The organism is Armatimonadota bacterium, assembly GCA_036504095.1.
Classification (GTDB): Bacteria; Armatimonadota; DTGP01; order JAKQQT01; family JAKQQT01; genus DASXUL01.
This window is the reverse complement of record DASXVS010000079.1, coordinates 57672-115342: the sequence shown is the minus strand read 5'-3', so window position 1 is coordinate 115342 and position 57671 is coordinate 57672. Positions and strand designations below refer to the sequence as shown.

General features: G+C 61.7%; 32 protein-coding genes (2 of these 32 cut by a window edge). 27 read left to right on the top strand and 5 right to left on the bottom strand.

Translation table 11 applies throughout. The features are described from left to right. From VGM51_18030 to VGM51_17920, 23 genes are all read left to right on the top strand, one after another. A protein-coding gene (locus VGM51_18030) for a DUF1559 domain-containing protein (GenBank protein HEY3414936.1) crosses the window boundary here: on the top strand, nucleotides 1-292 show its end. It extends 455 nt beyond the left edge of the window; only the last 292 of its 747 coding nucleotides appear in the window; the start codon falls outside the window, past its left edge; the stop codon is at nucleotides 290-292. A 120-nt stretch (nucleotides 293-412) separates the two neighbouring features. After that, nucleotides 413-2791 carry a beta-L-arabinofuranosidase domain-containing protein gene (locus tag VGM51_18025; GenBank protein HEY3414935.1) on the top strand — a complete coding sequence of 793 codons (2379 nt, stop codon included), beginning with the start codon at nucleotides 413-415 and terminating at the stop codon, nucleotides 2789-2791. A 32-nt stretch (nucleotides 2792-2823) separates the two neighbouring features. After that, a complete protein-coding gene (locus tag VGM51_18020; GenBank protein HEY3414934.1) occupies nucleotides 2824-3879 on the top strand; it encodes a hypothetical protein in 1056 nt (351 codons plus the stop codon). Then, nucleotides 3876-4592 (top strand): hypothetical protein, encoded by a 717-nt coding sequence (locus VGM51_18015; protein HEY3414933.1) that lies wholly within the window; start codon nucleotides 3876-3878, stop codon nucleotides 4590-4592. Before VGM51_18020 ends, VGM51_18015 begins: the two co-directional genes overlap by 4 nt. A 143-nt stretch (nucleotides 4593-4735) precedes the next feature. Then, nucleotides 4736-5428: a prepilin-type N-terminal cleavage/methylation domain-containing protein gene (locus VGM51_18010; GenBank protein HEY3414932.1), complete on the top strand. Its 693-nt coding sequence runs from the start codon at nucleotides 4736-4738 to the stop codon at nucleotides 5426-5428. 22 nt (nucleotides 5429-5450) lie between these two features. Beyond that, on the top strand, nucleotides 5451-6179 hold the full coding sequence (locus VGM51_18005; protein ID HEY3414931.1) for a DUF1559 domain-containing protein: 729 nt from the start codon (nucleotides 5451-5453) through the stop codon (nucleotides 6177-6179). Nucleotides 6180-6219: 40 nt separating this feature from the next. Beyond that, entirely contained in the window at nucleotides 6220-6984 is a 765-nt protein-coding gene (locus VGM51_18000) for a prepilin-type N-terminal cleavage/methylation domain-containing protein (GenBank protein HEY3414930.1), read from the top strand. Nucleotides 6985-7047: 63 nt separating this feature from the next. After that, a complete protein-coding gene (locus VGM51_17995) occupies nucleotides 7048-9423 on the top strand; it encodes a beta-L-arabinofuranosidase domain-containing protein (protein HEY3414929.1) in 2376 nt (791 codons plus the stop codon). A gap of 10 nt (nucleotides 9424-9433) precedes the next feature. Further along, nucleotides 9434-10813: a Xaa-Pro peptidase family protein gene (locus tag VGM51_17990; protein ID HEY3414928.1), complete on the top strand. Its 1380-nt coding sequence runs from the start codon at nucleotides 9434-9436 to the stop codon at nucleotides 10811-10813. Between the two features lie 8 nt (nucleotides 10814-10821). Further along, on the top strand, nucleotides 10822-11754 hold the full coding sequence (locus VGM51_17985) for a glycyl-radical enzyme activating protein (GenBank protein ID HEY3414927.1): 933 nt from the start codon (nucleotides 10822-10824) through the stop codon (nucleotides 11752-11754). A 5-nt stretch (nucleotides 11755-11759) separates the two neighbouring features. Beyond that, nucleotides 11760-14120, top strand: a complete 2361-nt coding sequence (hypD, locus tag VGM51_17980; GenBank protein HEY3414926.1) for a trans-4-hydroxy-L-proline dehydratase — start codon at nucleotides 11760-11762, stop codon at nucleotides 14118-14120. Nucleotides 14121-14159: 39 nt separating this feature from the next. Further along, nucleotides 14160-14972: a metalloregulator ArsR/SmtB family transcription factor gene (locus VGM51_17975; GenBank protein HEY3414925.1), complete on the top strand. Its 813-nt coding sequence runs from the start codon at nucleotides 14160-14162 to the stop codon at nucleotides 14970-14972. Nucleotides 14973-15041: 69 nt separating this feature from the next. Next, on the top strand, nucleotides 15042-17924 hold the full coding sequence (locus tag VGM51_17970) for a DUF5695 domain-containing protein (GenBank protein ID HEY3414924.1): 2883 nt from the start codon (nucleotides 15042-15044) through the stop codon (nucleotides 17922-17924). Further along, complete coding sequence (locus VGM51_17965) at nucleotides 17921-19780, top strand: NPCBM/NEW2 domain-containing protein (GenBank protein HEY3414923.1); 1860 nt, start codon at nucleotides 17921-17923, stop codon at nucleotides 19778-19780. Before VGM51_17970 ends, VGM51_17965 begins: the two co-directional genes overlap by 4 nt. Nucleotides 19781-19964: 184 nt before the next feature. Next, entirely contained in the window at nucleotides 19965-22820 is a 2856-nt protein-coding gene (locus VGM51_17960) for a sialate O-acetylesterase (protein HEY3414922.1), read from the top strand. Between the two features lie 65 nt (nucleotides 22821-22885). Further along, on the top strand, nucleotides 22886-26602 hold the full coding sequence (locus tag VGM51_17955) for a DUF6055 domain-containing protein (protein ID HEY3414921.1): 3717 nt from the start codon (nucleotides 22886-22888) through the stop codon (nucleotides 26600-26602). Between the two features lie 69 nt (nucleotides 26603-26671). Next, nucleotides 26672-29563 (top strand): glycoside hydrolase family 2 TIM barrel-domain containing protein, encoded by a 2892-nt coding sequence (locus VGM51_17950; protein HEY3414920.1) that lies wholly within the window; start codon nucleotides 26672-26674, stop codon nucleotides 29561-29563. A gap of 427 nt (nucleotides 29564-29990) precedes the next feature. Next, nucleotides 29991-32465 (top strand): family 16 glycoside hydrolase, encoded by a 2475-nt coding sequence (locus VGM51_17945; protein HEY3414919.1) that lies wholly within the window; start codon nucleotides 29991-29993, stop codon nucleotides 32463-32465. Between the two features lie 80 nt (nucleotides 32466-32545). Further along, on the top strand, nucleotides 32546-34960 hold the full coding sequence (locus VGM51_17940; GenBank protein HEY3414918.1) for a beta-L-arabinofuranosidase domain-containing protein: 2415 nt from the start codon (nucleotides 32546-32548) through the stop codon (nucleotides 34958-34960). Between the two features lie 50 nt (nucleotides 34961-35010). Next, on the top strand, nucleotides 35011-36291 hold the full coding sequence (locus VGM51_17935) for a hypothetical protein (GenBank protein ID HEY3414917.1): 1281 nt from the start codon (nucleotides 35011-35013) through the stop codon (nucleotides 36289-36291). Further along, complete coding sequence (locus tag VGM51_17930; protein ID HEY3414916.1) at nucleotides 36288-37172, top strand: sugar ABC transporter permease; 885 nt, start codon at nucleotides 36288-36290, stop codon at nucleotides 37170-37172. The genes VGM51_17935 and VGM51_17930 overlap by 4 nt, the downstream gene beginning before the upstream one ends. Beyond that, a complete protein-coding gene (locus VGM51_17925) occupies nucleotides 37162-38067 on the top strand; it encodes a carbohydrate ABC transporter permease (GenBank protein ID HEY3414915.1) in 906 nt (301 codons plus the stop codon). Before VGM51_17930 ends, VGM51_17925 begins: the two co-directional genes overlap by 11 nt. 48 nt (nucleotides 38068-38115) lie before the next feature. Next, nucleotides 38116-39474 (top strand): extracellular solute-binding protein, encoded by a 1359-nt coding sequence (locus tag VGM51_17920; protein HEY3414914.1) that lies wholly within the window; start codon nucleotides 38116-38118, stop codon nucleotides 39472-39474. Between the two features lie 75 nt (nucleotides 39475-39549). Here VGM51_17920 and VGM51_17915 read toward each other — a convergent pair whose 3' ends face one another. Continuing rightward, a complete protein-coding gene (locus VGM51_17915) occupies nucleotides 39550-44649 on the bottom strand; it encodes a DUF6055 domain-containing protein (GenBank protein ID HEY3414913.1) in 5100 nt (1699 codons plus the stop codon). 593 nt (nucleotides 44650-45242) lie between these two features. On the opposite strand from VGM51_17915, the gene VGM51_17910 reads away from it, so the two are divergent. Then, nucleotides 45243-48752, top strand: coding sequence for a carboxypeptidase regulatory-like domain-containing protein (locus VGM51_17910; GenBank protein ID HEY3414912.1), 3510 nt, complete (start codon nucleotides 45243-45245; stop codon nucleotides 48750-48752). 144 nt (nucleotides 48753-48896) lie between these two features. On the opposite strand, the gene VGM51_17905 is transcribed toward VGM51_17910, so the two are convergent. Then, the gene (locus tag VGM51_17905; GenBank protein HEY3414911.1) at nucleotides 48897-50003 is read right to left on the bottom strand and encodes a glycoside hydrolase family 172 protein; all 1107 of its coding nucleotides are present in this window, start codon (nucleotides 50001-50003) and stop codon (nucleotides 48897-48899) included. A gap of 205 nt (nucleotides 50004-50208) precedes the next feature. Here VGM51_17905 and VGM51_17900 point away from each other — a divergent pair, with 205 nt between their 5' ends. After that, nucleotides 50209-51210, top strand: coding sequence for a uroporphyrinogen decarboxylase family protein (locus VGM51_17900; GenBank protein HEY3414910.1), 1002 nt, complete (start codon nucleotides 50209-50211; stop codon nucleotides 51208-51210). A gap of 108 nt (nucleotides 51211-51318) precedes the next feature. Here the strand turns inward: VGM51_17900 and VGM51_17895 are convergent, their stop codons facing one another. Further along, nucleotides 51319-51621 (bottom strand): hypothetical protein, encoded by a 303-nt coding sequence (locus tag VGM51_17895; protein ID HEY3414909.1) that lies wholly within the window; start codon nucleotides 51619-51621, stop codon nucleotides 51319-51321. Nucleotides 51622-51811: 190 nt separating this feature from the next. Further along, complete coding sequence (locus VGM51_17890) at nucleotides 51812-54913, bottom strand: tetratricopeptide repeat protein (GenBank protein ID HEY3414908.1); 3102 nt, start codon at nucleotides 54911-54913, stop codon at nucleotides 51812-51814. Nucleotides 54914-55220: 307 nt separating this feature from the next. Between VGM51_17890 and VGM51_17885 the strand changes: the two genes are divergently transcribed. Further along, nucleotides 55221-56189 carry a metallophosphoesterase family protein gene (locus tag VGM51_17885; GenBank protein HEY3414907.1) on the top strand — a complete coding sequence of 323 codons (969 nt, stop codon included), beginning with the start codon at nucleotides 55221-55223 and terminating at the stop codon, nucleotides 56187-56189. A 58-nt stretch (nucleotides 56190-56247) separates the two neighbouring features. Beyond that, nucleotides 56248-57465 (top strand): hypothetical protein, encoded by a 1218-nt coding sequence (locus tag VGM51_17880; protein HEY3414906.1) that lies wholly within the window; start codon nucleotides 56248-56250, stop codon nucleotides 57463-57465. 101 nt (nucleotides 57466-57566) lie between these two features. Here the strand turns inward: VGM51_17880 and VGM51_17875 are convergent, their stop codons facing one another. Further along, nucleotides 57567-57671 carry the final stretch of a cation-translocating P-type ATPase gene (locus VGM51_17875; protein HEY3414905.1) on the bottom strand. 2643 nt of this gene lie beyond the right edge of the window, so 105 of the gene's 2748 nt are visible here — the last part of the coding sequence; its start codon lies beyond the right edge, outside the window; the stop codon is at nucleotides 57567-57569.

The window sequence follows — 57671 nt, the reverse complement described above, 5'->3', positions numbered from 1 at the left end:
ATATCCGGAGAGGACATTTCCCGGCTGGAACGCGGCGCTCAAAAACTCCGACGACGCGGACTGGACCAATGACACTCAGTACAACTACGGAGACGACGACGCAACGATGGCCAACAAGACATCGTTCAATTTCAAAGGCGGGATGCCCTACTGGCTGAGGTTCCCCGGCGTTCACAACGGACGGGCCGCCATCCTCTTCATTGACAGCCACGTGGCCACGTTCAATGCCTGGAACCCTGACAAAATGACGTTCCGCTGGGGAAATCGGACCGTTCCCCTTCACCGAACGTAGCCAATACCTATGGCTTCCGGCGCGGTCCCCAAGCCATCACCGGCCGCGCAACCCACCCGGTTGCGCGGCGGGATACATTTCTTTCGCGCGTTACGCGCCCGATCCCCGGACAATATATCTATGAAGAATCATGTTGCGTCCCCTCTCGCTCTTGTGCTCTTGATTTCCGTTTCCGCGGCCGTCGCCGCGCCCCCGCCCCAGTTGAAGGCCGTTCCTTTCACCAGTGTGAAACTGACGGACAAGTTCTGGGCGCCACGCGTGCAACGCAATCTCGACGTCACGCTTCCGCACAACTTCATGGAGTGCGAGATCACGGGGCGCATCAGCAATTTCGACAAGGCCGCCGGCAAGATGGCCGGCGAACACGAAGGCTACATGTTCAACGACTCGGACGTGTACAAAGTCCTGGAAGCCGCCGCCTACTCACTGTCCCAAAGACGGGATCCTGCCGTTGAGAAGAAGTGCGACGACATCATCAACCGGATCGCCGCGGCACAGCAGCCGGACGGCTACCTGTATACGTACTACACCGTTCGCAAGGAGCTCAACCTCCGCCATACGAACGAAGCGAACATGCACGAAACGTACTGCGCCGGGCATCTCATCGAAGCCGGCGTGGCGTATTACCAGGCGACCGGGAAGCGCAAACTCCTGGACGTGAGCATCCGCCTCGCAAATTACTACGATCGCCTGTACGGCCCCGGCAAGCGGCACGAGGCGCCCGGACACGAAGAGATCGAGCTCGCGCTCGTGAAGCTCTACCGCCTGACCGGTGAAAAGCGATACCTGAAGCTGGCCCAGTTCTTCGTGGAAGAGCGTGGTCACCCCAACGGCGGCCGACGGCTCCAGGGTGAGTACAGCCAGGACAACATCCCCGTGCGGCAGCAGCGCGAGATTCAGGGGCATGCGGTGCGGGCGATGTACCTCTACTGCGCAGTCGCGGACCTGGCCGCCATCACAGGCGACACGGGCTATATGCGGACGATGGATTCCATCTGGCCGGACGTGACGGAGCGCAAGATGTACATCACCGGCGGCATCGGCCCGTCCGGCTCCAACGAGGGATTTACGACCGCGTATGACCTGCCAAACGATTCCGCGTACGCCGAATCGTGCGCGGCGATCGCGCTCGCGCTCTGGAACGAGCGGATGACGCTGTTGAATGGGGATGGGAAATACGCCGACGTTGTCGAACGATGCATGTATAACGGCCTGTTGAGCGGCATCTCACTCAAGGGAGACTCCTTCTTCTACGTTAACCCCCTGGGCACCCGCGGGGGACAGCGCCGTGAAGCATGGTTCGGCTGCGCATGCTGCCCGCCTAACCTCGCGCGCTTCCTGCCCACGGTTGGCGGCCTTGCTTACGCGACGACAGACAACGATCTGTACGTCAGCCACTACATGGGCAACATCGGCAAGATGGCAGTCGGCAAGACGCCGGTGACAGTAACCCAGGCGACGAACTACCCGTGGGACGGCCGCGTGAAACTCTCCGTCAGTCCGACGCGGCCCAAGGCCTTTACGCTCCGCCTGCGTGTGCCGGGGTGGTGCCAGGGTCCAACCACGTCCGAAACGCTTTACCGCATCAAGGGTAAGCCGGCTTCGGGCGCTGTGACCATCAGCGTGAACGGCAAGGCCGTATCGCCGGTCCGCATCGTGAAAGGCTACGCCCTCGTCGCCCGCACCTGGCGCCGCGGCGACGTCGTAACGTACGACATGCCGATGCCGGTGCGCCGCGTTCACGCGAACCCCAAAGTGAAGTACGACGAAGGAAAGGTCGCCCTGCAGCGCGGTCCGGTTGTCTACTGCGTGGAAGACGTGGACAACGCGAAGCGCGCGCGCCATATGGTTGTCCCCGCGAACGCCGCGATCACCGCGAAGGCTCGTCCCGATCTGCTGGGGGGCGTCACCGTTCTAATGGGGTCTTGTATTTCTCAGGCAACCATGCAGGACGCCGCGGGCCCGGCAAAATTCACCGCCGTTCCGTACTATGCCTGGGACAACCGCGAAGTCGGCGGGATGGCGCTGTGGCTGCCGGAAGATCCGAAAGCGCTTCCGGCGCCGAAGGCGCCCACGCTGGCCAGCCGGAGCAAACTCTCCTGGTCCTCGATGCATGCGGACCGCACAGCCGTGAACAGCCTGATGGAGCCGCGGAACTCCAACGATGCGGAGACACCGCATATGGACTGGTGGCCGCGCAACGGCACCACGGAATGGCTTCAGTACACGTTCCCCGAATCGGCGACGGTCAAGGGCGTTGAAGTCTACTGGTTCCAGGACAGCCCGAACGGAGGCTGTGCGCTGCCGGCATCCTGGCATATCGAGTACCGCGATGCCGGCGAGTGGAAGCCAGTGCAGGGCGCGGGGGCATACAGCGTGGAGAAGGATAAGTACAATCACGTGGAGTTCTCACCGGTCACGACCGATGCCCTCCGCCTCGTGGTCGACAGCCAACCGAACCTGTCCTCCGGCGTGTATCAGTGGCGCGTGTTGAACTAACGGCAATCAGACGGCGGAGGAGGCGGGTGTTTATGGTCACTGGCACAATCACGTTGATCTTGATGGCGACTGTCACAGGCGCGGCGATGGCGTCGGCGCCCGGGGACCACGCCATCAAGCGCATCGATCCACCGGAGCAGGGGTTCTACGCCAAGGAGATAGATTGTGACGGGATACTGATCAAGGCGCCCGCCGAGGTGTCCGATGCCGCGATTCTCGAGGCGGCCAGGCGTATTTCGCGTGTGCTGGAGCATATTCCGGTGGTGCGCCGGAACCTGGCCGCCGTGGGCGCTGAGCACCACATCATCGGCAAGGACCAACAGACATCGGACCTGCCCGAGTGGCGCCAGATGAAGGGCAAGCCGCACTGGGACGGCTCTGCGTCGTTCGACCAGCGGACGCGCGGGATGGGCGGCCTCGTCTCCAGTTCGGGCGAGGAGAACCTGCTCAAACTGCCGTCGGACCGCTACAAGGACCACCGCGACATCTGTTCGCACGAGTTCTCACACGGAATTCTCGGAAGCGGAGTGTCGCCGGAGATTGTGCGGAAGTTCGAGGAACAGCGCCAGCGCAGCACGGCGAAAGGCCTATGGAAGTCCTACGCAGGCACGAACACCCAGGAGTTCTTCGCCGAACTGACGATGTGGTATTTCGGCACCCGCGGCGATTACGGCAGCATCCAGCCAAAGCCCGAACCCGGCCGGGCGTGGTTCCGCAGGTACGACCCCGAAGCCTATGCCCTGTTCGATTCGTTCTACAGTGGGCGCCTACCCGTCCCACCCATCAAGGTGGTCCGCATCGGGCTGTCGGCTCGAAAGAACCCGGTGGCCGTCGCGGGCGCGCCGTCGAAAGCCTCGGTCGTGATAGTCCAGAACAACACGGCGGGGAGCATCAAGACCTATATGATCGCCGGCGATGGGACGCGCCAGCAGGTAGATACCATCCCTCCGGGCGGCAGGTACGACAACAATGCCCACGCCAGCGGGCAGTGGGAGGTCACCGATCAGGAAGGGAAGTCTCTGGGCTTCTTCACAGCCCCGGCGTCAACCGGGCTGGTCATCGTCTCCGGAAGGCCAAGCGCATCATGAGCCATTCAGTCAATCCAGCCGACATCAAAGCCATCGATCCGCTCGAAGACGGGTTTTACTCCCGCGTCATCCTGGCGGATGGGATTCCGATCAAGGCGCACGCGGATGTGAGCGATGAAGCGATGCTCGAGGCCGCGCGACGGATTAGCCGCCTCCTTCAGAATATCCCGGTTGTCCGCGACAATCTCATCGCCCGCGGGGCCGAACACCACATCATCGCGGTCAACCAGCAGTGTTCCGACCTCCCCGAATGGCGGCACATGAAGGGCGAGTCCGTCACCGACCGCACGGGGACCGGAAAGATGCTGTTCGATGACCGCGTGCGCGGCATGGGGGGCATCATCTCCAGCAGCGGCGAGGACAACCTGCTCCAACTGCCGGACGAGCGGTACACGGACCACCGGGACATCTGCACTCACGAATTCGCCCACGGTATCCAGATGGGCGGCATGTCCGAAAACGTGGTCCGGGCGTTTGAGGAACAGCACGGAAGGGCCAGGGGGCTCTGGCCATCGTATGCCGGTACGAACGAACATGAATACTTCGCCGAACTTACGATGTGGTATTTCGGTACCCGCGGCGATTACGGCGCCATCGACCCCGAACCGGAACCGGGCGCCGAGTGGCTGAAGCAGCACGACCCCGCCGGCTACGCGCTGATCGACGACTTCTATGCCGGCCGGCTGCCGGTTCAGCGCATCGTCGAAACGTAAAGCATTCCGGCAATCCCTCCAACATCAGGCATGGCGCCCTTGCCTTCCCAAAATGATTCGCAAAATGGTATACTCATAACAGTGTTTGAAGCCTTTGTGCTTCGGGCGCAGAGGTTGGGGCTCACCGGGCCATGAGGAATGCCTTGAGACGAACTCACAGAGTCGCGTTCACTTTGATCGAACTGTTGGTGGTTATCGCCATCATTGCCATATTGGCCGCCATTCTTTTCCCGGTTTTCGCGAAGGCACGCGCGCAGGCCAAAGCGGCAACATGCCTGAGCAACCTTCGGCAGATCGGCGTGGCCACTCTGACCTACGCACAGGACAATGACGGGCTGATGATGCCGGTGGAGTATCACAGCGTTCCTCGTGGACTGGACCCTGGCTGGGAGAATGACATCAACCGCTACATCAAAAGCTGGGATATATTTCACTGCCCCGAACTCAACCACGTTCAGGGATACATCCGCAACGAATGGACGAGCCTCGCCAATGTCGATGCGCGAGGCAATCCGACCATGACCATTCACATTTTCGACAAACCGCGCTACCCGAGCACCAAGTGGCCGGGCTACAACAGCTATCTGGACATCGTGGACGGCGACTGGAGCAACGACCTGCAGTACGTTTACGGTGACACGGAGCAGATGACTCTGGCCAAGACCTCATTCAACAACCCGGGCACTGGATTCAGCTACTGGCTTCGCTTCCCGGGTCCGCACACGGGCAGGAACGACATCCTCTTCCTGGATGGGCACGTGGCGAGTTTCGGTGCGTGGGACAGCAGCAAGATGACCTTTTATTGGGGGCGCTTGACGGCGCCGAAACACGGCTGAGCGCAACGTGAAGGAGTATACCATGAACCGACCGGGCAAGAGCGGATTCACGCTCATCGAATTGCTGGTAGTCATCGCCATCATCGCCATATTGGCGGCCATCCTTTTCCCGGTGTTTGCCAAAGCGCGGTCGAGAGCGCATCAGACCGCGTGTTTGAGCAACGTGAAGCAGATCAGCCTCGCGTTCTTGTCGTATTTTTCGGACAACGAGGAGCGGTTTCCTCCGTTTTCGGCGTCGCCGGCGTGGATTTCCGGTCAGGGTTGGACCTATCGGATCGCGCCCTACTTGAAAAACATGGAAGTGTACAGGTGCCCAGAAAATGACAAGAGCAATTTCTCTTACACAATGAACGCTTACAGTTCAGTGAACTACCTTGGCACCATCACCCGGGTCCGAAATCCAAGCCGGTTCATCCATCTGGCCGAATGCCCGGGATCAGGCAACCGGAACGTCAAATCAAGCATTACGGGCGATTCCGACCTGACGACCGAATCCGGATTCAACCTGCCGAATGACAACCAGCAGGACGGAGTCGTCTACGGCACAAAGGCGGGTGGATACTCGAGCACCCCCGTGTCGAACGCGATGCCGATCGCGAAATTCCGCGATTTCCCCGGAGCTTACGTGGGGAGACTGTATTTCCCCGGGTGGCATAACGGCGGGAACAACGTGATGTTTCTGGACGGCCATGTACGGTTCTTCAAGGCGTGGTCACAGGCAGACATGACATTTAACGATTACAAGAATTGACAGGCTACGCCGGAAGGAACATCGGCGTGGGAGAATTCAGATGATCAGGAAGCATCGCACCGCGTTCACATTGATAGAATTGCTGGTTGTTATCGCCATCATCGCCATCCTGGCGGCGATACTCTTCCCGGTTTTCGCCAAAGCACGGGAGAAAGCCAAGCAGACAACCTGTCTCAGCAACATGAAGCAGATCGGCATCGCGATGGTGACGTATACCGGTGATTACGACAACCGATTTCCCGCGTGGTCATCGTACCCTTCAGGAAGCCCCTATATCTGCGTCGAGGATTACGCGGCGACCATCGAGGGCGGCGGAGGAATCAATCTGAACGTTGCGGCCACGGCGAAGGCGACGATCTCCCAGCAACTGGATGCCTACATCAAGTCGCGGGATGTCTGGCAATGTCCGTCGGATTTCGGGCAATACTCGAAGAACGATTTGTGGGGCGCCACCAGATCGCCGCTCCCGTTCAAGAGTTGGCGGATGGTCGGCTCCCCCACCAAGCCGATCGGCGTGAGCTACGGATACCGGGGTACCAATAACGCCGGCAGTTGGATCAACCGGCCGGATGGTGGAGGATGGGCGATGGCGGGGTATGCGATGTCCTCCGTTAAGCAGCCTTCCTTCCGCGCGTACCTCTGGGACCATCGCGGATGGCACTACGGAAACCGTGGCGATGGCGCCATCGGTCTGGGGAAATCCAAGGTCGACATGCTCTTCTTCGACAGCCACGTGGAAGCCATTCCGGGGAACGAGTTCACTTCGGGAGCGAACAGGGGATTCTGGACCGACCTGCGGACGTAGCGGGGCGACCGGTTTGCGGTGGACTATATGCTGAAGCATGACACGTACGGAGGGGTATCGCCCTTGAAAAGCACGAACGCAGGGATTCTGACGCTCCTGTTGGCGTTATCGGCCGTTGGCGTTCGCGCCGTTGAGCCGCAGTACCGTGACACCCATATGAAGATTCAACCCAAAATACCGCTCAAAGCCTACCCGTTCTCTTTGACCGACGTGCGCTTGCTGGACGGCCCGTTCAAACACGCGATGGAACTGGATGCGAAGTACCTCCTGAGCCTCGAACCCGACCGCCTGTTGTCCCGCTTCCGTGAATACGCCGGGCTCAAGCCGAAGGCCGAAGCGTATGGCGGATGGGAGCGTGACACGATCTCCGGGCACTCGCTGGGGCACTATCTCTCGGCGTGTTCGATGATGTACGCCAGCACCGGCGATGAACGGTTCAAAGACAAAGTGACCTACATCATCGATCAGCTCGACGAGTGCCAGAAAGCCGATGGACACGGGTTCATCGGAGGAATGCCGAACGGCAGGAAGGTGTTCGCGGAGGTGGCAGCCGGCGACATCCGCTCGCAGGGCTTCGACCTGAACGGTTCATGGGTCCCGTGGTACAACGAACACAAGACGATGGCCGGCCTCATCGACGCCATCATCTACTGCGACAACCCGAAGGCGAAAGGGATTCTCACCCGGCTCGCCGACTGGGCGATAGACACCACCACGGGTCTCAACGACGAACAGTGGCAGCGGATGCTGGCCTGTGAGCACGGCGGCATGAACGATGTCCTGGCCGATGTGTATGCGCTGACAGGCGAGACGAAGTACCTCACGCTCAGCCGCAAGTTCTATCACAAGAAGGTGCTCGATCCGCTGTCGAGGCGTGAGGACAAGCTGACCGGGATCCACGCGAATACGCAGATTCCCAAGATCATCGGCAATGCCCGCCAATATGAGCTCACCGGCGATGACAGTCTCCATACCATCGCGACATTCTTCTGGGATACGGTGACCAAAGAACGCTCGTACGTTACCGGGGGAAACAGCGACGGCGAATATTTCTCGCCCAAAGAGGAACTGTCAAAACACGTGGGGACCGCGACCTGCGAAACGTGCAATACCTACAACATGCTCAAGCTGACGCGCCAGCTATTCTGCTGGGATCCGAAGGCGGAATACGCGGACTACTACGAGCGCGCCGTATACAACCACATCCTCGCGTCGCAGCACCCGGTAACGGGTGAGATGTGCTACTTCGTGCCGCTCAAAACGGGAGTTTCCAAGGACTACAATCCTCCGTTCGACTCTTTCGCGTGCTGCGTCGGCACGGGTATGGAAAACCACTCGAAGTATGGAGACTCGATCTACTTCCACGACGGAGCAAATTCGCTCTATGTGAACCTGTTCATCGCGTCCGAGCTGAGCTGGAAAGCACGGGGCGTCAAGGTGCGGCAGGATACCCAGTTTCCGACGGCGGATACCTCCGAGCTGACGCTGGCGTGTGACAAGCCGGTGAAACTTCGGCTGCTGATTCGCCATCCATACTGGGCGACGGCGGGATTCACGATCAGCGTGAATGGCGAGGCGCAGCCACTTGACAGCACGCCCGGGAGTTACGCGGCCATCGAGCGGAAGTGGAAAACCGGCGACAAGGTACTCATCACGGCGCCTATGTCATTGCGCACCGAGGCATTCCGGGACAACGCCCAGAAGCTCGCGCTGATGTACGGCCCGCTCGTCTTGAGCGCCGAGGTAGACCCGGCGAAGTCATTCCCGGTGATCGTGAGCCCTCCGGACCGCATTCTCCAGGCGGTCTCGCCAACCGCCGGCGCGCCTCTCACCTTTGCGGGACGGCAGGCGTTTCGCGCGGCAGACTCCAGCGAACCGGTGGCCGTTTCCCTGATTCCTTTCTACAAGATGCACGATCACCCGTACGCCGTCTACTGGGATACGTTCGACGACGCGCAGTGGAAGTCGAAGCAGGAAGAGTATCGCGCGGAACAGGCGAAGCAGCGCGACCTCGAAGCGCGGACTGTAGACTCGGCGCAACTCGGTGAGATGCAGCCCGAGCGGGACCACAACGTTCAGTCCGAGAAGAGCCACGTTGGCGAAACGTTCCGCCGCAAGTTCCGCGAGGCCTTCAATGGCGGCTGGTTCTCCCTGGATATGAAGGTCATTCAAGGAGAGCCGCTAGACCTGGTGTGCACATATTGGGGCAGCGACCGGTACAACCGGGAGTTCGAGATCCAAGTGGATGGCCGGACGATTACCACCCAGAAACTCGAGGTCAACCGGCGCGACGTGTTCTTCGATGAGACCTATCCGATTCCGGCAGACCTGCTCACGGGCAAGAGCAGAGTGACGGTGCGTTTCCAGGCGCTGCCAGGCAAGACGGCGGGCGGCGTATTCAATTGCCGGGTCGTGAAAAGGGTCTCCCCCACTCAATAGAAAACAGGTTATGGTGACAGAAACAGATAATATCAGTCGATCGCAGGTATATGAAGGTTTCCCGGCGGAGGAATTCACGGAGCACCGCGCGCGGGTGCTTGATGCCCTCGGGGCGCACGCGCACGCTGTCCTCCAAGGGGCGGGGCCGGTCCGCGGATTCGAGCAATTCCGGCAGACCAACGAATTCTTCCATCTCACGGGCGTGGACGTTCCGCAGTGCTATCTGCTGCTGGACGGAGGGCGGCGGTCGGCGTCGTTGTACCTGCCGAGCCGCGGCTCCCACCCGGCCAGTGAGGGGACGGTTCTCGGCTCGGAAGACGCCGTCGAATTGCAGGCGTTGACCGGTGTGGACCACGTGTTCGACCTGGACGCGCTCGCGTCGCATATCGCGGAAGCCTCGGTCATTTTCACGCCGCATAGCCCCGCGGAAGGCCGGAGGGCCAGCCGCGACGAACTTCTACGTTCCGCCAAAGCCATCGCCGCCGACCCGTGGGACAGCGACCCGTCTCGTGAAGAGAAGTTCATAGGCGCTCTGCGCGCGAGGGCGCCGCGGGCCGAGATCAGGGATCTATCCCCGATCCTGGACGGCCTCCGCCTGGTGAAGAGCCCGCGAGAGGTCGGAGCGATGCGCAGGGCGGGCGCGCTTTCCGCGTTGGCCGTGAAGGAAGCGATGCGCAGCACCCAGCCGGGTGTGATGGAGTATCAGCTTGGCGCCATCGCCGACTATCTATTCGAAGTAAACGGCGCGCAGGGCACAGGCTACCGCGCCATCATCGCCGGCGGTCGCAATATCTGGTATTCGCACTATTTCCGCAACAACTGCCCACTTCTGGACGGAGACCTGGTGCTGATGGATTACGCGCCGGACATTGACAACTACACGAGCGACATCGGACGCATGTGGCCCGTGAACGGGACCTACAGTCCGCTGCAATGCGAGTTGTATGGCTTCATCGTGAAGTACCACAAGGCCGTCTTGAGACATCTGCGCCCGGGAGTGATGCCGAGCCAGGTGCTCCGCGAAGCGGCGGACGAGATGCGCCCCGTCATCGATGAAACGACGTTCTCAAAGCCGATCTATGAAGCGGCCGCCCGGCGCTGTCTCGACTTCAAGGGGCATCTGTCACACCCCGTGGGCATGGCCGTTCACGACGTTGCGAGCTATCTCGACCGGCCGTTTGAACCGGGTATCACCATCACCGTGGACCCCCAGATGTGGATCCCGGAAGAGCAGATGTACATCCGGGTTGAAGACAGCGTGGCCATCACGGATACCGGAGTGGAAGTGCTGACGGGCGCGGCGCCGTTGGAACTGGACGATGTGGAGGAGTTGATGCATGATGAGGGCATGCTGCAGCGCTACCCGGCCCTGTCGGAACCGTTGAGGTGACCTCAGGATTGCCGACAACCCTGAACAGCGAAGTGACGCATGCGGGAACCGTCTTCAACGTGCAGCGCTTTTCGCTGCACGATGGCCCGGGTATTCGCACGACGGTCTTCCTGAAAGGCTGCCCGCTCCATTGCGACTGGTGCCACAACCCGGAAAGCCAGGCCGGCGAGCCGGAGTTGGCCGTGCTCTCGAACCGCTGTATCGGGTGCGGAGGGTGCATGGCGGCGTGTGAGCACGGGGCGGTGCGTCTGGAGGGAGGAGTTTCCGTCACCGATTGGGACCTTTGCGAGCGCTGCGGCGAATGCGTCGAGGCGTGTCCAATGGCGGGTCGAACCTTGCTGGGGCAGCAGATGACGGTTGCCGATGTTCTGGAAGAAGTGAAGCGGGACCGTGATTTTCACGAAGAATCAGGGGGCGGCGTCACCTTTTCCGGCGGCGAACCGCTGGCACAGCCGGGTTTCCTTCTGGCGTGTCTGCAAGGCTGCAGGCAGAGCGGGATTCACACGTGTGTAGACACCTGCGGGCACGCCAAACGCAGCGTATTACATAAGGTTGCGGCCTGGACGGACCTGTTTCTATATGACATCAAGATTGTCGACTCGGAACTCCACCGGAGATTCACCGGCGTGCCCAACGAGATTATACTGGCCAACCTGAAATGGCTGTGCTCGCACGGCAGCACCGTTTGGCTGCGGATGCCGCTGATACCGGGCGTGAACGATGACAGCGGAAATATCGAGGCGGTAGTCCGGCTCATCGACTCCCTGGCCTATCGGCCACCGATTCAGGTACTGCCATATCACGCGATCGGGTCGCACAAATATATCCGGTCGGGCAGGACGGATCCGATGGGTCTGACGAAGCCGCCGGAGGACGCGCGGGTGCACGAGATCGTGGAACGCATGTTCGAGTTGGGCGCAGCGGCGAGCCTGGGAGGATGATACAGATGACGGAGCGGGTATTACGACTTCGGAACCATAGCCTGGAGGAGATGCCGTCGGTATCGTCCGAACGCGCCGTTCTGATGACCGAGTTCTACCGTGAGCACGAGGGGAAACACTCCGTTCCCGTGCTGCGGGCCATGGCATACCACCATCTCTGTGCCCACAAGACGGTGTACATTGGCGACGGGGAGCTGATCGTCGGCGAACGCGGCCCTGCACCGAAAATCACGCCCACTTACCCCGAATTGACCTGCCACACGATCGAGGACCTGGATATCCTCAACACCCGTGAGAAGACAAGCTACGCCGTCCCCGCGGAATGCCGCAGCGCCTACGAGGAGACCGTCATCCCCTACTGGCGCGGACGCTCCATGAGGGACCGCATCTTCGAGGCCCTTCCCGATGAATGGAAACGCGCCTACGAAGCAGGCATTTTCACGGAGTTTATGGAACAACGGGCGCCTGGCCATACCGTGGCGGACGGCAAGATGTACCGCAAAGGACTGCTCGACTTCAAGCGGGATATCGCCGAAGCCATCGAGCGGTTGGACTACCACGCCGACCCCACCGCCCATCATCGCCATGAACAACTGACGGCCATGGATATCGCCGCGGACGCGACGATTCTGTTCGCGCAGAGGCACGCCGATCTCGCGCTGGCAAAGGCCGCCGAAGAGACGGATCCCGCCCGAAAGGCCGAACTGGAACGCATCGCCGCAGTTTGCAGCAACGTCCCGGCCCACGCCCCCCGGGATTTCCAGGAAGCCATCCAGATGTACTGGTTCTGTCACCTGGGCGTTATCACGGAGCTGAACGGCTGGGACTCGTTCAACCCCGGCCACCTGGACCAGCATCTTTGGCCGTTCTACGAACGCGGATTGAGCGACGGGACCCTCGACACCGAAACCGCCCGCGAATTGCTGGGCTGCCTTTGGGTCAAGTTCAACAATCATCCGGCGCCGCCGAAGGTCGGAGTGACCGCGGCGGAAAGCGGTACATACACCGACTTCGCCAACATCAATCTCGGCGGCCTGACGCGAAACGGGGAGGACGGTTCCAACGATCTATCGCTCCTGATGCTTGAAGTCATCGACGATATGCACCTCCTTCAGCCGAGCAACAACGTCCAGATTTCGCAGCGAACGCCGAATGAGTTCCTCCGCGCGGCCTGCCGCGTGATTCGGAAGGGATACGGGTTCCCCTCGGTATTCAACGCCGACGCGGTGGTCGATGAGCTTCTGCGGCAGGGCAAGAGGCTCGAAGACGCCCGCGAGGGCGGAACGAGTGGTTGTGTCGAAGCCGGCGCGTTTGGCAAGGAAGCGTACATCCTCACCGGCTACTTCAACCTCGTCAAATTGCTGGACCTGGCGCTCCACAACGGACGGGACGCCCGCACGGGCGATCAATTGGGGCCCCAGACGGGAGACCCCGCCGGGTTCACGGGCATCAGCGACGTCATGGAGGCGTGGGACCGTCAGGTACGCCATTTTGTGGATGTGAAGGTCGCCGGCAGCCAGATCATTGAGCGTATGTACGCTTCGTACGCGCCGGCCCCGTTCCTCTCCATCCTCATCGACGACTGCATCGCGAACGGGAAGGACTACAACGAGGGCGGCGCCCGGTACAATACATCCTATATCCAGGGCGTCGGCATCGGCACGCTCACCGACTCGCTGGCGGCGATCGACGCGCACGTGTTTCAGGGCAAACATATCGCGCTGCCGCAGATGGTCGCCGCGCTGGATGCGAACTTCGAGGGGCTTGAATCGCTACGCCAAACGCTTGTGAACCGATGTCCCAAGTACGGCAACGACCTGGACGCCCCGGACGCGCTGATGCGCAACGCTTTCGCGCGGTTCTACAATGCCGTGGAGGGCAGGCCGAACACGCGGGGCGGTGAGTATCACATCGATATGCTGCCCACGACCTGCCACGTATACTTCGGCGCCGTCACCGGCGCTACGCCGGACGGACGGGTCGCGTGGGCGCCGGTATCGGAGGGGATCTCACCGGTGCAGGGAGCGGACCGGTGCGGCCCAACCGCGGTATTGAAGTCGGCGGCCAAGATGGACCACAGGTTGACGGGTGGAACGCTCCTCAACCAGAAATTCACGCCGCAGGTGCTGGACGGCGAGGCGGGCATCGAGCGGATGCTGCAACTGATTCGAACCTATTTCCGTCTGGGCGGCCACCACGTCCAGTTCAATGTCGTGAGCGGGGAGGCACTGCGCGAGGCGCAGGAGCACCCTGAGGAGCACCGCGATCTCATCGTGCGGGTGGCCGGCTACAGCGACTATTTTTGCGACCTGAGCCGCAGCCTGCAGGACGAGATCATCCAGCGGACCGCACACTCGGAGTTCTGACGCAAGAGAAGTGACCAGTTCATCCAAGGAGCGAATACCGTGAGACTGCGCCGGCTAAAACTGAACAGCGTCGATGCTGTGGAAGTGTTCAAGGCACTTGCCTCCGAAACGCGCGTGGCAATCCTCCGCGCGCTTGCGGAAGCCCCCAGGAACGTGAGCGCACTCAGCGAGATGATGGGCATCTCCCAGTCCGCCACGACCAAGCACATCCAGCAGCTGCAGGCTGCCGGACTTATCCAGTTCGAGCACCTTCCGGGCGCCCAGGGCACGCAGAAACTCTGCAGCCTGCGCTACGAGATGCTCAACCTGTTCTTCAACAGCAAGAATCTCCCGCGGATGGGGGCAGGCGACCTGCAGCATGGGCCGGCGGGGACAGTGGAAGTTGCCGGAATCCGGTGGCTTCCCGAAGAAGCCGAGGGCCGGATACACGCGATGGACGTGGATTCCCCTGCGTCCCAGGTCCTGTTCATCAACAATTCGGATACCCCGTACGAACGTTTCTGGCTGAACCTCGAGGGAAAGCGCGAGAGTTACGGGCTCGTCATGCCGGGCTCGGTCGTAAGCCAGGCAACTTGGGCGAAACACGCATGGTTGTTGACGTCACCGGACGAGACCGTGCTCGGCGTTTTCGTGGTGAAGGAGCCGGTGGGTTGTATCGTCATCGGCAAGCCCAGAAAGCCTGTTTTGGCTGGCCCCACGGAACCTGTAAACGGCTCGGGCCAAATGCTCGGGGCAGGGCCTGAGCGGATCGCCGCTGGAACGGACCATGAATGCGCTTCCCGGGATGGCGCGAGTGGGAAGGCGCGCGCCGCCTCGCCGAAAACGCCGCCGGTAGGCGTGCCGACTGCCTGATATCGCCGGGCGAAGCCCACGGATGCACGCTCCCCGCGCGGGTGAAAGGCTTTCAGGAGTCCGCACACTATGAAACGCAGCACCTCTATCGCGGCGACCGTGCCATTGATGATGGCTTCGCTGAACGCCAGCGCAATGGATATCACCCTGGCCAACCCGTTGTTCCACGTCATCATCGGCAGCGATGCCGGCGGCATTACTTCGCTCAAGCGGACCGACGATCGCATCGACACGAATTACGTGTGGGATGGCAGGGCCATCGGCCAAATTGTGATGAGATTTCGGCGAGCCGGTGACGCCTGGACACAATGGGAATCGTCCTCCCAGGCCGCCATAAGGACGACGACGCAGGACGCCCCGGAACGCGTCACTGTGGCGTACGCGTCCTCGGGCACGGTGCCCGGTCCGCTCGCGATCCATGAAGGTTATGCGCTGGAAGGCGACGCGTTGGTGTGGACGATTACCATCGCGAACGGGTCCTCAACACCCATCGAGATCGGCGATCTGGGAACTCCCCTCCCGTTCGCGACCGACTACAGCGGCGAGTCGGCGGCCACGTTCAACAAGAGCGTTATCCGGCACAGTTTCATCTCGGGAGACGGCTCCTTCATCTACTGCCAGCGGCCGAGCGGCGTTGGCCCGTACCTGGTGATGACTCCGGCCGCCGGTACGCACCTCGAGTACTACACCGATCGCGAGTATCAGCACGATCGCCATCGCATTTACACCGCTTACATACATGCCCTGGTTCAGGCTAATGAGACTGACGCCGGCGGCACGTGGCGCCAGCCCATCTCCAGCAAGACCCTGGCGGCCGCGGGCAGCGCCGGCGACACCGTAACGTACTCCTTCAGATTCACCTGGGCGAAGGACTATGCGGGTGTCAGACAGGCCCTGGTGCGCGAAGGACTGATCGACGTTCGGACGGCTCCCGGTATGGTCATACCACAAGGCATGCCGGCGATGTTTTCTCTAAAGACCCGACAACGCATCCTGTCGGTTGAGGCCGAATTCCCGGACGAGACGACGGTCCGGTTGGTCAAGACCTCGGGTCCCGACACTCGCGTTTATCGCATATGGTTCCGGCGGCTCGGCGAGAATCGACTGACCGTGAACTACGGAGATGGCGCCCGCTTGTATCTGGAGTTCTTCAGCACGCAGCCCCTGGAGACCCTCATCAGGAAACGGGCCGATTTCATGGTCCGTAAGCAACTGATTCGAGGCACCGGCAAGTGGTACGACGGACTCTTTTCATTATGGGATATGAGATCGGGAGTGCTCCGCAGCCCGGACGACACCGGCGGGCTGCGCGCGTATATGGTCGGCGGCTCCGATGACCCCAGCAACTGTAAGGCGCCCTACCTTGCATTGAAGAACTTGTCGTTTCCCGTTCAATCGGAAATCGATGCCATCGAGTACCACTTGCAGCACTTCGTATGGGGCGGGCTTCAGCGCAAGGAGACGGAGACCCCGTATCCATTCGGGATATACGGCATCGACAACTGGCACGTCAATCGGACCAGCGCCGACGGATTCGGCTCGGGCGGCAATGGACAGGAGCACCTCTGGCGATCCTTCGACTACCCCGCGATGTTCACCTTGTACCATGCCATGTACAAGATCGCCAAACGCTACCCCGGAATGACGCAATACCTGGACGCGCAGGGCTACCTGGACCGCGCTTTCGGTACGGCCAAGGCGTTCTTCGTTGTCCCCTACTCCATCAAGGCGTGGTGGGGCGGCTACCCGGACTGGACGTACATGACCGGCGAGTACAACGAGGTCTGCCTGCCGGAACTCATCGATGACCTCTATCGCGAAGGACGGGCAGCGGACGCGTACTGGCTGAAACGGGAACTCGAGAAGAAGGTCAAGTACTTCGTCTACGACAACCCTTATCCTTACGGATCGGAGTATCCCTTTGACTCGACGGCGTATGAGACCTCGCATATGCTGGCGAAGTATGGCGTTACGCACGAATTGAAGCCGGACACCAAACTCTGGAAGGACCACAATTCCGGCCAGTGGTACTCCCACCCCAAAGTGGAGAAGTCGGATTTCGAGGCGTTCCTGGGCAAACAGATGTCCGCGAACATCGCCGATCGAGGGTGGCTTGAGCCTGCGTACTATCTGATGGGGAGCGACATTCGGGGCGGCGGTAACGCGCATTATCTGCTGAGTTACATGGCGCAAATGGGTGGCTGGGCCGTCCTGGACTACGCCCTGAACTACTCACCGACGCCCGAGGACCACATCGCCCTCGGTTACGCGTCGTACCTCAGTTCGTGGGCGCTCGTCAACGCCGGCGACGCGAAGTCGAACTACGGCTACTGGTTTCCCGGCGAAAAGAACGACGGTGCTGCGGCGTGGGCGTATGAACCGCTGAAAGTGGCCAAGCCCTGGTACGGCCTTCCGCAGGGAAGAGGCGCATGGGGGTATGATGGCGAAATCGACCACGGCTTCATGGGCGCCCTCCGTACCGCGGCGACCATCGTGGTAAACGATCCCGTCTTCGGCCTTTTCGCCTATGGCGGCAGCGTGACCCGCACTCCTGACGGCGTGAAGGTAATCCCGATGGATGGCCTGCGGCAACGCGTGTACTTTCAAACTTTGAAGCCTGCGGTGCACATGGAATTGGAGCAGGACGGCTTCGTAACTGTTCGGCTCGCGCGGGCAGCGGATGGTGCGCCGCGACGCCTGGCGTTCAGCCTGGAGAACAGATCGGGGCCGGCGCATCAAACAGTACTGAACGTTTCGGGTCTCCCGCCGGGCCGGTATGCGGTGAGCGTTGGACGATCACGCCGGCCGATTCGAATTGCGGCGGCCGGCGCGACCACCGTAGTGCTGGACATCCCGGCAAGGCCGGCATGCAGGATCACCATCGAAAGAATCGGCGCCGTCGCGGCGAAGGCGGCGGTAAGACGGCCCGAAGCGAGCAGGAGCAATACATGAAGTTGCGGGCAGCGGCCGTGTGCACGGCGTATTTCATCGTTTCAGCGGTGACGGCGAGCGGCCAAACGGGCAAAGGGCCATCGCATTTCCATCAATGGGCGCCGACGCCGCCAATGGGCTGGAACAGCTATGACTGCTTCAGCTATGGCGTCACCGAGCAGCAGGTCCGGGACAACGCCGACTTCATGGCCTCCCGCCTCAAGAAGTACGGGTGGAAGTACGTGATAGTGGACTACGTTTGGTCAGCGCCTCCCGTGGGTCCCGGCTTCGCTCCGCAGCAGGACGCCGCCTTCCAGCCGAGGCTCAATATGGACCGCTATGGCCGGCTTCTGCCAGACGAGGCGAGGTTTCCAACCGCGAGGGGCGGCAAGGGGTTCAGAGCGCTCGCCGCGTATGTCCATTCGAAAGGACTGAAATTCGGTATCCATTTGATGCGCGGGATCCCCCGCCAGGCCGTCGCCGCAAACGTTCCGGTTTTTCACTCCGGCGCGCACGCGAGTGACGCCGCCGACACGAAAAGCACGTGCGGCTGGCTGAACCACATGTACGGGATCAACACGGAGAACCCGGCGGGGCAGGAGTACCTGGATTCGATCTTCGAGTTGTACGCTCAGTGGGGCGTCGATCTGGTCAAGGTGGACGATCTGAGTTACCCGTACCACGAGGCGGAGATCGCCGGATACCGCAAAGCGATCGACCGCAGCAAGCGCCACATCGTGTTCAGCACTTCGCCGGGCGAGACGCCGATCGAGGCCGCGAAGCACGTGTCGGCCAACGCGAATATGTGGCGCCTCCTGGGCGACCTCTGGGACGATTGGCCGGGCCTCAAGCACGCATTCGAGGTTTGCCACCGCTGGGATAAGGTGACGGGGCCGGGGCATTGGCCGGACCCCGATATGCTGCCCCTAGGCCGCCTGCGGAAGTATGGGCCGCCAACCGGAAGGGCGGACTCAATGTCCGCTCTCAGCCGGGACGAGCAGCGAACGCTGGTGACTCTATGGTGCATCGCGCGATGCCCGTTGATGTTTGGCGGCAACCTGCCCGAGACCGACGCGTTCACGATGGGTCTCATCACGAATCCTGAAGCGCTGGCGGTAAACCAACGCGGCCAAAACGCCCGGCAGTTGTCCCGGAAGCAGGACCAAATCGTATGGGTGGCGGATGTCCCTGGCTCACGTGACAAATACGTGGCGCTTTTCAACGCCTTTGACCCTGGATCGACTCCGGTCGATACGTCCCGCGCGGCGTTCCGCAGCGGACTTGTCACCGCGAATACCCCCGGCCAGGCCATCGACGTCAGCGTGGACATTACGGGCGCCAAACGCCTGACTCTCGTCGTTGACGATGGCGGAGACGGCTTCGCTTGCGACCACGCGGATTGGGCCGAACCCAGGCTCATCGGCCCCGCCGGTGAACTCAGACTCACCGAACTCAAGTGGCGACGCGCGACGGCCGGATGGGGCAAGGTGGGCATCAACAGGGGTGTCGACGGCAATCCCCTGGTCATCAACGGCGCGCCCGTTTCCTACGGCATCGGGACGCACTCGAATTCCGTGATTGATTACGAACTCCCGAGCGGATACACCCGGTTTACGGCCCGGGCCGGCCTGGACCAGTCCGGCGTCTCCCAGAAGCTCGGTTCCACGGTGCGCTTCTTCGTGATCACGTCGGCCACCGCGGCCGAGGAACGTCCTGACCCGAAAGTCGGGGTGAAACTGGCGGACCTGGGCTTCCGGAAGCCGTGCCGCATCCGTGATCTATGGCAGCGAAAAGACCTCGGGGCCTTCGCCGGCGAATTCACGCCGATACTACCGATGCACGGCGCGGGATTGTACCGCGTCGCTCCCGCGCCATAGAGCGAATACCCGACTCGGCGTGCTCCGCCGGCGGGAATCGAGCGCAACTATGTATCCGAACAGATGCGTCCGGCGCCGCGCCCGGGCCCTTGATATGACAGGCGTCTACAGATATGCCGGCAGCACATTCGTTCACTATTCTGCGGAAAATGGACGGAGCAGATAACGTAGGAGGCAGATATCCGTGAAATACGGCGCATTTCTCCGGACAGCGACAGCCTTGTTCCTGGCGGCAGCCGCCGCGAGAGCGGAGGTCACCCTGTCCACCCTGTTCAGCGATCATATGGTCCTGCAGCGCGGCAAGCCCGTCCCGGTCTACGGGACCGCGTCACCAGGCGAGCGCATCACCGTGTCCTTCAACGGCAGGTCGGTTTCGGCATCGGCCGACGCCCAGGGCACGTGGCAAGTGAACCTTGCGGCGATGCGAGCGAACCCGAAGGGGCGTCGCCTCACTGTTGCCGGGACGAACTCCATCATCATCGACGACGTCCTGGTCGGCGACGTCTGGCTTTGCAGCGGGCAGTCCAATATGGACATGCGGCTTGGCGGGTGCAACCGGCCTACCGACATCGCCGGGGCGGACTACCCGGGCATCCGGCAGTTCAATGTGCCACTGGTGTCATCCGGGGTTCCGCTGAAGACCATTCGGGGACACTGGACCGTGTGCACACCGGCCGCCGCCAGCGGCTTCTCAGCCACCGCTTTCTACTTCGCCCGGAGAATCTACGAGGATCAGAAAGCCGGTGTTCCGATCGGGCTTCTGGTGTCAACCGTTGGCGGCACACGCATCGATGTCTGGCTTGCCCCCGAAGGCGTGACGGACATCCCGGTGCTGAGTCCCCTGTACAGCCAGAAGGTTTTGCCGTGGGGCCCTTTCTCCCTCTTCAACGGCATGATCTACCCCTTGGCGCCCTACGGCATCAAGGGCGCGATCTGGTATCAGGGCGAGAACACCGAGGTCACGAAGCAATCCGCCGACAGCTATTTCCTGAAGATGAAGGCGCTCGTCCAGGGCTGGAAGCGCCTCTGGGGCATGGACGACTTCGCCTTCTACTACGTGATGATCGCCAACTGGGGGTCGCTTCCGCCGGGCAGTACGCCGGAGACGACGCCGTTGGGCGGTTGGGACGCCGATACACGGCTCCAGCAGACCAACGCGATGGCGCTTCCTCACGCAGGGATGGCGTCGGCCATCGACATCGGCGAATCGGACGATTGGCATCCGAAAGACAAAATGGACGTCGGCGACCGCCTGGCGCTCTGGGCGCTGAAGAACGACTACGGGCGCGCCTCGCTGGTCACGAGCGGGCCCGTCATCAAGTCGGTCGCTGTGTCCGGGTCAACGGTTGTCTGCTCGTTCCGAGACGCGGGAGGCGGGTTGATTGTCGGCTCCAAACCCCCATACAGAGCGACTCAGGAAACCCCCGGCGGCCCGTTGAACCGGTTTGTGATCGCAGGGGCGGACGGCGTGTGGTATCCGGCCACAGCGGGCATCGCCGGCAACACAGTGGTCGTTTCCTCACCGTCCGTTACCGCTCCGCGCAAAGTGTCGTACGCTTTCTGGCAGAACCCGTTGGGCTGCAATCTCTACAACAGGGAGGGCCTTCCGGCCGCGCCATTTTACGTTGACGACGTGACCAAACGCTGCAAAATCACCGCTTCATCCGGACCGGGTGGAACCATCAGCCCATCTGGAACGAGCGTGCTTCTGCCGCGCACGACCGCCCTCTACAACATCCGACCAAAAGCGGGGTACTTCATTCGGGATGTGAGAGTTGACGGCGTATCGGAGGGCTCCCTAAGGGATTACACGTTTGATCCGGTCTACGCGGACCACACCATAGCGGCAACGTTCAGCAGAAAGGCGCCGGCCTATACAATCACCGCCACGTCAACCGGGGGAGGCACCCTGAGTCCCACTGGAACCGTCAAGGCTTTGCAGGGTCAATCGACGGCGTTCAGGATTGTGGGGAACCGTGAGAACCTTGTCGACGTGACCGTTGACGGGGCGCCGATGGGCCGGCGGTCTGGCGTGACGTTCACCGACGTCAGGGCCAACCACACTATTTCGGCGGCCTTTTCGGTCACCATCAAAGCGACCGCCGGCTACGGAGGAACGATCTCCCCCGACGGCGTGGTGCCCGTGAAGTACAACGCGAGCACGACCTTCACTTTCGCCCCGATCCCCGGATACTCGATCCTGAATGTGAAGGTTGACGGCGAGGACGTGGGTGCAAGCGCCACACATGGCTTTCTCAATGTGAAATCGCCTCACACAATCGCCGTGACGTTCAAAGGGCCGGGCGGTGCGGGAAGCGTGCCGCGAACCGACGATTTACTCTTCGCGTGCCGCGGCGATTCGCTGTCCTCAGGCGGCGCTGCCTCGTGGCCGGTAGACGTTCCCGCCGGCCAAACGCTCGCCCCGATCGGGGCGCCAACGGTCGATGCCATCGACGGCCACAAGTACGCCTCGATGCGCTTTGAAGAGGGCGACGGCTTCACCGTAGGCAAGTACACTTCGCCGATAGCATGCAACGGCGCAAGCATCGTTGTGGTCGCGAAGCCGATTCGCAACGGCGCGGCGGCGGGGTGGACTTCCATAGTGGATGTTTTCTATGACCGGCTGATCCTCGGCATACGCAACGATTCAGGACTGGTGTGTGTCCGGCGCAACGGGAGCACGGATGACAGCAGCGCAGCCATCCCAAGCGGCCAGATCACGATCCTGAGCCTCATCGTACAGCCGGACGGAACGTACAAGGCGTACGCAAACGGCACGGAGATAATGTCGAACACCGCGCCCAGTCCCATGACCTCGCTCGTGCCGGGAGTTGCCGGCCCGTACGCCGACAGCATCACGATCGGGCGCAACGCGCCTGATGCCTGGACGGCGTTCAACGGTGACATCGGCGACGTGTATCTTTACAAGGCCGCGCTGACCGACGTGGAGCGCAGGCAACTTGAAGCATACCTGGCGAACAAACTCTCCGCCGAGCCGGCAAATCGGGATCCTTCCCGCACAGGGCGTCAACGAGGCTGAGATTCGTGACATTGACTGTGAGCTTGAGCTCCCAAGAAAGGATGAGCAGGAGATCGATGAGGATAATGAACGTTTCGCTGGAGGCGCTGGCTGTGCTCGCCTGTTTATCCATCGGCCCCGCCGGAGGCGCACCGGCGGCCGGCGCCCCATGGCTGGACAACGAGCGGCAATTCAAGAGTGACGACCCGAAGATCAACTTCCGACGGTCGGACCACTTCCGCATCGGCTGGGGGCAGGGCGCCGCGGCGAACAAGGACGAAAACGCCGACTTCGGCGCAGTGACGGAGCAGCTCGCCCAGGGCAACCTGCAGATGCTCGAGCACGTATGGCACCGATACCACGACCCCGAACCGCTGGGCATCGGCTTCCACGCCCCGGGAGAGTCAAGCCAGCCGAAAACTCGGGACGGCAAGTTCTACCGGGCGAACCTGTATATGAACAATACGGGCATCTGGGCCGGTGGCGCGTGGGGATCGAACGACGATTGGGGCCTGCCGATCTTCGCTCTGCCGCCAACATATCTTGCTTTCGATCCGCCGTCCGGGGCCACACCGCACGAATATGGCCACACAACCCTCATCAACGCGGGCGGCTTCAACGACACGCCGTACGACGGGATGTGGCACGAGGCGACAGCCAACTGGCTGCAACTCCAGTTCCTGAACGCCTACTCCGGTCCCGGCGGCGTTGGCGTACAGCCATACCTTTCGATGCCGCACGGGCGCAACTATTACGATGCCTGGCAGATCTACGAATACCTCGCCGAAGACCCCCGGTACGGCTACCCGTTCATCAACAGACTGTGGACCCAGGCCAACGGCAACAAGGCCAGGGGCGGCGAGTATATCTTCGACGCCATGGTCCGCCTGGACACCTCCGGGTCACCGGACCCGTACAACGCCATCAAGGACGCCATCGGCGGGACGGCGGCCCACAACGTGATGTGGGACTACCGCCGTCAACCGTTCTTCCAGAAACAAAGCGCGCGCACGATGGACCCCTTCATGGAGATGTACCGGCGGGCCTATACCGAACTGACCCGGAGACAAGGCGACACCACGTGGTACCGCGTCCCGTTCTCCGAAGCTCCGATGCAGGGCGGCTACAACGTCGTCCCCATCGCTTTGAATGGCAAGGAAGGCGGCGGGTACAAGGTATCAATCAACTTCAAACCGCTCTGGGATGCGACCCGCGGTTCGGACTGGCGGGCGACGTTCGTGGCGGTGAACGACGCCGGCGAATCCCGCTACAGCACGATGTGGAACGGCGGCGTCAACTCGATCACACTTGCGGCCGACGAGAACCAGCTCTTTTTGGCGGTCGCGGCCACTCCCGATTTCATGGGTTTTGAAGGATTTTCGCACCCCCTCATCTCCGATCTGCCACTCCAGCCGCAGGCCTACGAGATTGAATTCCTGAACACGAAGGCCGGCCCCTATGAGACAAAACCCGCCAGGCCGGCGGGCGTGACGGGCAAACCTCACTCGAACGGCGGCGGCTTCGTTGCCGATACCGCCAAAGTGGACGCCACAGCTTACGTCGGGCCGGACGCGATGGTCCTTGGCCAGGCGCAGGTCCTCGGCAACGCCCGGATAGAGGACAGAGCGGTAGTAATGGGCAACGCGGTGGTCAAGGACGACGCCATCGTCAGCGGCTACGCGCTGGTGAGAGACAACGCACAGGTATCCGGTCACGGCAGGGTACGCGACTGGGCGACGGTGCAGGGAAGGTGGACCGTCTCCGAGTACGGCCGTGCCTTGGAACACGCTTTCCTGCTCGATCGCGGCGAACTGACAGGACACGGCACCATCAAAGGGAATGTCCCGGACTACGGCGGCGCGAAAACCAGTGGCTATGCCATTAAGGAAGGCGACTGCGCCAACGGCGTCCCCATCTCCAAGCAGGTGCTCATGTGCTGGGTCTGGGGGGCCGATCAAGCCTACGCGGACGCTCAGCCCGACACAGGGGGGCTCTACTGCGACTTCACATTCGCCAGGCAAAGTCCGATCTACGCGCTCGACAAGTTCGGCGTGATGCACGGATACCTGATGGGCGCACCGAAGTCAGTCGCGCTCGCGGAAAAGGCGCTACCCGGCGCGCTTCAACTCAATGGCAAGGACCAGTACGTCGAACTGAAACGCGACGTGGCGGACTTCACCGACACGACCATCGCCGTCTGGGTGAAATGGGCGGGCGGCGCAGCGGATCAGCGCCTTCTCTACCTCGGCGACGGCGCCGGGAAATACGCATATCTGACGCCGAAGGATCCCGACACCGGCAAACTTAGATTTGTGATCAGCACAAATGGAGTGGGCGGCGAGCAGTCACTGGATGCGCCGGGCCCGTTGCAGCCCGGGACCTGGACTCACGTTGCCGTCACTCTCAAAGGCGACACCGGAACGTTGTATGTCGACGGCAACCCGGTTGCGACCAACAACGCGCTGACGCACAATCCGGACATGGTCCTCGGTCCCAACGTGCTGAATGGGAAAGACAACACCTTCCTCGGTCGTGGTCCCGAGGGTCAGTACTTCAGCGGCCTGGTCTCGGATTTCCGCGTTTACGTGCAGCCGCAGGGCGACGGCGTGATTGCCGCGGCCGCAGCCCTTCTGCCGGATCGCAACGCCTCGCCGGTAGCACCTGTAGTGACGGCAACTCGTAAGCTCTCGACGCCCGGCTTCCTGCTGAAGCCAACCGTGGCCGGCGCCGATGCCGTCGTAATGTCCGCGCCCAGGCCAGGAAAGGACGCCAAAGGAGTCGAGTACGCGTTCGTCTGCACGGGCGGCGGAGGCCACAACAGCGGATGGACCAGCAGCACCCGCTTCACGGACTGCGTCCTGACGCCGGGCCAGACATATTCCTACGCATGCAAGGTGCGCGATGGATCGGGCAACGAGACCCCGCTATCGGCACCCGTCAAGGTCACGATCCCGAAGCCCGCCGTGCCGGATGGCGCGTTTGAAAGCGAACCGCGCGGAATCAGCGGAACGTCGATCCGTATGACCGCCAGAAAGGCTCCCGCCTCCGCCGGTGCCGTCGAATACCAGTTCACTCGTGACGACGGCCACACGAGTGGCTGGCAATCGAGCCGTACGTGGACGGACTCGGGACTCGCCGCAGGCTCCACCCATGCATACAGAGTCCAGGCGCGCAACGCTTGGGGTACGGTCGGCAAGGCATCGTCCGGCAAATCGGCGGTCGCTCGCGATGATACACCACCCGCCCGGTACAAGGTTGGCGAATGGCGAACACTCCCCTATTCGACTCTGACGAACACTATCTCGATGAAGGCCATGTCGGTCACGGGCGAGAATGACAGCCCCAGGATCGAGCCGGATCCGGTCGAGTACTACTTCCACTGCGTGAGCGGCAATGGACCGGACAGCGGCTGGATACACACCGCGACCTGGCAGTCGGCGCCGGTGCCGGACGGCACCTATCGCTACGAGTTCAAGATGCGTGACATCTCGCCTCAACACAACGAAACACCGTACTCGAGCGTTGAAACCGCAACCGTCTCGACGACGACCGGTTACCACGATTACCCGCTGGGCCAGGTGGCCCGGCAGGCCGAAGGCGTCCTCGTTGCCTTCAAGGGCAAGGTGACCGCCGTCGAACCGAAGGCCTACACCGTGTCGGCCGATGGCGCCAGCGTCAAAGTGGGAACGCAGGCCGTTGCCGGCGCGACCGATGCCGCACTGAAGGACCGTGACGTTACGGTAAAGGGCTGCGTGTGGACGCGTGACGGCGAGAAGCGAGTCCTCTGGGCCGAAGTGAAGTGACCGAACGCCCCGCCGGCCAACCGCCGGCGGGGCAACCTCCCCGCCGCCTCGCCGGCGCAGAAAGACACGATGCATAGTCCACACTTATTGGTCGGGTTCATGACCGTAATGCTCCTGGGTGCTGCCGGTGCGACCGGTCTCGCCGCGCCGGCATCCCGCCGGCACGAGCTGTTCGACAGCGGATGGCGCTTCATGAAGGGAGACTCGTCCGGCGCATCGGAAGCCAAGTTCGATGATTCGGGTTGGCGGACGCTCGATCTGCCGCACGACTGGAGCATCGAAGACCTGCCCGCTTCCCCGGACGCGGGCTTGCCTGCCGTGTCCGCCGTCCCCGGCGAATGGCGATTCCACGAGGGAGACGACCCGGCCTGGAAGGACGCTGGCTTCGACGACTCCGGTTGGCGCAAGGTGCGTCTCCCAGGACATTGGAGCGAGATCGACATCAAGGCGGAAAACGCGTACGGCTGGTACCGCCGCCGGATCGACGTCTCAGCGGATCTGCGCGGGAAAGAGGTCCTGCTGCTCATCGGAAAAGTAGATGACGTGGACGAGACCTTCGTCAATGGAACCAAGGTCGGCGGTATGGGTGCTCTTCCGCCCGAGTACACGACCGCATGGGAAAAGCACCGCCGTTACCGTGTGCCGGCCGGCGTGTTGAAATGCGATGGAACGGATGTAATCGCCGTTCGCGATTACAACGGCCAGGCCGACGCGGGTATCTATGAGGCCGCCCCTCTCATTTGCAGGAGCGGCCCCTTCGACCTGGACAGTCCCAACGGAGCGGCGCAGGGCCATACCGAGGGTGGAATCGGCTGGTACCGCAAGACATTCCGGCTTCCCGCCAGGGACAAGGGCCGTTCGATCGGTATCACGTTCGACGGCGTCTATATGAACTCCGAAGTGTGGTTCAACGGGCACAGGCTTGGCGGCCACCCCTACGGCTACACCAGTTTCAGCTTCGACCTGACGCCTTTCGCGCGGTTCGGCAGCGAGACCAACGTCCTTTCCGTCAAAGCCGATTCCAGCGGCAAGACCAGCCGGTGGTACTCCGGGTCCGGCATCTACCGTCACGTCTGGTTGATCGTCACGGACGCCGTACACGTTGGCCAATGGGGCGTCTATGTTACCACGCCTGAGGTCGGTCCCGGAAAAGCCCTTCTGCGGGTGCGGACGACGATCAGAAACGACGGAGACTCCACATGCAAGGTGACATTGGAAACACGCATCGAGCGTTCGGAGAACGAGCTGAACCGTGTGCGCGACAGCCTCGAGGTACCGGCCGGGGGCGAACGCGAGTTTGCGCAGGAAATGACAGTCAACAAGCCCGCGCTATGGTCGCCGGACCAACCGACGCTTTACACCCTGGTCAGCACGGTGAAGGTCGATGGCAAAGCAGTCGATGAAGTTCGAACGCCTTTCGGCCTCCGTTCAATTTCCGTGGACGCCGTCAAAGGCTTCGTGCTCAATGGCAAGACATTGAAGATCCGCGGTGGATGCATTCATCACGACAACGGCTGCCTGGGTTCACGTTCGTACGACAGGGCCGAAGAACGCAAGGTCGAATTGCTCAAAGCAGCCGGCTACAATGCGATCCGCACCAGCCACAACCCGCCGTCTCCGGCCCTCCTCGAAGCGTGCGACCGCCTCGGGATGCTCGTAATGGACGAGGCGTTCGACTGCTGGAATATCGGCAAGAACGACCACGACTACTCGCTCTTGTTCAAGGACTGGTGGCAGAAAGACCTTGACAGCATGGTCCTGCGCGACCGGAACCACCCGAGCGTGGTGTTCTGGAGCATCGGCAACGAGATTCCCGGGCAGCCTACGCCCGAGGCGGCTAAAATCGGCGGCGAGTTGGCCGCGCGCGTTCGCCAACTCGATCCGACGCGACAGGTGACGCAGGCGGCGTTTGCGGGTGATTCGAAAGACCTTGGCGTCTTCGCCAATCTGGATGTATGCGGTTATAACTACATGCCAGGCAACTACCTTCCCGATCACGAGGCACACCCGCAGCGGGTCATGCTTGGAACGGAGTCTTTCCCCTCCGCTTGTTTCGATGCGTGGATGCCGGTGGTTGACCACCCCTGGGTGATCGGGGATTTCGTATGGACCGCGTTCGACTACATCGGTGAGGCCGGCCTGGGCCACGCGGACCCCATTTCTTACCCTGTCGGCCATGTTGAAACCCGCCCCTTCGTCACCGCCAATTGCGGCGACTTCGACCTGTCCGGTTTCAGAATGCCGGCCGGGTACTATCGAAACGCGGTCTGGAACACCGGCGACATCGTCTCGTGCTTCGTAGAGGCAATAAACGGGAACGGGAAGACTTCATCTGTGGGCGGCTGGAACTGGGGCTGGATCGATGAACGCCCATCCTGGACGTGGCCCGGCCTCGAAGGGCAGCCGGTCAGGGTGCACATCTATTCCTATGCCCCCACTGTTCGACTCACCGTCAACGGTCGAGTAGTGGGTGAGAAGCCGACCGATCGCGGGACACGGTTCACGGCGACCTGGGACGTGCCCTACGATCCGGGTGAACTCGTGGCAGCAGCCCTGGATGCCGGGGGCAAAGAGGTCGGCCGATGGGTGTTGCGAACCGCCGGGAAGCCGGCTTCCATACGGTTGACCGCCGACCGGAAGAACCTCAGCGCCCACGGACAGGACTTGTCGTTTGTGACGGTCGAGATCCTCGATGCGAACGGCATCCCAGACCCTAACGCCGACCCATTGGTCCAATTCCGCCTTTCAGGACCGGGGAAGATCATCGGCGTCGGCAATGGCGACCCAAGGAGCATAGAGAGCTTCCAGCAGCCTCGGCGCAAAACCTACCGCGGCCGCTGCCTGGCCGTCGTAAAGGCGGGCACGAAACCCGGCACGATCTCCCTCTGGGCCGAGGCACCCGGCCTCAAGGGTGCAGCCGTAACACTTACCGTCGGCACGCCGTCCAGGGGGCATAAGTGAACCGGCCGAACGACAGAGCCAGCCGCCGGCCTGAAGGTCGTCACGGACTAAACGGGTGGCGCGACCTTCAGGTCTCAAGGAGATCGTCCGCAGTTGCCGGACAAATATTCGTGACCTGGTGTGGAAATTGTACAACAAGGCGGGCAGCCCCGGCGTGGGCATCCAGAGGATTCCGCTGGTGGAATCGGCCTACATGGGTGGGCTCACGGCCCCGGACAACCTGCCGCGGAGATGGCGCCGTTTTTTGCCGCAACTCCCCCAAAGGACTACCGCCGGCAGGATATCATTCAGTGTGGCCCCTCGCGTGGGTCACACGCGTCCGCGGCGATCAACGCATCGGTGCTCAACTCCAGGGTCCCGACTGGACCATCGAAGGTGCCGGCTATGCGGTGATACCGCTGAAGCCATGAGAAACCAGAAAGAAACCATGAAATCCAACCGCTCCCTCGTCGGGCTGTTCCTCGCGCCCGGCCTCACCATCGCATCTCTCGCCGGCGCGCAGGGGGTTCGCATCGATGTTAAGGCCGACCAGGTAGTACATCCCGTATCGCGCCTTCTGACGGGGGCGTGCCTCGAGGACGTAAACCACGAAATCTACGGGGGCTTCTACAGCCAGATGGTGTTCGGCGAGAGTTTCCAGGAACCGCCTCTGCCGCAACCCATCGCGGGTTTCACACCGTTCGGCGGCCAGTGGAATGTGCGTGACGGGGTGGTCAGCATCGCCGGCGGCGATGGTCCGAAGCTTGTGAGCAGCCATACTCCGTTCGGGGACGCCTCGATGAGCGTTGATCTCCTGTTCAAGGACCGCACGGGAGGAAACGCCGGCCTCGTCGTACGTACGACGAATCCCGGCGTGGGCGCCGATAGTTTTACAGGCTATGAGGTATCACTGGATGCGGCCCGGCAGATGGTGATTCTGGCCCGCCACCGGCGCAACTTCGAACCGATCGAAGAAGCGCCGTGCGAGGTTGCGGTGGGCAAGTGGATCCCGCTGGAGGTGAGGCTTGCCGGTCCGGCCATCGAAGTCCTGGTGGACGGCAAGTCGGTGCTTCGCCACGACGACGGCGCTAACGCCCTTCCGGCCGGGACGGTCGCGTTGCGGGCGTGGCAGCGAGAAGCGAGCTACCGAAATCTCCGGGTGAAGGCCGGCGACTCGACCGAGCCGCTCGCATTCGAGGAGCGCGGCAATCCGTCGGAGGTAAGCGGAATGTGGCGCGTTCTCACCCGGGGCAATGCGACGGGCAGGTGTGCGATCATCACGGAGAACCCGTTCGTCGGGACGCAGTCGCAGCGATTGACCTTCGAGTCAGGCATCGGGGAGTTTGGCGTAGAGAATCAGGGTCTCAGTCGCCGGGGCATGAACATCGTCAAGGGCAAGCCATACACCGGGAGCGTGTGGGTCCGCGCCGGAAAACCGACAACCTTGTTCGCGTCGCTCGAGAGCCGCGACGGCGCCGAAGTGTATGCCGAGAGGCCGCTCGCTGTTGACGGCGCCACGTGGCGCCATATTGACTTTTCACTGACGCCGAACGCCGCAGACAAAGCGGGCCGCTTCTCCCTGAAGCTGAAGCAACCCGGCTCGGTCGAAGTGGGTTACGCGTTCCTCCAGCCGGGCGAGTGGGGCCGGTTCAAGAAACTCCCCGTGCGCCGGGACGTCGCCGAGGGGCTGATCGGCCAGGGCATCACCGTGATGCGTTACGGTGGCTCGATGATCAACCATCGCGATTACCGTTGGAAGAAAATGATCGGCGCGCGCGCAAACCGGCCGCCGTCTTCGGGGACCTGGTATCCCTATTCGTCCAACGGTTGGGGCATCCCGGACTTTATGGATTATGCTGAGGCAGCCGGGTGCGAATACATCCCGGACTTCAATGTGAATGAAACCCCGCAAGACATGGCGGATTTCATCGAGTACGCGAAGGGCTCAGTTGGCAGCGAATGGGGCAGGAAGCGTGGGGGTAACGGGCATCGGCCGCCTTATTCACTCAAATACATCGAACTCGGCAACGAAGAGCGCGTAGACGATAACTACTACCGCAAATTCAAGGGTCTCGCCGAGGCAATCTGGGCTGCCGATCCCGACATCACGATCGTCGTGGGCGATTTTCAATATGAAGAGCCGATCCGCGATCCGTTCAATATCCGAGGCGCAGACTCCGGCATTACGACACTCGCCGCCCAGCAGAAAATCCTTCGCCTGGCCAAACAGCATGACCGCGAGGTGTGGTTCGATCTGCACGTGTTCACAGAAGGTCCCCGGCCCGGGCCTTCCCTGGCCGGCATGTTCTCTTACATCGATGCCCTTGGCAGAATTGCCGACGGCGCCCGATTCAAGGTCGTCGTCTTCGAGCTGAACGCCGGAAACCACGCCCAGAAACGCGCGCTGGCCAACGCGCTCGCGATCAACGCCATCGAGCGTGATGGTCGCCTCCCGGTTGTCACCTCCGCGAACTGCCTCCAGCCCGACGGCCAGAACGACAACGGTTGGGACCAGGGACTCCTCTTCCTCAACCCTTCGCAGGTCTGGCTCCAGCCGCCGGGCTACGTGACGCAAATGCTCGCCCGCAACTACCTGCCGCAACTGGTCAAGTGCGAGGTGACCCCGGCGGAAAACCAATTGGATGCGAACGCCACGGCCAGTGAGGACGGAAAGACAGTGGTCTTGCAGGTGGTCAATCCGACGAACGAGGTGGTGACGGCGGAGATCCACCTGGCGGGATTCATCCCCATGCGGGCGTACGCAGAGACAACCGAGTTATCCGGTGGGCAGGAGGCCGTGAACACCGCGACCGACCCCAGGGCGATCGTTCCCATAAGAGGCCGGTGGAAGCACGGCATGAAGGACGGTATCAGCACCCGCACGTTCCCGCCCTATTCGTTCACGATCATCCGGCTCAGCTAGGTAGACGTCAGCGAGAACCAACCGGATCGAGACCTGGTAACGCATACCACCGGTATTGCGACCATCGCAGGGAGGACACTATGAAAGCGAACCCGTGTATTGTCGGGATATTCCTCGCGGCCGGCCCGGCCCTCGGCGCCGGCGCGGCGGAACAAGGCGGCTGGGCCGTGAAACCCGTTGTTGCCAGTTCACAGCAATTGTTCCCCCAGGGCAGCGTACGCCTGCTTGACGGCCCGTTCAAGAATATGCAGGATACGGACCACGCTTACCTCATCCGGTTGGAACCCGATCGCCTGCTCGCCCAATTTCGCGTTGAGTCCGGGCTGGAACCACGGGCAAAGCCATACGGCGGGTGGGAATCTCCGGCGCAGCCGGGGGTTATCCGGTCGCTCGCCGGCCACAGCCTTGGCCACTATCTCAGCGCCGCCAGCCTGATGTACCGGATGACCGACGACTACCGCCTCAAGGAACGTGTGGCCTACATCACGAAGGAGCTCAAGGAGTGCCAGGACAAGCGCGGTGACGGCTCGCTGGTGGCGTTCCCGTATATGCGCGAACTGGAGGCCGATATCCGCGCCGGGAAGGTCGAAACCATCGACAAGTACTGGGCGCCGTTTTACACCATCCACAAGGATATGGCCGGCCTGCGCGACGCCTGGCTGTACTGCGGCGACGCGACTGCGCGGGATATTCTGGCCAAACTCGCCGATTGGTGCGGCTCGATGGTTAAGGGCCTCCCGGATGAGCGCCGCGAGCGTTTGCTCAACAACGAGCACGGCGGGATGGCGGAGGTGCTGGCGGATGTCTACGCGATCACCGGGGAGAGCCGGTACATCGACTACGCGCGATTGTACTCGCACCACGCCGTAATGGACCCTCTGGCCGACGGCAAAGACACTTTGACGGGGCTGCACGCCAATACCCAGATACCAAAATTCATCGGTTTCCAGCGCATCCACGAACTGGCGGGCGACGCGCGGCCGGGGGCGGCTGCGGACTTCTTCTGGAAGACGGTCGTGAAAGACCGGTCATGGGTGAACGGCGGCAACAGCATCTACGAGCACTTCCCCGAACCGAAAACGATGGGCGATGAAATTACCGGCGAAGGCGGGCCGGAGACGTGCAATACCTATAACATGCTCAAGCTCACCGCCGCGCTGTTTCGGGAGAAGCCGGGTTCGGCCTATGTGGACTACTACGAGAACGCGCTGTTCAACCATATCCTCGCCTCGGAGGCGCCGCTGGTGGGCGCCGGCGCCTTCGTGTACTACACGCCGCTCCGGCCCGATTTCGCCCGAAGCTACGGATCCGACTTCAACTCGTTCTGGTGCTGCACGGGCACCGGCATGGAGAACCACGCGAGGTACGGCGAGTTCATCTATTCGCATGACGATCGTGCCTTAACGGTCAACCTGTTCATTGCCTCGACCCTCAAATGGCCGGAACGGGGCCTGGCGTTGCGCCAGGAAACGCGATTCCCGGAGGAAGCCGGCACGACGCTTGTGGTTACCGAGGCTCCCGCGGACGCAATCGCGCTCCGCATAAGGCATCCCTCATGGTTGGCGGCGGAAAAGATGAGCGTTCGCGTGAACGGCAAACCCACGCCGGCAGCTTCGACGACTGGAGGGTATGCCCAGGTAGCCCGAGCCTGGAAACCGGGCGACCGAATCGAGATACAGCTGCCCATGAAGGTCCGCGTGGTTCGCCAGCCCAATTGCGATGGCTGGGTATCGCTTTTCTACGGCCCCATCCTCCTCGCCGGTGAATTAGGAAGCGAGGGTATGAGCCAGTCCGACTACGTTGGGCCATACACTCCGACAAACGCGATGCTGCCCATCGCTCGCGCGCCGATGTTTGTTGCCAGCGCCGATTCCGATCTGTTAGCGGGTTTGGCGCCGATACCGGGGCGGCCGGCCGCATTCCGCACTTCGGGGATCGTCAAACCGGCGGACGTGACGCTGGCGCCGTTCTATAGCGTCCATTTTCAACGATACGCTATCTACTGGCGGCTGAGTACCACGGCGCAGGCGCAAGAGCAGGCCCGCGTGCTTGCCGAGGCGAAACGGCAGGCAAGGGAACTCGACGCCCGTACGCTGGACCGGGTGCGCGTCGGAGAGCAGCAGCCGGAGACCGATCACAATCTGCTCTTCGATCGCTCGCGCAGCGGCGGCGGGCCGGAAGGGCGGCACCGTCGTTCAGCGGCTCCCGGAGGCTGGTTCAGCTTCGAGATGAAGGCGCCGCCCGCCGGCAAGAAGGCCGCCGTACTGCTCACTTACTGGGGGCAGGAGGATGGCAGGGAGTTCGATCTCCTGGTGCAGGGCGCCGTGATCGCTTCCCCAAAGGTGCAAGGCGGCAAGGACGGCTACTACAGTGTCGAGTATCCGATCCCGGACTCTCTAGCCTCGTCCAGGGCTAAACTCACCGTGCGCATTCAGGCGAAGGCGGATCAGCCGTCGGCCGCTATAAACGACCTTCGCATCGTCAACGTAGAATAGATGCCGGCCGATTCATCCAATTTCGTGCAGCTCGCTAAATGGAGTCCGTAATGCTCATCCGAATTGTTGGCGCCGTAATGCTGATCGTCTCCGGCTTGCTGCCGGCCGGCGTTTTCGCCGCAAGCCCGGCTTCATACCGCGTCTGGCCCTCCACGCCGCCGGCGGATTGTCCGTTTCCGCCATCGACCACGCTTAAGGGAATAGGATTCACCGGGAGGCATGCCGAGTACACAGGAGCAGACACATGGTACCCGTCGTGGGCCGCGGATGGGAACCTGTACTCTCCCTGGACCGATGGCAATGTCAACGGGCTGGGCTGCAGTTCGGCCGGCGAGGGGGCGGCAACCGGCAGCGCGACGATTCTCAGTGACGACCCGCTGAAGCTGACCGTTACAGGGCAGAGCGTGTTCGCTTCCAGTCCACGCCCTTATGAGGGCCGTTACCCGTGCGGGAGCCTGGTCTACAACGGCGTCTGGTATTACGGCACGTATTGCCTGCACCCGGGCGGGGGCATCACAAGAGACGGGGTCATCTACAACTGGCCATGGCTCGGCCCCTTCGTGGGGTTTAGAACGTCCACCGATCTTGGCAAAACCTGGGTGGAATCTCCCTGTACGCCGGCGAAACCGCTGTTCGACGAGCACGCCTTGAACGGGGAACCGGTCAAGATCGGCGCGCCCCATTTCGTGGATTTCGGCCGGAACCTCGAGCACTCTCCGGACGGCAAGGCGTACCTTGTGGCGCAGGGAGCCTCCGACGGCAAGGACCGGCGTTTCGCGTACAACAGCTGGATCACCGCCGATAACGTTTATCTCATCCGGGTTGTGCCGAGCCTCAAGAACATGAACGACGCGTCGAAATATGAGTACTTCGCGGGACACGACAAGAAGGGCGCCGCCGTCTGGACGAAGGACTTCGCAAAGATAAGGCCCATAGCCGAATGGCGGGATCACACGGGATGCGTCACGATGACCTATGATGCGCCGATCAAGAAATACCTCATGTTCGTCACCGATGGCGGAAATACGGTTTCGCGATACAACACTTACGTCCTCGAATCGAGCAGAATCACCGGACCGTGGCGTCTGGTTACATATCTCGCCAATTTCGGTGAGCAGGCGTATTTTGTGAACGCGCCTTCCAAGTTCATCGGCAAGGACGGGCGCAGTCTCTGGCTCTGTTACGCGGCCAATTTCAGCTCCGGCTGGGGCGGTACAACCTTCAAGTCGAACCCGACCGGCAGCCGCTATGCGATGTGCCTTCAGGAGATCCGCCTTCTCGGGAAGGGTGACAGGTTGACGGCCGCAAACGAAGGGGAGACGCGGCAGTGAAACGTAAGGGTCACCTTCATCGCAACCTCATCGGGTACGCCTTCCTCGGCCCATGGCTGTTCGGGTTTCTGGTCTTTACGCTGTTCCCCTTCGTTTCGAGCGTCTATTTCTCGTTCACGAAGTACAATATCGTCTCGCCGCCGGAGTGGGTGGGAACCGCGAATTACCACGCGCTGCTGACCGCGGATCCGCTGTTCTGGAAATCGCTTGCGATTACGCTCAAGTACGCCTTTGTTGCCGTGCCTCTCGGGATCGTCTGCGGCGTAGGTCTGTCGTTGCTGCTGAATGCGCGTGTCGCCGGGATGAGCGCCTACCGGACCATCTTCTACCTGCCTTCCATCGTCCCGGCGGTTGGCACGTCGCTGGTATTCGTGTGGATACTCAACCCGCAGATAGGCCTCATCAACGGATTGCTGGCAAAGGTAGGAATCGTGGGACCGGCCTGGCTTCAGGACCCGAAGTGGGCATTCTGGAGCCTGGTATTCATGGGGTTGTGGGGTGTCGGCGGTAGTATGATCATCTACCTCGCTGGCCTGAAGGACATTCCGCTTCACCTGTACGAAGCGGCGGTCATGGACGGCGCCACCCCGCTGCAAAGGACCTTCCACATCACGCTGCCAATGCTCACGCCGGTGATCTTCTTCAATCTCGTGATGGGGGTCATCGGCGCGTTCCAGTACTTCACCCAGGCGTTCATCATGACTTCGGGAGGGCCTCAGGATAGCACCATGTTCTACTCCCTGTACCTGTTCAACAGGGCGTGGCGGTATCTGGACATGGGCTATGCCAGCGCGATGGCGTGGATTCTCTTCCTGCTGGTCACGGTCTTTACAGCGCTTCTCTTCCGCACGCAACGAAGGTGGGTACATTATGGCAGCTAGGCCGGTTCCCCCGGTTCGACCCAAACGCCGCTCGCGCGACCCCCTTGCGCCTTCGCGTCTGCAGACAATCCTGACGCACGCCCTCCTGTTGGCGCTGGCTATCCCTGCATTGCTGCCGCTGTTATGGATGGTCTCGACATCGCTGAAACCGGACACGCAGATATATGCGACTTCGGGCGCTGAGGGGATTGTCTCGTTCAGGAATCTCCTGCCCCACCCCATTCAGTTCAGCAATTACCCGGACGCGTTGCGCACGGTACCGTTCTTGAACTACCTGCGGAATACCCTGACACTGTGCATCATCACGGTCATCGGGGCCGTTGCGTCCAGCGCGCTGGTGGCATACGCTTTCGCTCGACTGGAGTTCTGGGGCAAGAGCGTGCTGTTCACGCTGATGATCTCAACGATGGCGCTGCCCGGCCAGGTCACCATGGTGCCGGTGTTCGCGCTGTTCCGAGCACTTGGGTGGTACGGAACCTACCTCCCGCTCACAGTGCCGGCCTTTTGCGGTTCGGCCTTTTTCATCTTCCTGCTCACCCAGTTCTTCAGGACGCTGCCGGAGGAACTGGCGGAGGCGGCGCGCGTGGACGGTTGCAGCGAGTGGACCATTTTCCTTAAAGTGGTGCTCCCGCTCGCGCGGCCCGCCCTCGCCACCTGCGCGCTGTTCCAGTTCATGGGCACCTGGAACGATTTCTTCGGCCCCCTCCTCTACCTGAACGACCCCGGCAAGTACACACTTGCCTACGGCCTGCAACAGTTCCTGTCGATGTACGGCACCAAATGGTCGCAGTTGATGGCGGGGTCCACGCTGTTCACGCTGCCCATCATCCTGCTATTCTTCTTCGCGCAGCGCACCTTCATCCAGGGCATCGCTACCACGGGAGGGAAGAACTGATGAGACGCTTCGTGCTCGTCCGCTCAGACGGTCTGAAGGATGCTGCAAATGGATAACGTAATTCCCAAGTGGCTTGTGCGCGTGCGCCAGGCCGCGGCGATTCTTGGGGCGCTGGCGGCCATCGCCATCGTCTTCTGGCCGCGCCCCGTGGTTCAGCATCGCAAGGACCGTATCCCCGTGCGGTTCTGGCATATGTGGACCGCGGAATGGGAAGTCGTTGTCAGGGGCATCGCGGACGACTTCAACAAGAGCCAGGACAAGTACGAGGTTATCCCTCTCTCCGTGCCGGACAGCGCGGATTCCAAATTCCTCCTCGCCGTCACCGGCGGGGATCCGCCGGACGTCATGGCTCAGTGGAACCCGGTGATCCCAACGTGGGCGGACGGAAACCTGCTTCGCCCCATGGACGATCTGATGGGACCGGAACTGCTGGCCCGCTTCCGGCGCGATGCATATCCTGTCGCGGTCCGAATCGGGTCATACAAGAACCACGTCTACGGGATTACCATCGGCATCAACGACTTCGCGATCTACTACCGCCCCAGCCAGTTCAAAGCGGCCGGACTCGATCCGAACCGGTTCCCCACTACCCTCGAAGAACTGGACAGCGCCGCAGACCGGCTGAACCAGTTCGATAAAAATGGAAACCTCACGAGGATGGGTTTCCTACCCAGCGGTCTGTTCGGTATCGCGCGCTCGTTTCACGGGGGTTTCTATGACTGGAACACCGGGAAGGTCACACTCAACACGCCCGGCAACGTTCGAGCTCTCCGCTATCTGGTGAGCCGCCGCAAACGTCTGGGCTACGAGAACGTCGTGCGCTATGAGGCTGGGTTGGACACGCGCTCGTTCGCGGGAGGCTGGCCGTTCATGAATGGCGGCTACTCCGCCACAATCGACGGCCAATGGCGCGTGGAGCAGGTGCGCAAGTACGCCCCGAATCTCGATTACATGACCGCGCCGATACCGCCCCCGCGCGGCGGAATCCCGATGGCCGGCCTTGGGGAAGGCAACTTCATGATTATCCCTAAAGGAGCCAAGCAGGTGGAGGGCGCCTGGGAGTTCATCAAATTCTGGTCCGGGCTGGAGAAACCCGAGCGCGCGGCGGAGTATTACACGCGCGGGGGATGGCTGCCGCTGTGGCCGGCCGTGGCCAATGCGCCGAAGTACCGGGAATATGTCCGCAAGAACCCGCAGTACGCCACCTTCCTCAAGATTCTGGCCAGCCCCTACCTGGAACCACCGCCACCGGTGCCTTACCAGGTATTCTTGATGGACCACATCGCGCGAGCCGAGGATTTCGCCGTTCGCGGAATCCTGTCTCCCGAAGAAGCGATGCAGCATCTGGACAAGGAGGTCCGCGACGAACTGGCACGGCGGCGGAAACTCGGTTTCAAAGACGGTTGAAGCCGGTCGTAACGTAGTAGACAAGCGAGGAGGGAGGCAGCCCCCTCCTCGCTTGTTCACGTGGCCTTCAAGCGCTTACGGATTGGGCTCCAAGCCCACCACCTTGCGAGCGATGCGAACGGCATCCAGGCCGTCCACCGCGGAGATGGATGCGCCGGACAATTCCGCATTCAGGCGGATCGCGTCCGCCGTGGTGGCGGTATCAAGGCCTCCCGCAATGGTGATAGCTCTCGCGGCATCAGCCAGGGTGTACGGCCCGGCGGTTCCGAACCTTGCCATAACGTCGCCTTCCAATTGCTGGCGTTCCGCGTCGGTCAGAGCCACCTTATACACGAACACATCGCCGATGTTTCCGTTGTACGCGCTCCAGCCATCGGGGGCGTTGCGCCCCACGGAGACGTAGTGGGTGTAGTCGGGATCGCTGCCCCATGTGGCTGTGTGGTCCGGGTTGATCGAGGTCCAGTCACCGTTGGGGCCGCCGGCCATAATCTGGGAACCGTTGGAATAGGCCCTGTACGATCCGTCCGTTTGAACCACCAGGCTCAGGACCGTCTTCCTCCCACTGGGGATGGCAGGACCCCAGTCATTCCAGTAGTTCCGTGTCACCATGACCCGTCCATCCGAATGGCTGATGGCCAAAGCCAAGCGATCGTAGAAGATGTCGACGATCTCGCCGCGGGGCTCACCGCCAGGGCTGCAATAGGTGGGCCTGATGGCCGCGACGATCGTTACGCCGTTAACCGGAATGGGCGCCGCATACCGGGCCAGAATATATCCATCGTTGGAAGTGATCCGGTTGTTTTTCTCCCATTTCACGCGATTGCTGACCTGCACGGTTGGGGATGTGGTGGTCGTCAGCGTCTGGCCGGACGGGAGATACGTTGGCCAGTTTCCGGTGGCGCCGACAACCGGGAGGGCGTCTGTCACCGCGGAAAACAGCAACTGGTCCGAACGCGGAACGGATCGTGGGATCGGGTTCGGCAGCGTGAAGTTGACGCCGCTGATGATGTTATCGGCAGTGACCCGCTGGTCCATCGTGATCTGGTAGTTCCTCGCGCCCGCGCAGACATACCAGATGCCGGTCGGCACTACCTGCGTGTAGTTCCCCAAGGCGTCGGTGTTGACGGTGTAGGCTGGATTGGCCGCGGCGTCCGGGGTTGTGGAGAAGCAGACCGTGGCGCCCGGAACAGCGGCGCCGGCCTGGTTGATGACCCTTCCGGATATGGATGGCTTAATCACCACAGTGAAGTCCGTGTTCGGCACATTGGCCGAGTTCATGACCACAACGCGATCGGCCGAGGTAACATAGGCCGTTCCACCGGCGCAAACGTACCACGTCCCGTTGACGATCGGCATGCTGTAATTGCCGTATGCATCCGTCGTCGCCGTTCCGTTTGGATTCACGGACGCGTTGGGCGCGGTCGAGAAGTACACGGTAGCGCCGACTGCGGCGGCTCCGCCGGTCGTCGTGACCTTCCCGGAGATGCTGTATGCCGGAGTGCCGGTTGACGTGAGGGTAGCATAGGTGACAACCCGCTTCCCCGCAAGGGTATACAAGTGCCCGCTTACGGTCACGCTCTTGAACGCCATCGACAGGCTGGTTGCCTGAGCGTAGGTGCTCGGCTTCACGGTGATTGTCGCGCTTCCGCCGGCGTCCCGCACCAGGTAGTTGTCTGCGTTAATTCCGATCACGACTCCGTTGAAGGTGACCAGGTTATCGTCGGGCAGGGTCGCCAGGGACGCAAATGCGCAGGTGTGATAGCCGCTCGTGGGAGTGATCGTCGCGCTGTAGCCGACGGAATACGGAGACTCGTTCCTCGCCCCGTCCCGGACCTTATAGATGTAAGTGAAGGTTCCATCGGGAAGTGAAGGAGTGAGATAGCTGGCGCTGCTCTGCCAGGCGCTGTCCGGCGCGTTTCCACTGGTGCAATGGAAGTAGTACTGAACGCCGGTCGCATCAATGGTTGCCGGGGACTGGGCGGTCATGCTCACCTTGTTGTCGATGGTCGCATACGGGAGCATCTGCCACTGAGCGTAGCTGCGCGGCAGGATCGGCGCGGCCATATCCGTTGCCGTCGCAACTGCACCGGCCGACGCAGCACCGACGGTCCCATGTGCGTCACGCATCTGAACGGTGTAGGTGAAACTGCTGTTCGCCGCGAGACCTGTGTCCTGCCACGTAGGCGATGCCTGCCATCCGCTGGACTTGCCGAGCCTGCTGAACAGGTACTCTGTCTGCCCGCTGGCGTTCGCGATGGCCGCGGCGGTCATCTTGATCGCGCTGGAGGAGATGCCGATAGGCCCGTAGGCGAAACTCGCCGCATCGACCGTGGATGTTGGAGTCGTTACGACTGCCGGCGCCGATTCACCCGTCATGTTTCCAGCGCGGTCGCGCATCTTGATCGTGTAGGCGTAAGAGCTGCCAGGCGCAAGGCCGACATCCGTGTATTTGTTGAACGACACCCAGCCGCTGTCGTGGCCGCCGCCGGACACACAGGTGAAGTAGTACTCCACCCAACCGCTGACGTCAACGCCCGGCGTTGCGCTCATCGTGATGGCGCTGTCGCTCATCGCATTCGGTGCAACGAGCCAGGTGGCGGCGTTGGGGGTTGGAGGCGTAACATCCGCTGTAACGGTAACAGGCGCCGGGGCCGCGGCTGAGGAGATGGCCGCGACTTCCCCCGGGGTGAGCGCTCTCATGTACACCCGAAAGTCGTCGAGATACCCCTGGTAGTAGTTGCCCGCGTTTCCGCGTCCCAGGTAATTCGCGTTCTCCATCAGCGGGGCATTCAGGCTGTCTGGGAAGAGGGTCACGGAAGGGTTGGAGGCGACCGAGATTCCGTTGACATATAGCGTGGCGGTCGTTCCGGAGAAAACCACCGCAACATTGCTCCATGTGTTCGTGGGCAGCGGGGCGGCCGCATCGAGCGTTTCGATTGTTACACCGTCTGTGATGACAAAGCGCAGCCCACCGGTCGTCCCATCGCTGGGTGTCAGGTACATCACCTTGCCGGCGCCGTCTCCCATCGACCAGATGCGCTGATCGGAAGCGCTGCCGGTCCACTTCGCCCAGACAGTGATCGCTGTATTCCTGAAATCGTTCACAGAATTGTGGAGTTCAACGTACTGGTTGACGCCGTCCAGCGGCAGAACCCGGCCACCGCGCGTTGGGGCAACGGTGTCCTTGGCAACCCGGCAACCGTTCATCAGGAATCCGTGGTTGATACCGAACTGGTCGATGGCGAACACCGCGTTGTCTTTTTCGAACGTGTGCTGGGCGTAAATGTATCCGTTGTCCGCGAGCCCGGCGAATCGCCCCGGATCCTGCCCCCAGGCCCAGCCGAAGTGCACTCCGTGGTCGGCCACGGCCGTGCCGTTGCCGTTGGCCGTATCGCCGTCTACAATGATGCATCCGCCGAAGGTCGAGGTGTCATATACGTAGGCCGTGCCTTTGACGATGGCGGCGCCGTACACCTCTGTATGGATGGTGGCGTTGCCGTCGCCGCAGTTGGCGTGTTCTATCACCTTCGCGTTCTCATAGACCTCCGCATAGCCGAAGACGTGACCCCAATCCCTCACCTTGGCATTGCCATAGACCTGGGCGTTGCCCTCCACCATCGCATGCCCGTAAACGACGGCGTAGTCACGCACCTGCGCGCTGTTCTTCACCACCGCGTAATCTTCGATGCGGGCATAGCCCCGTACTTTGGCGGTGTCGAGAACCTGTGCGTTGGGCCCTATCCAGGCGGTAGCATCAACCGTTGCCGTGTTGGATTTCCAGCCACCACCGTTAGGATGCTGAATCATCCCGCTGTGGGTGTGCACCGGGTAGACCACATTCTTCGGCGTGGCGCCGGTGAAGGACAGGCGATAAGGAAACTGAAGGCCCGCGTCGGTGGTATAGGCGGTCCACACCGGGTCCGCGATCTTCATGGGCTTCGGGGTGGCGATCACGACGAGGTAGAGTTTCGTCTCGTCCAGCGAAAGCCTCATCGACTGGAGGCCCTTGTTCCAGAGGGTGGAGTAACGGGCATCGCCATTGGCGCTGACCGCCACGAGGCAGGCTCGCCAGTCGGACTGCCGAACCGGATCACAGTCCGATTCGAAGTCGCAGCCGACCGTCATTCCCGGCGTCGCAGTCAGCGGGATCATGTTGAAGCCGAACTCCATCGGAAGGTGGCTCCGCTCGGGCCGATACCAGCCCGGGGTACCGGGCATCTTCACAAGCGGAGTGCGACACCTCTGGTAGAAGTCCCAGTTGGATCCGTCGTCGGCGCCGTTGGCCTGGGCCAACCAGCGCTGTCGCTCAAAATCCTGGGTGATGGACTTCTTCGCCATATCGCCCCAGAGGTCCTTAACCGCCCCGGCTTTATCGGGGGAGCCGGAGGAGTCCACCCGGATCATGCGGTCGATGATGAACTCGTGGACCTGCTGGTCGGGAGTCGCGTTCGACCAGACGTTATCGACCCAGGCCACACCGTAACGGGGATCGTCGTGCGCCGCTTCCCAGATAAGGAAGGAATCGTAGTAGTCCCTGCCGTGGGCCGGGTAGTACATGCTGTTGTACAGATAGCCGCCCGCCTGCGGGTATGTGTTCAGGAACTGCAACTGCATCCAGTTGGCGGTGCATTCCCACCACGACCCGGAGCTGTCCGTCCCGTTAAAGCCCGCACCGGTGCCCTCCCAGACATGACCGAACTCGTGCGGGGTTGCTCCGGACGGAGGGTCATACCGACAGTAACCAGGGTTCGCCATGGCATAGAAGAAGCCGTTGGCGTCCATCGTCGAGTAAGCGCCCCCGCCACCCCCGTCGTCCCAGGTCATCAAGAAGTTGAAATTGGCCCTGTACTTGTTACCGTTCGGGGAGGTGGCGGACTCGTTGATGTCGTGGAGGCCCATCTCCACCACCCAACGGTTCCACATCTGCTCATACATCTGCAGGTTGCCCTGCGCCATCGTCTCGGACATACCGCCCATCCCGGTATCCCGGTTGTAGTGGCCGAAGGCGAGCCGGATGTGATCGCTTCGCCGCGTCTCGGTGTTCGGGTCCTGGTTGGAGTACACCGTCTGGTTATCGAGATAAGGTGCGGCCATGCATCGGTTGATTGTGGATAGCCACCCGAGGGACGCTAGGACGCAATACAGAGAGATCCGGAACATGCTGGTCTGCTTCATTAACGAGTCTCCAGAAAGTGTTCGCAAACGGCAGGGGGCGGTTCGCGCCGGGGAGCTGCGGCATTCGGTGATTGACTACTTGCGCGAATCCGAAGAATAGTGTATGTTAGTACTATTAACTTATCCAATGCGTTATAATCATATCTAACAACGACTTGTTACGTCAATTGGGGCGGCGGGCACCACCATTTCCTCGGTGTCTCCCGCCTTCACCGGTACGTGGAAGCGACAACCCGCGAAACCGTAACCATCCGGCGATGCTCATAACAAGAATGTTGTAGGGAATCTGCCCATGCTGGTTGTACTAAACACATGGAGGACTCGCATCTGCTATGCCGCCCACCGGCACAAACGGTGGCGTCACCCGTTGGCACCGCTTCGAGCTGTTCGAGGCGTTCGTGGTGACCGCCTGTACCTGCTTCCACCAGAAGGACGCGGGCCGGCATTGACCGAATCCATAACTATCCCGTGGCACTGAAAACGTCATCGCAATTTCTCGTCAACCCTGAACCGTTGCGTCAGGGGTGCGGGTTGAGGCAACCCGGCACTGTGTTTGCAACAACGCTACAAATCCTTGAGGAGGTGGAAGACAATTGAAAAAGGTATTTACGCCTTGGACGACTCGCGATCCGAATCCGCGCATCTGGCGATTCATCCGGGCGTCCGCAATGTTGCTGTTCCTGTTTCTCACCGCGGGCCTGAGTGCCGCAGTCGCCGCTAACCTGCTCACCAACCCCGGCTTCGAAGCCGGCAGTAACGGCTGGTCCGGAGTGGTTCGCGGCAGCACGGTGACCGTGGTCACCGACGCGACGGCCGCACACAGCGGGACCAATTACGCTTCCTGCTACAACGCTGCTGGCTGGTCGAGCGTGTCGCAGGGGGATTCCCAGGGCGCATACAGCACTGGGGTATCGCTTCCGGTCTCGGACGCCAAATTCTACAAATTGAGCGCCTGGGTGAAAGTCCCCGGCGCGGCGACGACCCCGCAGACCATCACCCTGCGCTACCGGTTTGAGCCATCGGGCAACCGCGTGGACGTTGGAGCCCAGAGCATCAACACTGAAAACTGGACGCAGCTCCAATCCGCCTGGATTCAGCCTGCCATCGGCGACACCTTCATGAGTTACTTCGAGATTCACTCCCTCAATAACGCCGTCACCTTCTACGCTGATGACTGCGCCCTGACGGAATCCGATCCGCTGGTTCTCAACGGTCGGGTTGTAGACGCCGGTGGCGCGGGCGTTGACAATGCCACGGTGGCCGCGGCTTCGGCCGACTACTCAACGCCCCAGACAGTAACGGCCGGCGGCGGTTACTATTCGCTCACAGTTCCGCCAGGAAACTACACCATCGGCGCCAGCACCCCCGGCTTCAAGGGCAGCACGACGGTGACGGTCTCAACCACGCCAACCACGGCCCCCAACATCGTGCTGGCCGTTGATCCGGACTACGATCCGGACCTCATTTTCTCCGCATATTCCACGTCCATACCGGCTGCCGGCGCGTGGCCCGCAGCCAGTCCCGCCGGCTTGATGCTCTCCCGCATCGGCGCTCCAACCACCGAGTTGATCGGTGGCGTGCAGTGGGAGAAGAACGTGGCCGACGGCCCCGGTTGGCGTGTCGGCGGGGAGAACCTCTCGGCGATTCCCTGCAACGGCGCAACAGCGATCGCCGTCATCAGGATGGCCGCCGCGCGAACCGCCAGCAACAACTGGGATTCCGTGATTGATGTCTTCTATGATCGCCTGGTTCTGGGCGTGAGGAACGACACCGGTCTCGTAAACGTGCGCTGCAACGGCACTCTCGATTATGCGCCCGCTAACACAGCCTTCGCCGAAGGGCAGAAGGTGATCCTCAGCCTCGTGGTTCAGCCGACCGGCACATACATCGTGTATGCGAACGGCACGCAGATTATGTCCGGCACGGCGCAGAACCCGACTGACATGACCGCGCTCACACCGGGCGGCCAGACCTACATGCACTACATCGACGTCGGCAGAAACGACCCCGACGGGTGGACCACTTTCAACGGCAACATCGGCGATGTCTACCTGTACAACACAGCGATCACCGATGCCAAGCGAACGGCTCTTGAGGCCAGCTTGAAGACCAAGTTCGGCGTCCAGGCAACTATCTATACGATCGCGGCTTCCGTTGTCGGACCGGGTGGAACGATCACTCCTTCCGGCGCCGCCGTGGGAGTGCCCGGCGGAACGGACAAGACCTTTACCATTACCCCGGAAGACCCCCTCATCGCCTACTATGCAATCGACCGGGTGGTGGTGGACGGCGTCGATCAGGGACCGATTACCTCATACACGTTCAAGAACGTGAATGCCAACGGTCACTCCATCGTCGCCTACTTCAAGCCGATTCCCCACCAGGTGGTCTCCGGCCGGGTTACTGACGGCGGCAACGGCATCATGGGCGCTACCGTCTACTTCAACTCGTCCGCAAACGCCTCCGTGAACCCGACTTACACGACGACGACAACGACGTATGATGGAAACTACAGCATGCCGTTGCCGTCGGGCAACTGGTACGTGGCCGCAGGCGCTGATTTCTACAACACGTCGGCCGATTCGCCTCTCACACTTGGCAACGCACCGGCAACCCTCGACTTCGCGCTCACCAAGCAGATCTCCTCGATGCAGCCGATGCTCGTAAGCAAGGGCACCGGCGCTGCGCGGACCAACCTTGCGGGCGTCGTCGGGTATGCCTTCACCACGGGCGCCTACTCAATCGACGTATCCCAACTGGGCTTCGTGGACTGGGCCGGCACCGGCCTGTCGTCCGCCCACTCGATCGGCCTCTGGCAGGGCGTCGACCTGGTCTCGTCCGCCACTGTCTCCGCAGGCACCGGTTCAACCAAGGTCGGTGACTTCCGATACGCCGCGGCGAATCCGGTTGTGACTCTCGCGCCCTTCACGACGTACGTTATCGGCGCCGAAGTCTTCCCCGGGGGCGACAGCTGGCCGGACTCCGCTCCCAGCCCCGGCGTGAACGTGCCGGACTTCAGCGGCGTCGGCAGCTTTGTTTCCCGCCGCCATGACGTTCAGGAGTTTGTCGAGCCGGAAATCGTCTGGACTGCCGGACAGGTGGGCGCAGCCTGCAACCTGATCGGAAAGATGGTTACCCCGCCCACGGTGAAAGTCAGCGGAGTTGTGAAGGACGCCTACGGCGCCGGTATCAACAACGCTGTCATCCAGATCGGTGGCGTTGGCGGTCCTGCCACCGTCAGTGATGCAAACGGCAAATACAAGTTCTTCGACGTGCCGATTGGCGCCGGCCAGGAACTGTATGCGGACGCCCTCGGTTTCGCCAACAACGCCGTAACGATCGACACCACCAACGCCGCCACTGTACCCGTCGCCAAGGACATCACACTGACCGGTAAACTTGAGACCGGCGTGATCGTAAACGGCGGCTTTGAAGGCGGACTCGCCCCGTGGGTACTGAACTACGGAAGCCCCATCGTCGGCGTCTCTTCCAACACCAAATACTCCGGCAATTTCGCCGGTTACTGGAAGTCGACGGCCGCCGTATGGTATGACGGCTACCTCAGCTACCAGATGCCCATTGTCGCGGACAGCACGTATAACATCTACTTCAAGCTCAAGACGAGCGCCGCCATCGGACAGTGCGGCTTCGACTTCCTGGACGCGGCCGGCAACGAAGCCCCGTGGTGGGGCTACGCCGGCGGCCTCGTGGCAGGCGCCAACTGGATGTATACGACTGTTCCCAACAAGTGGGAACAGGTCCTTAACTACCGTAGTTGGGACAACTCGGCCCAGACGGTTGGCGTTCGTTTGACGCCTCCCGTTGGCACGGCCGCGATCCGGATCATCTGCGCTCTCGGCGCGGATGCCGTTGGCCAGACTCTCTTCGTTGACGATGTCGTCATCGACCGGGTCGGACCGGACGCCCCCGCAGGGCCGTTCACGACATTGGACGTGATCAACAGCCTGCGATGGGCCGGCGGCCTCTCCACACTCCCGCAGAACTACCTGCCGCGCTACGACGTGGAAGCCAACGGTAAAATCGACCTGGCCGATGCGCTTCGCATCGCACGCAAGTCTGTCGGGCTCGATACGAACCCGTAACGCCGAAGCGTTTGACAATCTCGCGCCCTGGCGCCCACTGAGGCGCAACGCCGGAGCGGGGTACAGGTTCCTCGGAACCTGTACCCCGCTCTGCATTTCACTAGAATCGGTGTGACCGGAGACCCTGACGACCAGGTCGTGACTCTACTTCCCGTATTCGTATCTTGGTTCGTCCGGGCGCGGAAGGCGTTCCGCAACGGGCAGAAGAACCGGGAACGCGCCGTGTGGTTCCAACTGGTACCAGTACGCGGTGGACGATACGTCGTTGCTCAGCTTGTTCGCGTGACCGTGCTCGATTGTGACGCGGATCGACTCTGTGAAGGCGATCGGGTCCTCGATGTGGTAGCGATACACGGTCTGCTTGCCCTTCCACGGCCAGCCGATACCCTCGTTGTAGAGAATCAGGCCATGATAGGGCATACTGCATTCCTGACGCGGGCAAAAGGCCATGTTGACGTAGTCCTCGGTGCCGGTGCCGTGCAGCGCCGGCGGCCATGACTCGCCATCGACGAAAATCATATCGTCTCCTTCGCCGTACCAGTCGTTCAGCTGGCGCTCAAAACAGTCGATGTCGAGGTGGCAGCCAACGAACTGTCCCCTGCCGAGGGCGTCCAGGATCACATAGTTGTCTTTGCCGTCTGTGTTCTTGAGGCCAAAGTGGTAGGCCTTCTGCCACGCCTTTGGATCGCTCATGTCCGGTCCGCAGGGGATCTCGTAGCCCTTCGTCGGATTCTCGCGGCGCCACTGCGCGTGGAAGCGGGCGAGGTATCTCGTCGGTTCGGGCGAGGAGTATTCCTCCCAGTCGATATAGAAGTACACCCAGGCGCCCTCGGTTTCGCATTCGTTGGTCACCGTGATGCGCATCCCCTCACTGAAGGGCATCGGGAACCAGCAGTTCATCGCGCGGCCATCCTGGGGGCTGAACTGCAATGGAAGGCTGTTGAAGTTCCGCTGCAATCCGTGACCGAGGCCGAAGAAATCACCCAGTGGACACTCAACGCTGGGAGTTTCTTCGCCGTCCCAGTACATGCGGATAATCAGTCGGCGAAGGTAAGCCGGCGCCTCACAGTTGGTCGTCATCCAGATGTGCTTCACACACCCTGGGGAATGCGTGTCGGCGATGGCAAGGGTCTCGCCGGCGGCGAGATCCCACCAGTCGTGGTTTCCGCCGGTGGGATCGTAAGAGGAGAAACGCTTGCTGCGGAAATCGCGAAGTGTCGCGAGGTTAGACAGGGTTGTGTTGCCGATCATTGAGGACGTTTCCTTTCAAGGCATGGCGGATCGCGAATCGAGAAGCCGATCCTCTGGTATACTACCACGCGACGCCCCGCCGGAAGCCAGAAGGTGAAACCATTCCCCGCAACCACGCCCGGCCCGGCGAAACCGCGATGCGAATCGTGCCTACAATGAAGCCGAACATTGGCAGCTGACGCCCAAAGGACACGAGATGGATGAGATGAACCCCCGCGAACGCTTTCACGCAGTGATGAACTTTCTGCCGTTTGACCGTCTGCCCCTCGTGGAATGGGCCGTTTGGTGGGACAAAACGATCGATCGTTGGAGCGCCGAAGGATTGCCCGTGACTGACCGTTACGCCGTCAACCGCCATTTCGGGCAGGACGTGTACATGCAGGACTGGGTCGGAATACGCCGCCCCGGATTCCCAAATCCTTCCGGTGAAGGCCGCTCCCTGGTCGAAGATATGGACGGATATGAACGAATCCGCCCGTACCTTTTCCCCCGGCCGGCGATCGATCGTGCGATGTGGGAAGACTGGGCGCAGCAGCAGAAACGTGGTGAAGTGGTCCTGTGGTTCAGCGTGGACGGATTCTTCTGGTTCCCGCGCACGCTGCTCGGAATCGAACGGCACCTGTACGCGTTCTACGATCAGCCCGAACTGATGCATCGGATCAACAACGACCTGTCCGCCTGGATACTGTATGTCGTCGAGGAGATCTGCGATATATGCACCCCAGACTTCATGACGTTCGGCGAGGACTTGAGCTATAACCACGGCCCGATGCTCTCGAAGGCTCAATTCAACGAGTTTCTCAAACCATACTACGGGCGCGTCGTCCCCGCGCTGAATGAACGCGGGATACTGAGCGTTGTGGACTCAGACGGCGACGTGACGATCCCGTCGTACTGGTTCGAGGATGCGGGTCTTGACGGCATCCTTCCCCTGGAGCGGCAGGCAGGCGCCGATATCGCGCGCCTTCGAGCCGAGCACCCGCGGATGCGCTTCATCGGCCACTACGACAAAATGGTGATGACCCGGGGCGAGGCCGCTATGCGGGCTGAGTTCGAGCGCCTGTTGCCAACCGCTTCGGGAGGGGGGTTCATCATCAGCGTAGACCACCAGACCCCTCCAGGCGTCTCGTTGCATGAATACGAATTGTACATGCGCCTGTTCCGCGAGTATGCCGCCGAAGCGGGCAGGCTCTGCAGTGAACGATGATGCTGTGAAATAGGCACATCGGCCCCCGCACGAAAACGGACCGCCGTCAGGGTTCCCTGACGGCGGTCTTGTTCACATTTTCCGGCGGCTGGCGTATCGGCGTCACTGTTAAAACGCGATACGTACTGCGACAGGGATGCCCGTGCTACTGTCCGGGGCTTGAGCGGTTTTGACACTGTGCCCGGCGCGATTGGTCTGCGCAATCATCGCCGGCGGATTCCCAAATAAGGAGGCGCCGATGCAATGCACGCCCGATACTGCTATTGCCAGTCCAAGCCCAATCATCGGGGCCCAGTCCAGCCAGAAGCCTATACCGCGGCGGCTGCGGCGCCGCGGAATGATGCGCTGCTCCGTTGAGGCCGCGCCAAACGATCGCCCGGCCTTCTCCATAGTATTTTCAAACACCGCCATTTATGATGCTCCTTCAGGCGCCACACGCGCCTGGGACGTGAATGATCTGCAGACGTAGAATACCCGTCCACCGCAAACACATCATTAGCAGGAGCGTTAAAGACTGGCAGCGACGAAAAATCTACAGATTTTTCTCAGCAATTGCGGTATCGCCGGCTAATTGCGGGAACAAATCCCGTCCGGAGCGGATCTATCTGGACGCATAGCGGATGGCATCTTCCAGGGACATCGACGCCCCTTCGCGCCACTGTCTGTCCAGAGCTTCCGGGGGCAGCGCGGCCCGGACCCCGGAGAGCGTCCTCTCGCGATCATCCAGAATGTAAGGCGGCCAAGGGTATCCGAGATCAACGCGATAGGCTTCACCCTTCCCCAGGAGGCGCGCCGCGCGCTCCAACTGGCCCATGTCCGCGGCGACGAGACCCAGGGCGTCGAGGCTGTAAAGCGTATATCTGGGGTCCCCACCCTTGTTGGCCAACTGCAATCCCTCGCGCAGGGTGGCGACCGCCGCTTCAGGATCCGTCCGCCTTTCGACGGTCGCGCCCAGGTGATATAGCGCTACGAACAAGCCTCGCGAATCGCCAAGTTCCCGGAAAAGCGTAATGCCTTGTGAGATCCGTTCTCCGCCCTCCCGCGCATCGCCGCTGAGGGCCGCCACGCTGCCCAGTGCGGTCGCGGCGAGCGCAATGCACTGAACGTCTTTGAGTTCCTCCGCCACGGCGAGGGTCTGAGTGAGGTACTCCCGCGCTGAGGTGTAGTCCAGAAGGTCACGCTCGACCACTCCAAGACCGTACAGGGCCGAGCCCTGGCCCTCGCGGTGGCCTATCTCGCGGTACAGGGCCAGAGCTTCCTCCATCAGGGCGCGCGCCCGCTCGTAGTCCCCGGTCCGAGTCACGACGCTGCCCAGATCGTCCATCGACGCCGCCATTCCCCATTTATCATCGATCTTGCGGAACAGCGCGAGTGAGAGCTCTTGCAGCGCGATCGAATGGGTGTAGTCGGCTCGGATGAAGTCAACGTACGCGAGGTTGCGCAGGGCGAGGGCTTGTTCACGTTCATCGCCCAGGTCCCGCGCGATCCAAAGTGCTTCCGCCCCATGGTCGGCGCCCACAATAGCGTCGCCCTGCACCACCGCCAGACGAGATGCGGCGTTCAGGGCACGGAGGCGCACGGATGGTTCGACCACTTGTGCTAGGGCGCGGGTCAGAAAGTGCCGCCCCTCCCTCAGCCGGCCGCGGTGTTCCCAGAACATCGCGAGAGCGGCCGCGAGCCTCGCCGCGACCTCCGGATTTCCCGTGGGACCAAGCGAATACGCCAGGGCGGCGAAAATGTTCCCGTGCGCGCACTCCAGGCGCTCAAGCCATTCCTCCATCCGATCGCCCCGAAGGGCGGGCTCGGCCTGAAGAGACAGATCGAGGTAGTACTCAGCGTGGCGCCGGGCGAGGACGGCGCTTTCAGCGTCCGGCAAATGCTGGGCGGCATAATCGTGCAGCGTCGCCAGCATGGAAAACGCCATCTCGGCGCACTGTTCCTCCGCCACCAGGAACGATCGCTCCTTCAGCGCGGCGATGTGATCCAGTGTGTCAGGCTCCTGGCAGACGTACTCCGCAGCGTCAAGTGTCCACCCGTTATGGAACACGGAGAGCCGCGTGAAGAAGCGGCGGAGCGGAACCGGAAGGAGTTCGTAACTCCAATCCACCGTAGTCCGAAGCGCCCGATGGCGGTCGAATACATCGCGGTCACGGGCGACCAGCAGGTCGAATCGGCTGGACAGGCGGGCGATCATCTGCGTAGGGGTGAGGGTGTGCGCCCACGCAGCGGCCAGTTCGATGGCCAGCGGTATGCCTTCCAGACGGCGGCAAATCTCGCTGACCGCCCTGGCGTTTCGCTCGTTCACCTCGAAACCCGGGAGCACCGCCTGTGCGCGGTCGACAAATAGCAGGACGCTGGGGCAGTCCAGCAGCCGATCCGGTGGCGCCTCCAGGATGGGAATGGCCAGCGGCGCCAGTGGAATCTCCCGTTCGCCGGACAACTGCAAACGAACCTGTGAAGTCACGAGACAGCGCAGCGTAGGCGCGCGCTCCAGCAAATCGCGGACAACGGCGACCCCATCGGGGACCAGATGCTCGAAATTGTCCAACACCATCAGCGATGGCCGGGAGGCCAGCGCCGATATCACCTGTTCCTTGGGGTCTGTGCCCGGCAGACGGCGCAAGCGCATGGCGTCGAAGATCGCGTCGATGATAAGGCGCGCGTCGAACCGCTCTGCCAGTGGAACGAACCAGACCGCGTCCGCATACGCCGGTTCCAGCAGCCTCGCCACCTCTACCGCAAGGCGCGTCTTGCCCGACCCTCCCGACCCGGAGAGAGTGACCAATCGGGTTTCGCCCCCGGACAGCAGCGCCACAAGCCGCGCCGTCTCGCCGTCTCGGCCGAAGAAACTGGTGAGGCTCGAGGGCAGGCGCGGCGGGGCGCCGGCCGGCGGCTGGTGCGGGATCCTCGTCATAGGATCGGGGGCGCCCGCCTGCGCGGGCGGCGGGGATTTGTCCCGGAGACGGGCGCGGATGCTCTCGGCCAAAGCGCGCGCGGCGGGAGACGGCGGTTGGCCGATCCCGCGCCGGGTTTTGCGCCTTAAGTCGCGGTACTGGCGAAGTGCGGATGTTGTATCCCCCTTGGCCAGGTAGAGCGACATAAGGCGTTGGTGTGCGTCTTCGCGCAGTCCATCGGCGGCGACAGCCCGCTGACAGGCGTCGATGGCGCCATCAATATCGCCCAACTCCTGCCGGACAATCGCGAGTCCGCATAGGGCTTCGAGGCGGGCCAGCGCGAGGCGCTCCCGTTCCGGCACGATCCATTCGTCGTAATGGCCGGTCAGCAGATCGGCGGTATAGAACGCCTCCGCCCGGGCGAACCACGCTTCGCGCTCTGCGCCGGAGGCGGCGCCGGCGGCGGCCAGGGTGGCCTCGAACTCGCGGACATCCGTGGTTACCTCCGCGGCGCTAAGCCCAACGGCGCTCCGGTCCGCGATGAGCACGGTTCCGGCGGGCACTCCATCCGGCTCAAGCAGAGCGCGCAGCGAGCTCAGGGCGACCCGGAACCGATTGCGGGCAGCCTGCGGATCCGCGTCGGGCCAGAGCATTTCGGTCAGCACCTCGCGGGAATGGGGGCGATCGATGTTGTAGGCGAGCGCGGCCAGCAGCGAGGCACATTTGCGGGTAGGAAAGCGCGAGACGACACAGTTTCCCCTCGTTGCCCGAAGCCACCCGAAGAGCTTGATCTCCCAAATGTCCGCCATACGCTGAATCCTGAGTTGCGGCAACCCCAGCGCCGACAATCTGCCGACAGGATGGTCTGCTGCTACCATACAGTACTCCACGAGCGTGCCATAGGTTCAGGTGAAAGGAGCAATTCGGGGAGATCTTCGCATATCCTTTCAGCGACGATTGTGACATCCATTGCCACATCTCGCGAACCGCTCATATCCTGAGTCAACTGCAGAGCATCTGCGCCATACTCGAACCTTTGTCCGCGCGCCACGAAGCAGACCGAGACGATGGGAGGTAGTTACGAAAGCGAACTCATTCCGGAGAGCGATTACTCTTATGCTGACCGTTGCCATGTCACAGACCGCCCGCGCCGCGAAACCGGAGCTCGAGTTCCGGGAGTATGGCGCCTTCAAAGTGATGATGTATTCCGACATCCAGGATGGCCCAACGATGGATCCGCGGGCCACGGCCCTAATGGGCCGTCTCCTGGACGCCGAAAAGCCGGACGTCGTCATCATTGGGGGAGACTGCATCGCCGGTGACACCTGCAAGAGCGTCGCAGACGTGAAGCAGGCGATTGCCTGGGTTGCCCGCCCCGTAGAAGAGCGGAAGATCCCGTGGGCGATGGTTTTCGGCAACCACGATCAGGAGCATTTTCCGAATACCCACATGGGCAAGGAAGAGGTTTTCAAGGTCTACCAGTCATACCCGTACAATATCAATGTCCGGGGCTCCAGGGCGATCCATGGCGTCGGGAACGCCAACCTGCTGGTCAAAGACCACACGGGCAAAGACGCCGTATTCTCGCTTTGGCTGCTGGATTCGAACGAGTACGTGGACGGCCCCGCTGCAGGCTACGACTGGATTCACTCGGACCAGATCGCCTGGTACACGCAGACTTCGAGGCGGATGGAAGCCCGGTACGGGCACAAGATCCCGGGCTTGATGTTCTTCCACATCCCGCTATGCGAATTCACGGATATGGCCAAGTCCATAAAGATCAAAGGCGACCGCGGAGAGGACGAATGTCCCGCGCGCGTGAATAGCGGCCTCTTGGCCGCCGTACTTGAGCGGGGCGATGTGAAAGGGATATTCTGCGGCCACGACCACGTGAACAACTACGTTGGCGATTGGCTTGGCATCCAACTGGGGTATGACGGCGCGATAGGATATTACTCGTACAATCGGAAGGATGACGATCCCAAGGTGGCCCGTGGCCGCGGAGCCAGGGTGTTCCAAATCCGGGAATCGGACCCGTGGAAGTACACCACGTGGATGCGATTCTCGGACAACACAACAGAATAGAGAGATCACTTCGGGCGGTGGCATAGCCACTGCCCAATAGCTTTTGGAGGCACAGCTAGTGAAACGTTTGCTCATCTCGCTCCTCGCGCTCGCCACGCTGCCCAATCTGGCGGTGAAGGTGTTCGCGGGACCGGTCGTCCCGGCGTGGAAGTCACTCCCGGTTGTGAAGCCTGTCGGCGACCTTGAAAGCACGGGTTCCTACGTAACAGACCCCGCGAAGACCCCTTGGACGAAGCCGAAATTCGTGTATAACGGGAAGGCAGCTACCGGACGCAAGGAAGCGAAAGTCATCGTCCTCATATATAACCCGGTGCTAGACAAATCCACCGGCGAGACCCTGATCCAGCGGCTCAAGGCGAATGACCCGGTCGAGTACAGCCACATCCTGGTGGACACCATCCGGGAAGCCAGTTGGGGGTACATCAACTACAAGATCGTGGACGTCATCACGGTGGACGGCTATTCCCTCAAGACTGATGGTTTCCGGTACACGAATGACACGTTCCTGGCGGACCGGAAGACCCAGAAATGGCAGCCGGCGACCAGTTCCTACCGGGCCTTCTTCGAGGAGAACAAAATCCTTGAGCGCTGCAAGAAGGAGAACATCACCGAATTGTGGGTCTGGGGCGCGTCCGGAATGGCGTGGGACGAGTACGCCGGCTACATCCCCAACCGTTATGCACGATTCGGCCCCACCGACAACCCGTGGTTCTACCGCCCCTACGACATCCCACCGGAGATCGGCCACACGATGTGGGTGATGGGCTTCAACTACGAGGTCGGCTCGGACAATATGATCCACTCCTACGCCCACCGCATCGAGAGCCAGGCTGCCCTTTCGATGGCCGACGGCATCTGGGAAACCTACGGCAAACGCGATCCGTGGAACGTCTTCAGTTGGCTCGAACTTGACCACAAGGGCACTCCCAGCATGGTCGGCAACTGCCACGTTCCGCCGAACGGCGAGGGCGGCTACGACTACAACAACAAGCGCAAGGTGATGTCCTACGCGGACAACTGGTTCAACTACCCGGACGTGAGCGGCCCCGCGCGCGAGATCGGCAGCGAGGAATGGTGCAACAACCAGGCCGGCTACCAGCGGTGGCTCCTGGAACGCGTACCCAAGTACCCGGGCTACACGAAATATGGCTACAACAACTGGTGGGTCTACATCGCCAACACGGATGAGGACCTTCCCGATCTGAAGCTGCCGGACCCGGGCAAATTCGTGCTGCCTGATGGCTTCCCGGCGCCGATGCCGAAGCCGGCCCAGTAAAGCACCCCCTAGACAAGAGGAGAACGGAGGAGCGCAGAGGAATAACTTGCTTTGCGCTCCTCCGTTTGGTCAGGCAACCCCCGGCATCACGGGCGCTGGGCTCACGCAATGATGGCCGGATCGGATTTCGGCCGGCGGGCGTGGCGTACAAGCTTCACGATCTCCAGAACGGTGAGCGGGATCGCGCCCAGGGCGACAAGGACGAG

What these genes read in the sequence shown, in the direction of transcription:
- VGM51_17935 (HEY3414917.1), top strand. Translation starts at nt 35,011, where the DNA reads ATGCTCATCCGAATTGTTGGCGCCGTAATGCTGATCGTCTCCGGCTTG.
- VGM51_18000 (HEY3414930.1), top strand. Translation starts at nt 6,220, where the DNA reads ATGATCAGGAAGCATCGCACCGCGTTCACATTGATAGAATTGCTGGTT.
- VGM51_17950 (HEY3414920.1), top strand. Translation starts at nt 26,672, where the DNA reads ATGCATAGTCCACACTTATTGGTCGGGTTCATGACCGTAATGCTCCTG.
- hypD (HEY3414926.1), top strand. Translation starts at nt 11,760, where the DNA reads ATGACGGAGCGGGTATTACGACTTCGGAACCATAGCCTGGAGGAGATG.
- VGM51_17965 (HEY3414923.1), top strand. Translation starts at nt 17,921, where the DNA reads ATGAAGTTGCGGGCAGCGGCCGTGTGCACGGCGTATTTCATCGTTTCA.
- VGM51_17885 (HEY3414907.1), top strand. Translation starts at nt 55,221, where the DNA reads ATGCTGACCGTTGCCATGTCACAGACCGCCCGCGCCGCGAAACCGGAG.
- VGM51_17955 (HEY3414921.1), top strand. Translation starts at nt 22,886, where the DNA reads ATGAACGTTTCGCTGGAGGCGCTGGCTGTGCTCGCCTGTTTATCCATC.
- VGM51_17945 (HEY3414919.1), top strand. Translation starts at nt 29,991, where the DNA reads ATGAAATCCAACCGCTCCCTCGTCGGGCTGTTCCTCGCGCCCGGCCTC.
- VGM51_18025 (HEY3414935.1), top strand. Translation starts at nt 413, where the DNA reads ATGAAGAATCATGTTGCGTCCCCTCTCGCTCTTGTGCTCTTGATTTCC.
- VGM51_17990 (HEY3414928.1), top strand. Translation starts at nt 9,434, where the DNA reads ATGGTGACAGAAACAGATAATATCAGTCGATCGCAGGTATATGAAGGT.
- VGM51_18015 (HEY3414933.1), top strand. Translation starts at nt 3,876, where the DNA reads ATGAGCCATTCAGTCAATCCAGCCGACATCAAAGCCATCGATCCGCTC.
- VGM51_17920 (HEY3414914.1), top strand. Translation starts at nt 38,116, where the DNA reads ATGGATAACGTAATTCCCAAGTGGCTTGTGCGCGTGCGCCAGGCCGCG.
- VGM51_18005 (HEY3414931.1), top strand. Translation starts at nt 5,451, where the DNA reads ATGAACCGACCGGGCAAGAGCGGATTCACGCTCATCGAATTGCTGGTA.
- VGM51_18020 (HEY3414934.1), top strand. Translation starts at nt 2,824, where the DNA reads ATGGTCACTGGCACAATCACGTTGATCTTGATGGCGACTGTCACAGGC.
- VGM51_17970 (HEY3414924.1), top strand. Translation starts at nt 15,042, where the DNA reads ATGAAACGCAGCACCTCTATCGCGGCGACCGTGCCATTGATGATGGCT.
- VGM51_17900 (HEY3414910.1), top strand. Translation starts at nt 50,209, where the DNA reads ATGAACCCCCGCGAACGCTTTCACGCAGTGATGAACTTTCTGCCGTTT.
- VGM51_17915 (HEY3414913.1), bottom strand. Translation starts at nt 44,649, where the DNA reads ATGAAGCAGACCAGCATGTTCCGGATCTCTCTGTATTGCGTCCTAGCG.
- VGM51_17905 (HEY3414911.1), bottom strand. Translation starts at nt 50,003, where the DNA reads ATGATCGGCAACACAACCCTGTCTAACCTCGCGACACTTCGCGATTTC.
- VGM51_17925 (HEY3414915.1), top strand. Translation starts at nt 37,162, where the DNA reads ATGGCAGCTAGGCCGGTTCCCCCGGTTCGACCCAAACGCCGCTCGCGC.
- VGM51_17890 (HEY3414908.1), bottom strand. Translation starts at nt 54,913, where the DNA reads ATGGCGGACATTTGGGAGATCAAGCTCTTCGGGTGGCTTCGGGCAACG.
- VGM51_17895 (HEY3414909.1), bottom strand. Translation starts at nt 51,621, where the DNA reads ATGGCGGTGTTTGAAAATACTATGGAGAAGGCCGGGCGATCGTTTGGC.
- VGM51_17940 (HEY3414918.1), top strand. Translation starts at nt 32,546, where the DNA reads ATGAAAGCGAACCCGTGTATTGTCGGGATATTCCTCGCGGCCGGCCCG.